Here is a 44,978-nt window from a genome sequence, read left to right as displayed (position 1 = left end):
AAACTCGCTTGCCTTCATCATCTCACAGATTTTATGGTTTTCGGATAGGCCCTTAAAATCAGTCGGCTTCAAAATCTGCTTATTCACCAAACTGATCATCAAACTATCCACGATCGGCGATCGAAACTCCTCCATCAAATCAAACGCCAAATGCGGCTCCTTGCGCTCCGATCGATGCAAATTCCCCAAATACGGATTCAACCCCTCCGCCAAAATCAAACTCATCACATTATTAAAAAGCAACGTATACCCAAAACTCAGCAGACTATAGCAATCCTAAATGAGTCATAAATCAGTCCTTTGTCGCTGCGGTTCAAGGCGGCTTCTGCCCCCTAAATCCCCCATTCTGGGGGACTTCAAGCCAAGATTTCCGGTTTCAAAGTCCCCCATTCTGGGGGATTTAGGGGGCACGATCAACTGTGCATTTCACGAATGATTTAGGATTGCTATATAACTCGCTTCCAAGCCGCCTGAAAATTCTCAATGCTCAAAAATACTGCAATCTGAGCATCCATTTACTTTGCATTGTGATAAATCTCTAATCGAGCCGCCCACCCCAAAATCTCGATCGCGACTTCAGCTTCAATTTCTTCCTGCAAATATTGCTGACAGGCTTGCTGAATGTTGCGATAGTGCGGCTCAGTAGAGTTTGAACGCTGCTCCCCCGCCTTCACCAATACTTCTAAATATTCAAATAAACCTGGCTGCCTTTTCTGTCGAAGCGACCACCGCAAATAAGCAATTACCTTCTTCAGTTCATTCACATCAGTTTTACTAGCTTGCAGCGATCGCGCAATTTCATCTGCCGTCTTCCAATCCTGCTCTCTCATTCTTCCTCCCTCGGTTCTCGATCGGTTGGATAGCGCAATACCTGCAAAAGCTCACCCAAAAGCGACTGATCAATCAACTGTTGATGTGCCTCTGCAATCAGTTTTCGCTTCACGGCATTCGACCAAGCAGAAGTCTTGTAATCATAGTCAGAATAGCGATCGACCACATTTTGTTGATTCACAATTTCCGCCTTCGTGATCTCAACCGTAACCGTCCCCATTCCCTGATTTTTTCCGGCTCCCAGCTTCAAAGCGATCTGATGCTTAGAATCTTGTCCAAGTGCAATTAGCAATGCTCCCAACTCAGCCGAATCTAGATTCTTAAACTTCAATCGTGTTGTAAAAATTGCTCCCTTCGGCGCACGTTGAATCGCAACCGTTCGACCCTGCCCCTCCGCAACTCGGCACGTTTGATAGTAAAACTTTCGCCCCTTTGCGAAACCAGCGCGATCTCGATATTTCGTCAGCGATTTTGGTGAAAACATAGGACGCAAATAGCCAACCTCAGCAGGGACATCACACACCGCATCCGTAAAAGAAATTAATCCTTGATAGCCCATCGCCCCAAACACTCGTCCCGCAGCACAAAGACGATTCCCTTTTGGAGGCTCATAGCAATCAGGAAGGCGCATCGCTGACTGTGTTCCAGATCGACTATTCGTGATCACCTCATAAATTGCCCGAAGGCAACCTTTCAACGAACTGCCTTGAATGATTAACTTTCCATCCTGCGACTCGACCATCGGGCGAATCATTGCAATATCAGTCTCGCCAACATCCTGTCCCAGTGCTGAAATTCCTGATGAAACATGCACAGGCGTTTGTGCGGTCAAAGCGAGATCGAACCATCCATGAAAGCGATCGTGCCCAAAGCGATCGTGTCCATAACGCTCTTCTAGCTTCGGCTCTGTTGTTGCAAATGGAATCAGTTTGAATGAAGTATCTTCCTCAGTCATGACGCTTGTACCGTAAGTGCAATAAACTGAACTGCTAACGTGTTCACATTGCGAAAACACCGCTGCTGAATTCGAGACACCTCTATACCTTTTTCGTAAGTGAAGCCGTTTGGATATTGGGGATTTTTACGATCGCCTGTTAAATTTGTGCGATCGTGCATCAGAACCGGATGATCTTCATGCTCCCATTCGCCCGATAACGGCTGAAATCCCGCTTCATTCAACGGCTCTGAACTCAACATCAACACCCGATAGCTCTGTTGAAGTTGCTTCCACCGCAGTTCTAGTTGCGAATTAAACAATTGCCCTTCTGGACTCGGAAACCCTTTCAGATGGGTCTGAATCCCACTGACTTTGTGAGTCCAACGCAGAAAGTAGTAGCTAGAACCGCGATCGTACTTCTCTAGCAGTGCTTGTAACTCCTCTAGTTGAACCTGAGCCGAAGCAACATAAGTCATGCAACACGCTCCTTCAAGAGAACTTTCCATTGCTCCACAGTCGATCGGAACAAACTTTCGACTTGTTCTTGTCCGCTCCACTCCATCTGCACACCAAACCCTAATGACATTGCTTCAGCCGGAATTGGCGTTTGTTGCTGATCAGGAACCGGAAAATGGTAGGGATTATTTTCTAAAAATTCCCCTGCTCCAATCAGTGCTGTATTACTCCAGGATTTACGCGGTTTACCAAGCTTTTGAATTTTGCCATCTTGAAGCAAGCAGGTGGGATATCTTACGATCGCTCGTTTGTAATCAAGACTAACGGTTCCCAAGCCTCGCGATTTCCCGAAGCCAATTCCAAACCATCCATCATTCAAGTCTCGCAACACTAAGCCAATTAATCCTAGCTGTGCCAGTGAGAAATTTTTGAGGTGAATCTTTGTACTAAATGCACCAGAGGTACAAACTTCAAAGTTGAACAATGCTTTATCGGTTGCTGCACCTGTAACTCGATCGATCGCGACTCCATTTCGTTCTTCTAACACTAATGGAATTCCAGCTTGAGCATCATAGTAGGCATCTTCTACTCGCACTCGACTAGAAATCGAAGTGTTTCCAAACATTTGCTCAGTAAAGCAAGAATGGAGATAGACGTTCTCAGGGCTTTTTCCTTTAAATAATCTCGTTTGTCATTTAAGGGATCATTTGCCCATAGTTGATCGGGTTCTTTCAGGTTATAGCTTTGACTCCCTACAGTTCTGACAATTCGTTCTGCCTGGGCGCGAATTGCACCTTTGAGCGAACTTCCTGGAAAGTAAATCTCCTTGCGCCCATTGTGAAATGTTTCAACAAATTCCATATCAGGCTTTGTCGGATCAGCCCCTTGGCGACCCGATTTAATCAAAATTGGGCCTTCAGGGATGAGATTGAGTTCGATCGTGCATTGATTCACAATTGCCTTGTGCATAACAAGTTCCTAAGCTTGTACAACTTGATGATTGGATAGTTTGTGCAAGAGTGCTTCTGACCATCTTGATTTAAGTTCTGCATCATTCAGAATGTTCTGCTTCAGCGTTTGATCTTGATGGCTTGCAAGCTGTTTGAGATAGTTCAGCAATTTCTCTCGATCGATTTTGTCTCCTTGTCTGACATCGATCCACTCCATTCGCTCCAGCACCAACTTCACCACACCCAATCCTCTCGATCGTCCTCCTCCTAGTGGCAATTGTTCTGTCTCTAACTGGTACAACCCGACCAGCAACAATCCCAACTCCCAGTCTTCCGCATTTTCAATTACTGCCTGAAACTGAAAGGGTGTTCCCGCAGGAACCACTTGAAAATCGTAAAGCTTTCCACTCGAAGCCGTTTCGGTATCTCGCTCGATCGCGACTCCATTTCGCTCCTGATACTGTCCAAACCAAATCTCCGGCACAACTGTCAAATCACGAACCTGAAGCTTTCCAGCTAACCAAGGCGCACCAAATACAAGTGAGACTAAATCTGTTCTCTCTAGAATCTTCTCAGTGAGTGATTTATCGTCCTTATTCTCAGCTTCTTTGTATTCATCTTTCAGATCTTTGAGCCAAGCAGTTATTTTTGGATCGACTAGCTCCGAAGGATCTCTAGCAAAGTCTGAGTCAATACCACGCAGAAAACTTTCTAAGCGCGATCGCAGTGCCCCTTTGAAGCTCGATCCAGGAATCAAAGGACGACGCAGCGCATCTTTGATCACGGGTAAATCCGAGCCAATGGGATCAGTCGATTTCCCGGCTCCCACTCGCAATGCTGTCACTGTTGTCAGTGTTCCTGTAATCTCTAATCGATTCTTAAAAACGTTAAACATAGCTTCTCCCTACGGCTTGCGATTGACTTCTGGTTCTTTTCCATATCGGCGCAGGCGCAACTGGTCATTCACACTTTCACAACTAACCCGTAAGCCCTGTGTGACTCGAAAATGATCGATGCGGTTTTGATCAACATATTTGTCATACTGCAATCCTCCGTCTGCTTTTAAGGGTGCTGGATCGCCATTGGAGGCATTGAGCATAACGGAGACTTTTGCTAATGTCTCTTGGAGCTTCAGACGATCTTTTGCATCTTTAACTTGTTTGTAGTCTGCTTTGAAAGCATCGCTGTAAATTAATCTGGGAAATGCTAGTAAATCTTGTGACATCAGTTGAAGCTTAACTTCCTCCCAAATTAACTCGCCCCAGGTTGAAAATAGCTTTCTACCATCGACCTCCCACAACATCAATTCAGGAATCATTTCAGCTTCTGCAACTGTGGGTTCATGCCCAGCTTTTATCAAAGCAAGCTGCAACGCATGAGGCGCGATCGCAGCTTCATCAATTTTAATCGGGAGTCTCGGAATGGTAATCAGTTGCGAACCTGCTCCTTCAAAAATGTAGATGATTTCATCGGCGTAGAACATGCCAATCGTATTCATATACCCTTGCAAACTTTTGAAGCTGCCGACTAGATTGAAGTAAATTCGATAGCCGTGGTCTTTTCTCAAAGGTTCAACTGTTTCGCGTAACCAGACAATCAGTTCATCAATGCCAACTGCAAAAAGCGCTGTACTTGCCATTGATAACCCGCTTGGACAGACAATATTGACTTGAGTGATGCCTTTCGATCGCAAAAAAGATTCTACAATTTTGGCGGTTGCAACTCCTTGTGCAGTATCAGTTGCAATTAAATAGTGGATGTCTTGCTGTCCCTGATCTAGCTGTTCTTGGTAAATGCCATAGATGCCATTTAGCTCTGCACTTGCTAGACGAATTTGCTGTGAAGAACTTTGACTGAGAACTTCTTGAGATCGTGATTGCAAAACTTCGATAATTTCTTTTGCTGTTGCCGGAAGTTCTTCTGATTTGCAATTTGCAGTATCTCTCAACTGGTTATACCAAGTCTTTTCATCAGGACTCGATCGAACGATCTGATTTGTCAGTAAGCTAGTTCCAATTGTAGAAACAATCACTCGACGCATGGTAAATTCGCCTATTAATTTCGCTTCTGAGGCTTGCTAGGACGCTCAAATGCCTTAGATGGAGCATCAGGTTTAGACTGATTAAAATTCTTCTCTTCTCTTGCTTTTGAAGAGTTACGACCTTCTTCGACCAAAGCAGTATGTTCTCGAACTAAACTTCCTAAATAGAGTTGTGCAAGTCTGAGATGTAAATCTTTCAGATCCTTTGTGTATTCTGGTGTTTGGAAATATTCGCGGAGTTGGTGCTGCTCAGAGAGTGATGTTTTAACTTGCTCAAAAATCGCCTTTGCATCGTCTTCTAGCTCTTCTAATTGGAGAATTAACGCATCTACAAATCTTCGATCTCTGCGCTTTACGCCCAAGACTTTGATATCTCGTGCAGCTTGATAGCGCATATAAGTCTTAATGGTTTCTATGGACGATGTTGGATCAGAAGCAACTAGCAGAATGTTACGAAGCGGCGATCGCTTACTGGTGTCTTCGTGCCCAATATCAAATTCTCTTGCAAGTTTGCCTAATTTCTCAATCACGCCATCCATACGATAGCGAATCTCTCGATCGATTCTTAGCGTCAACTCTTCTTTCAGCAAACTCATACCGCATTCTCCCGAAACACTGTGTGAAACTCATTACAAACCTGTACCTGCCCGAATCCTTCGGAGGTACGATCGCCAATTCCTCTCCACTCTAGTTCTTGCAGCACTCCATACCATTGCTCTGGCTGTTCAGTGCTGAATAAGAACACTGAGCCTCGATTCGTTGTAAGCTCCATATCTTTCATCAAGCCCCAAGCAGAATTCCAGCCTGCTCGATAGTCGTAGCTGCTGTAAGAAGTTTCTAGATGAAGCGTAGAGTCTTGAATGCCTGCAAAATCTCGTAGCATTTGAGCAGATAGCACGATCGTATGTTGCCAGTTATCCGTCAAAATTACATCAGACTGGAGATCTAATGTGAAAAAGGTTCGCTGAGGCAAAGATTGATCAGGTGACTGTCTAAAAATAGACCAAAGGTTCCAACGGTCTTTAAGTTTTGAATTGAACGTAGCAATCTTTTTCTCAACAGATTCAACGGTCTGACTATTGTTGATTGCTAGATGGACTTTGCCCAGTCCTCTTGATGCAGAGCCTCCCATTCGGAAACTGTCAGAATGTTTCTGAAGATAGTTTCTCAATGCTGCTGCTAATTGATCATCATCAATCCAGATCTGACTGCGATAGCTGACGTATTCCCACTCTGGAAAGCGATCGCGCGTATTTCTCAAAAACGATTCATTCAAAACTTCGATGCTGTAAAGAATGTCATCCTGTGCAGTTGCTCTACGGCGATTGATCCCAACTTTCGTCAAAAAGCGGCTTGAAACACTATGCGTCCGATAAGGATACTGCCCATGAATTGCTTTGCTATAAAACCCGGCAAAAGGTTCAATGCGACTCACATCTTTAGGACAGCTTGGATCATAGATATGCCCGCATTGTTCAGCACAAAACCGATCGATTAACGTATCAAAAACGCCACCTTTCTCTTTGTTCTCCACCTTGAATCCAGGTTCAGCTTTAGAACTGACCGCCGTAGCAGGTAAAACATAAACAGCTTCAGGAACACAGCGAGATTCAGACTCACTGATTTTGGCGATCGCTGGATAAGCATTCTGAAAAATCGCAGGCTGTCCCCCTAAAAACAGGGCTTGAAACTGCCCACCATTGCTTGAAAGATCTTTAGTTTGCGGTTTTGCTGTCTTGAGAATCTGAGCCGCGATCGCACCTCGAATCATCGTGCCTGGAATGTAGCTTTCCGTTTCGCTGATCGAGCCACCTGGTTTCTGCCGTCCGATTGCTAATGGAGCTTGAGCCTTGATTTCTAGTTCAATACAATTCATTCCGACTCCTTGGGCGCAATCAGTTCTAACCAAATTTCATCGTCTGGACTCACTTGAGGAAATTCTGTCCAGGTGAGCCAACCGAGTCCAGCAGATTTGCTGCCCCCTAATGCGTGAAGATGCTGGAGTGCTGCCGAAATAAGTGCGATCGCATAATCTGGACAATCTGTGAGGAGATGAATGACTCCTTTGAAAGGAAGCTGAGCATTTGCAGGAGAAGTTTCTAAGAAAAAGAGCTTCTGATCCTCAGCCGTTCCTCGCGATCGATTGATTGAAACTCCGGGACGAATGACTTCTCCTAATTCTTCGCGGCTATACTGACAGACCAGATCATCGATCGCAATTCTTGCAGGTAAAATCGGATCACCAAAAATCTGTGAAACAAGGCAGTGATAGCCTGGATAGTTAGCAACTGTATAATGCGATCGAAATTCTGCTTCAACATCATCAGGACAAAGCTGATTCGCACCTGGAGCTTCAGCAATCCACCATCCTAAGCTTCGAGCTAACTTTTCACATTCGTGCCGTAGTCTGCCTTTGAGTTGAGAACCTGGGATGGTCAGTTGTCCTTGAGCATTCCGAACAATGGGCTTGTCAGCGAGGGAACCTGTTGAGCCGCCTGCACCAACACAGAGCGCTGAATCGACGATCGCACAGAGGTCGATCGTCTGAAGAATGGGGGGTGCAAGCTCATCGAGAACAATCATAAAAATTGCCTATTTGGAACGAGATTGAGGGAGGTTAGCTTTTCGTTGAATCTTAGGTTTTGGAGGATCGGGAACGAAGGGAAACAAATCTACTAATTCGTACCAGATCGTTTCATAGGTGGTAGAGTCGGAGTCTAAAATCGACATCCAAGGGGCGAGGTTACCTGAATTGAGTTTGGCACTACACCAGGGTTGCTCAAAGTCTTTTTCTAGGTCTTGACCTTTCTCACCCAAGCGAGTGCGGAAGTATCGGTAGTTGAGGATTGCGGTTTGTTTGTCTTGTTCGAGTAAGCTTCGGATTTGATAGAGTTGTGACTTCGGAAAATCAGCTTTTTTGAACGCTGCGAGCGTTTCTAGTAATCCACCGATTTCATGCAAGGTGTAGGGTGCGCCATAGAGCTTGAGATGAGCTTGTCCATCTCGTTCACGAGTTAGCCCTTGAGCGCGAAACTCTTTGATGTTGGAAGAAATCATCGTGACTGACTTCATCACTAGAAAATCGATCGTGCCTCCGAGGTAGCCTTTTCCTTTGAGCTTTTTCGCTTTTTGTTTTGCCGACTTTAGTAGCTGCTCAACCAAATCAGCCGCATAGTAAATCGGAGTATCTTCAGCCGCGATTAAAACCCCAACAGACATACTCAATTGGCATTGATCATTAGGCTTGATTGGCTCTTGCGGGTCGGTTGGCTGATAGCGATGAACTTCTTTGATATCGTAGGAGCTATTTTTGCTTTTGTAACCTTTGTGCTTGAGTTGATTCTCAAATTCTTCACTCAAGGTCTTAGCAATGTCTAACGCACGATCAGCAGGAACAATCAAAAACACATCATCGCCGCCAATCGTGACAATTTCAAAGGGATGAATCCAACCTGGTTTTTTACGATCGGAAGATCCATCAGGCTCATAGTAGAAAGGTCTAAGATGCTTCGCGATCGCGCGATACACTGCCTGTTCTGTGACAGCAGAAATATCCTTGCTAAAGGCGCGATAGTCTTGCGGGGTTCTGATTTCTTTTTGAATATAGCCCCCCATGTTATTGCCATCGGCATAGATGTAAGCAACGAAACCAGATGGTTTACTAGCTGCACCAATTTCTCGCAGCGATCGCGCTTCATCAATCTCGTCGATCCGGGTTTTCAAATCTTGAAAATAGTCCTGATGGGGTAGGTCTTTACGATTTTTTAGAAATTTAGTGACCCAACTTTCTATACCGCCTGGATTCCAGCTTCCAACGATACTAGACCACCAATCTTGGCGTTTCCCCCGCTTCGCAATTTGACCCATGATGTACTTTCGTCCGGAGGGTTCGGAGAATTTCATCCGACGCAAAGCAGGGACACGAGCGATCGCTGAACGTCGATCTCCCTCATCGCGTTGAGCATAGGGATGAGTTTCGTAGAGCGGAGGATAGGCGCGAGTTGGGCGACTTGAAGTAATATTCCCGCTTCGTCGTTGATTGAATTGACTGGCAAGATGGGCAACTAATTCATTGAAAGATTTACGATCGCGAAATGGCTGTTCAGGATCTTCAGCGTTAGGCTGACCAAAGTAAGCTTGAAATAGTTCGTGTTTCGGATTTGCGAGATAGTCTTGGAGCCAGGGCTGTTGGATTTTGCCAAACCGAAATTCTAGTAGCTTGAATGTCTCACCGACAGCACAGGAGTTTGCAATCAAGGTTTCGCGGGTGTAGCATTGCTCGATCGCATTAGCAAGTTGAGCGACATAAAATGCTGGACAGAGTGCAAGAATGTTTCCGCCTGTGGAATAGATGATGAGTTCTGGGATCAGTGCTTTACTAAGTTCGGGATATTCTTTTTCAAACCAACCTCGAACCGTTGACTCGATCGAGGAATCGAAGAAGCTGCGTAAGTCGATGAGGTTAATGCGATCGAGTAATGCTGATGCGCCTCGAATATCTTGTAGATTACTGGTTTCAAAGACGTATTGTTTAATTTTGGTTGCACCGCCGAAGACGAGTCCGATTTCCGTAGGTTCGTTCCAGAGGTCGGCATATTCGGTTTGAAGTTGCTCGATCGTGTCTGGAATTTGTGCTGATTTTTCGAGCTTTTGTAATTTTTGGGCTTGATCTAAGTAGTGAAAAAGTTCGGAATCGATCGCGTGTCCTTGCTTTAGATCTTGGCGAAATTTTCTGAGTAGAGAGGGATCGTGTTGGGGAGTTTCTTTGTTACCCCAGGCGAGACACCAAGCGATCGCGATAGTAATGTCCTGATGAGACTGAATCATGACAGATTGAGAAAGTTAGGGGGCGAGACGAGCGGACGATTGACAAGTTCTATGATGCAGGACGGTGGAAAAAGGGTTTTCCACTCTAATTTTTCTTTCAGCAGGAGACTCCTATCGATATTACGCTCGAATTTTGAGGCAATCCGTAATTTTTCGGAAATTTAAACGATCGTGTAATCTTTCTAACTTTCTAAAAAATTTCTTAAATGTAGCTCGTGCGATTGAAAGCGAGGTTGACCTTTCTCCAAGCGTGGATTACTTTGTCTAGTAGCATGATTTCCACGCGATCCAGCAGAACCTTGAAAACCGCATAACTTCGTTGGATTGCGTCGATACCTTATTCCATAGGCGTTTTGGCTGGCATGAAGCTGGCTTATTGACACTCGATCGGCGTTTATTGACTAGTACATAGTTATTGCGTCGATTGGGCTTCTGAAACCTGTTTGGGGCTTGGCTTCCTGGACGAAGGGTTTCATCGCTTATTCCCCGCAAGGGGATGGAAACGTCAGTAAAGTTACGGGCACAGTTCGAGAAGATGAAGGAGAGTTTCATCGCTTATTCCCCGCAAGGGGATGGAAACAATTCAGACATAAAGAAAGCCCTTCGCTCTATAAAAACGTTTCATCGCTTATTCCCCGCAAGGGGATGGAAACTTGAAGCTGCAAGAAACTTGGAAGAGTTTGAGAAGTTCATGGTGTTTCATCGCTTATTCCCCGCAAGGGGATGGAAACTTTTCCACATCCGTTAGTTTTTACACGGAATGCAGCCAAAAATTTTGTCGATCGATCGAATAAGTACGATCGCGCTAAACCGACTTCTTCATAAATGTTTCTTTTTTGTGTCCCAAGCCCTCCCTCAGACATTGGCTTACATGAGCGCTTCGCCAAATCTCGAAAAAACGCTCTACGGAATGGTCATGAATGGAAGCAGCTATCTATTCGTGAAAGTACTCGAAAAACAGTACGGAATTTCTGACCTATTTTCAACACGATCGCAGTATCGCAACGGTCTATACGAAGTACTCCGAATCTTAACGCATCTAGGACAACTCACTATAAGCCAGTAGCTTGGTGATAGTCTAGCGAGAGTAATGGAATCGCGCTTGAAGAAACTTCACTCGATCGCGATAAACCTCATAAACCAGTCGATGCTCATCTGTGATCCTGCGCGACCAAGTATTTGAGTTTAGATATTTCAGCGGCTCCGGCTTTCCAATTCCATCAAAAGGATCACGCATCACCGCTTCAACAAAATCCATCACTTTCAACGCAATCTTACGATCGCACTCAATCCAAAACCGCAAATCCTCACGAAAATCAGGCTCAAAAACTGCACTCCGCTCCAGCTTTTCTGAAGACTCCTCAGCCGTCGATTCCGAAGACTCATTCAACTTCTTAGGGCGTTTCTTCGACAAGTCCAAACTCCCGTTTGAAATCTTCAACCGATTGTGCAGCCGTTTCTTGCACCTTAGAGCGCTCCAATGCCGCAATCAAACGATCGGCATTTGCAGAAGAACTCAGTAAATGAAATGTTTCGAGCAAACTGGAAAAATCCTCATCCGTCGTCGCCTCATTTAAGCCCCGTTCGATCGCGGCTTTCGCGGTCGGATTTTGAATGGCTTGAAGCTCGATTGCAAGTAGCTGCCTAATATAGGGTTTGGGATCAACTTCGATCGGAACAGATAAAATCGCTTGACCCAACTTGATGGTTTGATAACTCTCAAGATTATGGCTTTCGATCAGATTTGAAATCATTCTGATTCTTCTGAGCAAACTACACTGCTATGCAACAGTATAACCAAGATGACCTAGGCACGATCGCAAACCCCTCTCATTCCTTCATTGCTTTGCGAGCCAACTGCGAATACTTTTTCACGCTCTCATACCCAATCCCCAGATCCTCCGCAATCCCCTTCAAACTCTCCCCAAACTCCTGCCGCGCCACGATCGTCGCCCACAAATCCGCCGCCTTCTCCGCCCGCTCCCCCCCTTGCCGCTTCTTCAGTCCAAAAAAGAACGCCTTCAACACCGCCCGCCGCGCCTCAATCAACACCCGCCGCTGCACCTCCACCGAATCCTTCCACTCCGCCACCTCCACAACTCGTTCCTCAACCGATTCCACCTCCAACCATCCCGCTCTGGTCTGCCCCAACCCAAACGTCACCTTATGCCCCGTCCCAAAATACGGCGCACAAACCACCAGCGATCGCACCATCTGCACATAGTCCGGCTCACCCTTCGCCTTCGGACTCAGCCCAAACTGCACCCGACCCACAAACCCAGTCACCGAGCCTTGTTTGCCTGCCTGAACTTTGAGCGATCGCACCTCATGCCGCAAAATCACTACACACTCATTCACCCAGTTAAGAAAATCCTCTTGCTCAACTGTGATCGATGCAAAATCATTCCAACGCCGCAAGTAACTATGAAACACATTCTCCGGCATCGGCAAAGGCAAATGATTCTGCCGCTTCCGAAAACTCGTCGCACTCAAAAACGTCAGATTCAAATCATCCTGCCGCCCTTCCCCAGCCTGCTCCCAAACCGCCTCATAGGTCATCGCAGGCAAACCAATCTCCCACCGCACAATCCGAAACACTTCCCCCCGCAGCTTAATCTCCGTCGGTGGCTTCACCAACCACTGCTGCATCCACTCACAAACCTCATGATTCAGCCCCGTCACCGTCCAAGCATAAAGCTGCTCTGCCTCAAACTGAATCGATCGACCCACCCGACTCCCTTCCAATCCCGAAATCGTAAACGCTTTCTCCGACTGCCCATCATGCAAATAAGCCGAAAGATCCGGATTCATCGATCGCACCTGATCCAAAAACCAAGCATGAAGCTGAGTCGAAAAGTTAGAAGTCGCTTGAAAACTCCGATTCGGCTGCAAGAAGAGCGCAAGTCCAATCAATTCAGCAGTGTCATCCCAACTTAAAATCGGTTTAGCAGCACGACGTGGCATATCTCAAATCAGTAACTTGGACTCATCTTACCCCGCAAGTTTGCTCGAAGCATTCGATCGCCCATTCGCCTGAAATCCCAGCATGACGCGAATCGGATTCAGCGATCCAACGACTTTCCCTTGAGCATCAACCTTCGCAGGCGTGTACTGAATCGATCGCTGCGTGCCCACACACGCCAACACCACTCCCACCGAAGCATGAGCCGTCATCCCGGTATAATCTGCAATCACCTCTGCCTCTGTCCAACCCTTGGGCAATCGAGTCCGATAAATCTCATCCACTCGCGCCCAAAACTCCAATGGATTGTAGATATCATTCACGACCAAAGGTGCATCCACGCAAATTTGAGGAAACTCCTGACAAAGCTCCCGCGCCATATCCAACCGTTCTCTTGAACAAATCAACCAGCACCGTTGCAGCACTCTATCAACAACTTCTCAAGCACTCAAACCGAGTCTTCCTGCAACGGGTTTGTCCGGATGGCGAAGGAATGTGGTCAAGCGAAGCTGATCCAGCGATCGTGCGGTCAATTCGCAGAAAAGGTCAGTTCTCTGAAGAGTTTGTTCTTGAAACGCTTCGAGCCATTGATCACCTGGGACAGAATCCACATTTTTCGATTGTCCTGCTCGATCTCGGTGGTAAGCGTACAGCAGAAAATGCAGAAATTTTGCAGCGCTCTGACTTTTTGATCCTACTGTCGTCGAACCTGCAAGAAATAAGCCATTGGCAGCAGTTTGCTCACTGTGAAAATTGTGAAACGATCGCGTTTCTAGAAAGTCGTCTGCACAAAATCGATGCGGTGTTAAACCAAACGGTATGTTCTCACATCAATTTTAACGTGAATTCGATGAGAGTTTTTTCGCTTCGTTGTTCACGGCTTCTGCCCCCCAACCCCCCAATTTTGGGGGACTTTCAGAGAGGAATTCTGGTTCAAAGTCCCTCACTCGTGGGGGATTTAGGGGGCGTTCCTGGATCTAAAAGCGAAGCGAAGCGTTCATCGAACTGACGTCAATTTTACTCCAACTCTAGCGAAGGGCATCCTGTGGAATTTGGATCGACATGGCAACACAGCAACTTACGAGAGTGCTGTCGCTCAACTTGCCACTTGGTTACACGATCGCTTTATAGCTTACTAATTCATCTGAAGCAAATATGTAGATAATCGCTAAATCCCCTATTCTGGGGGACTTTGAACCTTGGGTTTCCCTCCGCTTTGGGGCACACCCCCTGACTCAGCAACACCGCCAAAATTAGCTGACCAAGCATATTTAGAGAATTTCAGGTTAATAAACTCGCGTTCCTTAGTAATTAGTAGATTAGTCGTGAATCGATGGCTAAGAACAATAACAACCCGCCCTTTGAAGATTCCTACTGATTTAGGTACTGCTATAGTTTTCTAATCAAGCAAATGACGACATTCATTAAATAGCCAAGTGCCAAATAGACCGTCTAGAATCTCTTGATAAATTTCGGGTGTTAGCTGGGCTGGAATAAATGCTTTGACCCATAAGAGATGATATCCCTGATCGGTTTTAAGCGGCTCTAGTAAGTCACCCGATCGCGCATTAAAAACTGCCGCAGACACCTCTGGTTTTAAGTTCCAGCGATAAAGTTTTCCCGCGTAGCCGCAGGTTTGCCGAAGCGATTCATCTTGATTGTAGAGATGGGCGGCTTCAAAAAAGCTGGTTTCTCGTTCTTCAATTTGAAAGAATAGCTCCTGGGCAATGGTTTGTTCAGAAACAATGATTTGATACAAAACAACTTGGTCAAAGTCTGATCGATGTTGAGCAAAAGCCGCTTTAACTTCTTGATCAAACAAGATGTGTGAGAGTTTTTTAGTTAGCAAGCGATCGCGAATTCCTGCCTCTAAATCTTCGGCTGTGATCATCTGGTCATTTAACCAGGCTAACGTGTCGGATGCTTTTTCTAAACGAGATTCTCGACGTAAGCGATCGCTTTCTGCCTGAATCTCATCCTGCGTCACGATGATTCCCTTTGCGTGAGCTGTTTGATCAATAATTTTCTGATGCAAAACCTTTTGATAAATCTCTTTTAATCGAACACTTTTCTTTAAGTAATTGATGAGATCGTCCAACACAATAAAAGATTCAAACAAATGATTAACCATCTCAAACTAGCTGATTTTAACTAAAAATATCACTGCTAAAACTCAACTTTTTAATTTCTCTAAAGCTTCTGAAAGGCAATCGAAAAAAATGTAGGAACATTACGAATAACACTCCTACAAAACCACATTTTTTTACAGTTAATCGTTAGATGCCAAACGCAAATGCAGTTCCACCAGAGGTGCTGAATACACCTGCTGCACCTGCTGCATAAGTTGAGCCAGATGTCCCAGCCGCTACAGCCAGGTAGGTACCCTTGGCAAAGCCGGTGGAGTAGTTGCTCGTTGAGAATGGACCTGACCAGGATTTGCTGCTAAACCAGGCTTTAGCGCCTCCAACAATGCCAGTTGCTTCTTTTGAATCAAACACAGTGTCTAGATATTCCAGATCGCGAATTACCATGAGATTTCTCCTTCGTTAAAGGTGTTTTCACGCAACAGGGAGCGCACTTCAGATCATATCAATTAGAGAAAAATATTCGAGATTTCACCACTAACAATGTCAATTTTTCATAGTAGCTTTATATACTAACTTTTCAAAAGATTGGTTCAAGAACTATCAAGAACCTTCTTAAAAAAAATTGCTCTTGATGTTGAATTTTATTACCCCAAAAAAATACCTCACTCTAGAAATTGCTACAAACGAAGACCTCCTTTTTGCAATTGACGAATTGGGTCGAATAACACATCGATAATGCGACGAGGACGAATTACAAGTTCTGCTGTAGCCACTTGACCCGCTTTGAATACAATCGTTTTCTGATCGGCTGTAATCGAGGTGCGATCGAGCGCAATTTCGACCTGGTAAACTGGCTCTGACCGATCGCTAGGCTTGGCATCTGGAGAAATTGAAACCACCTTTCCCGAAACCATCCCATAATCTTGATAGGGATAGGCATCGAGTTTGATTTGCGCTGCCGTTCCCACTTGAACAAACCCTGCTTCCTGATTTGGCAAACTTGCCCGTAGTACTAGCGGAGCATTGAGAGCCGTCATCTCTGCGATCGTTTGTCCCGGTTGTACAACTTCGCCCACATTTTGAATGCTTAGAGAAGACACCGTTCCTTCAACAGGCGCAACTAACAATCGCTGACTAACTTTGGTTTTTGCAGTATTTAATAAGGTTTGAGTTTCGGCAATTTTGGCTTTTAGTTGAGTGGCTTCAACTTCTAGCTGTTGGGTTTGCTGTTGAGCTTCTAGCTGCGATCGAGTGCCGTCTGCTTGCTTTTGATCCAACCCTGCTTGCAACTGTCTGACTTCTGACAACGCTTGTTCCAGATCTCCCTGGCTTTTGGTAATACTGCTTTGACGATCGCGCAATGCCTGTTCTACTTCAAACAAACGCTCTTGCGAAATGGCTCCTTGGCTGGCAAGTGTTCTAAGTTTTTCGAGTCGCGATCGCTGCGCCGTTTCATCCACTCGAAGCTGAGACAAAACTTCCCGAACTGTGTTTACCTTGGTAGTAGACTGAGCGATCGCAGCCACTTGACCCTGTGAATTTGCAGACGCACTTTCCTGTCCCTGTTGGGCTTCTAGACGCGATCGGGCAACCAACATTTGCATCTGGTTAAGTTGTGTTTGATCAGAGGCTAGTGTTTGCTGCAAGCGATCGACTTCTCCGGTTGAGAGTTGTGGGTCGAGTTCTGCCAGAGTTTGTCCCGCTTTCACGAGCTGTCCTTCTTTGACCAGCAGCTTTGTCACCTTGCCTGATTCGACCGGATGAATCTTATACACGCTTCCTTTAGGAACAAGCTGCCCACGGGCATGACCGACCTCATCGATCTGCCCAAAATAAGCCCAGACACCAAAAGCACCACAAAACGCAATGCCACCCAGCAGTAGGTAGAGCGGAAAGGCGATCGGAGGTTGGTCTAGTACGGATTGTAGAGAAGTAGACCAGTTTGATTGTTGAGCAACAAAAGTGCGACTCGTGGAGCTTGGAGAATTTAATTTCAGACGATCATCCAACTTCTGCACAGTAACGCTCCTGGAGATAACTTGCGACTGAATTTCCGTCTGATTAGAGAATTTAGATTGTCTCCTAACATCCTTTCAGTTGTATTTGCTTATTAACCGATACAGCGATTTCTAAACTTAAAATAGAAATTTCAGTAAAAATACCACGTCAATATTACTGGATCTCATTTCTCAATACGTAATTACACTCGACTTTACTGAGATTTTATCACCTGCTTCACTGAATTTTCATACATGAGGGATGAGGCAGTTCTGATTTAGATGGTTAGTTAGTGAATAGAATTCTCCCCTGTCAGAACGAAGTCTGTTTTCGCAAACTACACTCATCAATATTGTCTTAATTCGCGACGGCGGGTTTTGTTCTCCTAGCTGCGGTTTTAACGACCAACTTTAACCATCTTCCTATAACTGCTGCCGTGCTAGATGGTAGTAAACCCCTTGCTGAGACATTAATGCAGGATGGGTGCCCTGCTCAACTAGAATGCCGCGATCGACCACCAGAATATTATCTGCATCTCGCACGGTTGAGAGCCGATGGGCAATCATACAGATAGTGCAATTTCCAATTCGTCTCAAGTTATCGCGAAAGCGGCGCTCTGCATGGACATCGAGTGAACTGGTCGCTTCGTCTAAAATGAGTAAACGAGGTTCACCTAGTAGCGCACGAGCGATCGCAATCCGTTGTTTTTGACCGCCTGATAGCGTTGTCCCTCGTTCTCCTACTTTGGTCTGATAACCCAGGGGCAAGTCTTGAATAAAGCTGTGAGCTTCTGCTAGTTTTGCGACTTCGATGATCTGCTCTAGCGTGAATTCGGGACGAAATAGCGCAATGTTTTCTAGAATGGTGCCCGAAAACAAGAAACAATCCTGTGGCACAACTCCCAACTGCGATCGCAGCGATTGAGGAGACACCTGGCGAATATCATGCCCGTCGATTAGAATGCGCCCGCTCGTTGGCTGGTAGAGTCCTTGAAGTAGATTCACCAATGTACTCTTACCTGAACCGCTTTGCCCCACAATCGCGACCATCTGCCCTGGCAATATTTCAAAGGAAACCGTTTGCAGCGTATTTCTTTCCTGCTCGGCACTGTAACGAAAAGTGACATTCTCAAAGCGGACTTCACCTCTTAACGGCGGCAACATCAGCATCGGACGTTGAGCATCTTCTTCTGGCGACACCACAAACACATCATTCAACCGTTCAGCCGCGATAACAACTTCTTGTAGTTCATCCCAAAGCTGCGCCAGCGAGAGAACGGGCGCGATCGCACTTGCCAGCAGCATATTAAAAGCGACAAATTGCCCTACCGTCAGGCTTCCTTGAATCACTAAAGTTGCCCCATACCAGAGCAGTGCCGTACTCCCCAGGCTATTCACCAGTCCGCTGAGAAATTGCAGCGTATTTGATAGCTTTTGTCCTCGAAATCGCGCATTCAGCAACTCAGTCAAACGGTCTTCCCAACGCCAGCGTAAGGTTCGTTCTGCGGCGGCGGATTTGATTGTCTCAACCCCAGTCAAAATTTCTACTAGAGCAGAGTTTTCGATCGCCGTCTGCCGAAACACATCGCGGGAAACCTGTCGCATAAAGGGCGTAGCAATCAGAACAATCAGCGCGATCGCAACGAGCAATCCCAATACCAGCAGCATCAGTTGCCAGTTGTAGTAAGCCATCAAACCCAGGTAGACAAACACCATCAGCGCATCTAACCAGACCACGATCGCTTGCCGAGTCAGAAACAACTGTACCTTCTGGTTTTCTTGCACACGAGTTAGAATATCGCCCACCTGACGAGACTCAAAAAATGTCAGAGGCAGGAGTAGCGTATGGCTAATAAAACCACTGATCAGCATCAGATCCAGCCGATTAGAAAAGTAATCAAGCAGATATTGCCGCACGGCTGTTAAGCTGATCCGCCAGATACCAAAGAGCAGTAGCCCGATCGCAAACACATTCAGCGTGATCAAGCTGCGTTGAACAATGACTCGATCTAAAATAAACTGAGTTAACAACGGAGCTACCAGCCCAAATACTTGAATCAGCAGCGAAGCAAAAATGATTTGTCCGATCACTGTGCGATAAGCTGTCAGCAGCCCCCAAAACCTCCTTAGAGAAGGCTTTTCTGCCTCGGATGCCTTAAGTCGATCGGTTGGTTCTAATAATAGTGCATAGCCACTCCAATGGGTCTGAAACTCCTGTAGCGATAGTTTTTGTCTTCCAACTGCGGGATCAGCAATCAAAAATTGGCTGCCTCTGACTCGATAGACAACCACATAGTGATCGCCCTGCCAGTGAGCAATCCACGGCTTAGATTGTTCGATTAACTGTCCCAAACTAGCCCGCACGGGTCGAGCCTGAAAGCCTACACCTTCTGCGGTGGTTGCCAAAGCTTGAAGTGAAACCCCAAATCGCCCCATTCCTGCCTGACGAGTCAAGTCGCTTAAACTCAAACGGTTACCCCAGTACTGTCCCACCATCACCAAACAAGCAATGCCACAGTCTGCCAAACTCTGCTGCGGAACAAAGGGATACTTTTGCCCCAGGCGCGATCGTCGCTTCCCAGGTTGCGGAAAGGGCAATGTATTAGAGGATGCTATGTCAGCGTGAGGAAAGCTCTCTGAGTGGTTAGTCGGAGTTTTCTGAACGGCAACCGAAGTTAAATTATCTAAGGTTGAAACCGTTGGTACGATCGTTTCCCAGTACTCAGCAGGCAAATGGTACAGGACAACTTCTGTTTGAGCAGTCCAATCATCAGATGGAGACCCCCAATCGCCCAACTTTGGAGGCTGAACGTTGCGGCTGTAAACTTCACCCCGACGCAGCCAAAACTGTCCTGTTTGCGGAACTTCGGCTAACCTTTTTCCTGGTGGTAATAAGATTGAAACCAAATGAGATCCGATCTCTAAAAGTTGAGCCTGAGATAGTGATCGTAAGCTCGTCAGGGTTTTAAGAAACAGTAGATAGTCTCTTGTTTGGGCCTGTTGGTGCCAGCGATCGCGCAGGTCAGGAAGTTTTTCTAGCCAGGATTCTAGATCTTTGATATCAATTTGGGCAAGCTTTCCGATGCTGGCGGCGATCGCTGAATATTGAAGAGTTGCCCACAGGTCATCTGCGCCAAAGCTATCACCTACTTCCAACACACAAACAGACACCTCCTTTTGCTGTTCGCCATACCCTAGCAAGCGGACTCGCCCCTGACAAACAATAGATAGCGTGGTTGGTGAGGAGTTACAGCGATCGCCCAGTCGAAATTCTGCAATCTCAAACGATTGGCTCAAAGCTTCAATGAGTAGCGGATCTGCTTGCGGAAACAGTCGCATCAAAATTTCGGATAGCTGATCGATCGCATCCTGAAAAGGTTGAGGTTGCCGCTGCATTTGTGCCCCTGGAAACGTGTTGGTTGAGTCTGCTGGTTAGGCAATCCCTATATTTTTTAGTTGACTACGAGAATAAGCTTTTAATCAAACTGTGTGGGAGCGCATTGAGATGATCTTCTAATGCTTTTTGTGGGCTTTCGCATCCGCAACGATCGTCCCTTCATGAAAGCTTAGTAGAAATACGGTGCTATATGAATTTCTCTCGATCAACCTACCAGAAAAGGGCGTTGCTGATTGGAGGGATGAATGTCCATCTTTTCGCCCCCTAAATTCCCGAAATTGGGGGACTTTGAACCTTGGGGTTCCCGCCGCTTTGGGGCACACCCCCTGATTCAGCAACGCTCAGAAAAGTTGCCACTCCACTATTCCAAAACTTTTGGCGATTTAGTCCTGTGCGATGGCGCGATCGCTGTAGTGATAAGTAGCAGTTTTTAGCGGTGAGTGGCTACTCGAAACTCTTTGTGCAAAGCTTTATACAAACTTTAAACATTAATTCGTGATTTTACTGAGATCCTATTAAATAACTGCTATCGTTTTCTTAACTCATCAGTGTATTTCGTGACATCTTAACTTGTGTCTCAATCCATCTCCCCCGTGGATTCTTAGTTAGTAAAGATGTATCTGCCAGACTACCTGACCCAGAGAGCTATTGAGCGATTACTAGAAGACTGACCTTCACTGCCCACCGAACTATCCTTCAGCCCCCACTCCAGTAGTACGGAGTTAGTTCGGTAGGTCATCTGTAAGTTGATCAAAAATTACGCTCAACTAAAAAGCATCTCCCATTTCTAGCTGTATGTTCGATTTAAGGCTAGGCAGTCCTGCGTGTGAGGGCTGACAGTTTGACGCGAGTCTGCGAAATCGTATGAATTGAGAGGATTTTATGGAATTGAAACGAAACAATACTCAGCGTTTGTTGCTGCTGCTGGTGCCGTTGGCCGTCACATCGATCGCGCCCAATCCAGCTAACGCCAAATCTACAGCCTTCTCAGAAGCTCAGGTCAAACTCTTTGACTTCAGCCACAATCCACTAGAGGTTTTGGCAGCGATCGACTCCAAGACCGTTATCTCCGCCACAAACGGGAAAGCAACCGCCGTTGCCACCCCAAAAGCGCTCTTTTTGAATGGATCTAAGCCTCGTGCTGAAAACTCATCGCTGAGCCAGGCAGCGGGAGACGGGATTGCTTATCAAGGAATCGCTCAAAGCTTTGCGGGTGTGATTGGCTACGACTTTGAGATCGCCGCCGGAGAAGAGTTTTCGTTCAAATTTGATACGCTGCTGAAGCTGGCAACTTTGACTGACAATCCTCTTAAAGAGACTGCTAGAGCCAGCGGCAACATCAAATTTCAATTGTTAGATGTCAGTTATGAAGACACTTTCATCCCACTAAACGAATTCTCAATCTTTGGTGCTCTTAACACTCCTGGCGAAGGCGATCTGTTGAATGCGACAGGCTACCAGAACATCGAATTTGATCCCGACAAGACTTCGGTGGCTCGATCGTTTGGTGGCAATAAGGAGTCTGCGATCGCTAAGACTCAGGGTACTTTCTCAAGATTTTTTAGTCAGAAAACCAGGCTGATGTTAATTGAGGAGAAAGAAAATCAGGCGATCGTGCAGGCTGTTCCAGAACCAATGGGTACAGTCGCCTTACTTGTTACATCTGTCTCCATGATGGTCGGCGGTGTTCTGAAACGCAAAAAAACACAGTCTGGAGTGGAGTAGTCCTCTTTAAAGGGTGACTTAAGGAATTGTTAAGCCATCCTTTCGATACCGAAAACCTGCATCATACTAGAAACAATTCTTTGAGCCGTGAAGTATTGTCTAACAAGCAAGGCTGCATCTGCTAATTCTCCCACTTACTGCATTAGACAATCTGCATTAGACAATTTGAGCATCGACTAGCGCTTGAACGCTAAGAGGATGGTTTAAAGGTCATCTCGCTGGTAGCAGAACGGGTTAGATCCCCCCTAGCCCCCCCTTAAAAAGCTACCGTGTACACACAAGTTGCTTAATCGTTTATTGCCGAGATCTTCGCCCCCTAAATCCCCCAATCTGGGGGACTTTGAACTCGGATTCTGGGCTTGAAGTCCCCCAATTTTGGGGGATTTAGGGGGCTGAAGCCGACTGAAACGAAGCGAGAAAGAGATGTGTGTACACAGTAGCCTTAAAAAGGGAGGAACTAGATTCAAAATCCCCTTTTAACGGAGGCAGGGGGATCTCCGAGTCTCTATCTTCACAACAGAAGACTTTTGAAACACCCTTTAAGGCTTGGAGTCGATCACTTCACTTCCAAAATAAGTTTTCCTGCCGCAGACATTGTTTAGGAGTCGCTATTCATGACAACCTCAACTGTTCTTAAGACGCTCACAGCGATCGCTGTTGGGTCTGCTTTGATGGCCATGGGCACCCCGACGGCCCAGGCTGCGATTTTGACCTCTGCTACATTAGGAGAAACCAAGCAGATCTTTGGCGCTCCGGTGAGCAATGTTCAGTATCTAGGCTGGAGATTTAGAGTTAGTGCGCCGTTTCGAGTGACGCGAATTGGGGGGCATTTGGTCGGAGATGGAGGCGGAAAACCAATCTTTGGGGCGATCGTTCGGCTGAGTAATCCGACGGCGTTTCCGACGGCGTTTCCGCCTGCCCCTAGCGAGGTGGTTGCATCCACGACATTCATTCCTCCCAGCGCTCTCACCACTAGAAGCCAAGACGTAAGAATTCCGCTGTCTGCGTCACTGCCGCCCGGAAACTATGCCCTGATTTTTGGTAGTACAACGAATCTGGGTGGAATCGCTAGAATGCCTATCAACAACGCCAGCTTGCCGGGTTCGACTTACTTTATCTCAGGTGGCGGCACTTATCAAAATCTCGACCCAGCATCAGGGCTAACTAATATTCGATTTGTAGTTGAGGGTTCTTAGCTCGACTTTATCCATTTGCTGAAACCCTGAAATACCAGTGGTTGCGGCCTGTCCAGATTGCCTCTAGTGCAGCGTCAACGATAAAAATTAGGGTTAGCGATCGCTGAAGTCTTCATTCAATGAAACTTTACCAAGAGATATCTACCCTAAGATTTTGGCTTCGTTTCAATGGGTTGCAGCCCCCTAAATCCCCCAAATTTGAGAGACTTTGAAGCTCAAACCCGTTTTGAATTCCAGAATTTTTTTGATCTCAAAGTCCCCCAGAATGGGGGATTTAGGGGGCGAAGTAACTTGGCAATAAACGATCTTATTTAATTCACGATCCTAAGCTACGGTGCCTATTAAGCTGATCGACATTTAGGTTGATAGCCATTTCCGCATTGTAAAAGGGTTGCAGAGCCAGTTTATGCAAACTCAAAGTCAATCAGCCTATCAGGGCGATCGAGTCGGAGAGCCATTTCCAGTTCCGCGTGGTTCTGGTTGTTTCTGAGACTCTGATTCTGCACTTTTATAAGTGACTCTAAGACGGAGTGCTTGAGTGGGTCGATTCGGCTGGAGTTGTCGTCGTTGAAGTTCTCTCACTGCCCAGGCATCAAAGGCAAGCTGACCACTCGATTGAGCCACTCGAATGTTTTGTGGGCATCCAGCAGCATTCACATCGTAAAGCAATCGCGCTGAACCTTCGCCCTGAAATTCTGCGGGTATTGGCAGAAAACCAAAGGGACAAGCCGTAACCGTTATCTGACTGTCAAACGGCGACCAAGCAACGGTTGGTAAAGACTTCTCACCCACGATCGACAACTGTAGTGTTTTATCATTGAGCGGCGCGATCGTGATTTGGGCAATTCCAGGATACGGCTGTTGTAGTTGAAGCGGTTTTTGATCTTTAAGCGTTGTATTAGCAATCTCTACAGTGACGCGATTGCCTTCTGATTTGGGATTGGTAAATGTAATTGTCCCTGAACCTACGAACTGAATGATTCCTTCTGGTAGCAGCCTTGATCGCTGGCTGGGAGGTTGCTGGAAAGCAGTTTTTACAGCGGCTGAATTTGGCGCTTGAATGGCGGTAATCTGGGAAATTGTGGGTGTGGGCGCTGGCGTTTGAGCCGTTGCGTTTTGAGCCGCGATCGTCATTGCACTAGTCAGAACAATACAACTCATTTGGAAATGACGAACCGGAACAAAAGACTTCATATTACAACAGCCTGTAGCTCATACTTGGAGGATTCTACCATTACTAATGAATTAATTCTCATTAGGGAAGGCACCTCTATTGTTTTTGTCAAAGAAAACTGCTGTTGAGCTTCCAGATAAAGCTCTTCCAGGTTCTCAGCCGATAAGGTCAGCTTCATTGCAAGATGCTCACGATATTAATCAGGACTAGTCAGATCTCTTGTTCCCTCTCCTTGGGGTTAGGGTGAGGGCGGAAAGACTGTGCTACACAATTGGGATGCTCCCGCACGATTTCTCTCGTCCCCCATGACCCACTCAGATGTGTTGCTTCCCCTAAACACAAACCTCGACAGAATGTTAGAACTCTGATTTAATCAAGGTCATGAAGTTTATTGACAAAAATTGTCATGTCTTTACCCGCTGCCCTCACCGCTCGCAATCTTACGCTTGGTTATGAAGGAACCCCGATTGTTCAAGATTTGACTCTCGCTGTTCCACCCGGACAAATTACGGCTTTGGTGGGTGCAAACGGATGCGGAAAATCAACGCTCTTGCGCGGATTAGCCAGATTACTCAAGCCGACAAGCGGAGCAGTTTACCTTGATAGTAAATCGATCTTTAGCCGATCGACCAAAGAAGTTGCACAACAGTTAGGGTTGCTTCCCCAAAACCCGATCGCACCCGAAGGGCTGACGGTAAAAGATTTAGTGGCTCAGGGACGCTATCCCTATCAAAACTGGCTACAACAATGGTCTACTCAAGATGAAAAGATTGTGCAGCGGGCGTTGGAGACAACTGATTTAGAAGGGTTTAGCGATCGCGCTTTAGATACGCTTTCCGGTGGACAACGCCAACGCGCTTGGATTTCAATGGCACTCGCACAAGATACTGAAATTCTTTTATTAGACGAACCCACAACATTCTTAGACCTAGCGCATCAAATCGAAGTGTTAGATCTGCTGTATGACTTAAATCAGCGGCAGGAAAGAACGATCGTCATGGTGCTACATGATCTCAATCAAGCTTGTCGCTATGCAGATTATCTAATCGCTGTTAAAGAAGGGCGAATCTTTGTGGCAGGCGATCCGCAAACGGTAATGACAGAAGAGACTGTTCAAGCTGTGTTTAATCTAGACTGTCGCATTTTCTCAGACCCGATCGCAGGTACGCCGATGTGTATCCCAATTAGCCAAAAAGCAAGGGAGCGTCGATAATGCGCCTGTCCGGGGAAGCTTATGATGAAATGCTGACTCTGCTTAAGGGCTTGAGCGCAATGAGCTGATGCGCCAAGGTGGAGAACAAATTGAGGCTACCATACAAGCCAATCCAAAGTTGACTGTGGCGATTTTGAACACGTTTTGGTTCTTTGACCCAACAGACATAGGATAGGGGCAAACAAATCGCGACGTTTACCAGGCGATCGTACATTTTTTCTACGTCCTTTCCTAAATAGTACTACCTGATTCTCTTAAAATTCCCTAGACTACCCAGTCAGATTAGTAAGAAATAATACAGCGGTAAGCATATTTTGACTAGTTAAACACTATGAATTAGATATAGCAGTTCTAAATCGTCTGTGAGAATCGTCAATTGATGGGTAGTTACTCATTAGTCCCTAGCAATTGATTTACGACTAACCACTAACCACCGAACTCCCACAACTCAAATAGGATAGCTATAGTACCAACTTTTAGTAAAAGCAAAATGATGAACGCAACTCCTGACAGAACACTTAAATTACTAAGTTCAGGCTTACCTCTGAAACTTTCTCGCCGTGGCTTCCTTGGTTTGATGGGGCTGTCTGCCTGTCGTGCCACTCTACCCTCGTCTCAGCGTCGATCGCTGCTAGTCGGCACAGTCAGCTACGAAGAAGGCAGCAAATCCCTGGATCAGTACAATCGCTTTAAACAATACTTAAGCGAAAAAATGCAGTCATTGGTAGAGCTAGAGCCTGCTATCAACGAGGGGAGAGCTTTAGAGCGGATTCAGCGGCAGGAATGGTCGCTAGTGTTTGCGCCGCCGGGGTTGACTGCGATCGCAATCTCACAACATCAATATACGCCCCTCTTTCCGCTGTTTGGGGTACAAGGGTTGCGCTCAGTTCTGGTGGTGCGAGAAGATAGCCCGATTCGGGAAATTGCAGCGATCGCAGGTAAGTCTGTAGCCTTGGGAAAGCCAGGTTCTGCAACGGGATACTATTTGCCGATTTTTAATTTATATGGTCTAACCCTGTCAGAACTGATGTTTCCACCCACGCCCAAGGCGATTTTAGAAGCAGTGGTTGAGGGTAAAGCAGCCGTCGGTGCTGTCTCGCTAGAAGAGTTTGAAACTTATAAAAGTCAGGCTAGTCCCCTCAATTTGCGAATTCTATTGACCGATGTTCACAATGTTCCGTCTGGTGCAGTTTTGATTAGTCCTACGATCGAGCGCAATGCTCAAGAATCAATTCGCAAGACTTTAAATGAAACCCCTTCTGTCGTGGCTCAAGAAGCCGGGTTTGTGACAAATGCTCCCGTCGCTGACTACAAGTATATGATCTCAGTAGTAGAGCGAGTGAGAGCCATTTTCCCAGGGGACACTCAAAAGACGGGAGCGCTACTTCAACAAAAACCCGTTCGTTTGTTTAAGTGAACTAGAGCCTGTCACTTGTTTGGCGATCGCAGTCATCTCTTGAGTCCAGGGATGATTGGGATACTTCAAAGAAAAAATACCACTGCTGCCCAAATCAAACATCTCTTCACTGACTGGGAGGATGCCCGCTACGGGAGTTTCGTAGGTATTTTGAACTCGCTGCCGTAGCTCCTTAAAATCCAGTGATGGCAGGGCTTTATTGACCACGAGCATCATTTTGGGAACTTCTAGCTTACGAGCCACATCGATCGCGACAGCAGTTCCTTGATAATCCTGTTTGTCAGGACGAAGAATCAGAACAAACACATCCGAGAGAATGATCGAGAGTAGCGTTTCTTCATTGATGCCGGGATGAGTATCAATCAACAGATAATCTAGCTTTAGCCGACGCACTAGATTTTGTAACCCATCATTGAGAAGTCGAGCATCATAGCCTTCTCTAAGAATGCGAGAGATGTCACTCATTCTAATGCTAGAAGGAATCAGATGGATACTTCCCTGACGACCAAATAAAGACTGCTTTTGTTGCAGAATTGAACTGACATCATAAACGGCTTCTTCGATGGCGCAGCGCCCCCAGAGATAGTCATTCAGGGTATAGCGCAGTCGCTCTTCTTCAAGCCCAAAGAGAACATGAATTCCGGGTGATTGAATGTCAGTGTCCACTACGCCAACTCGCTTTCCAGAACGAGCAATCAGAGTCGCTAAATTACTGGTGACATTCGACTTACCAGTTCCGCCACGAAATGAGTGAATTGAGATAATTTCAGACACGGTATATCCTCAAGGTAAAGTGACTAGTGAAACATTGACCCGAACGCTTGTCCGTAAGTCCCCCAGAATTGGCAGCTTGGGGGGCTAGAAGCACAAAACAACGAAGCAAAAAGCTTTATCGAATTCACGTTAAATAGGAGCTTAATCAGTCGCAGACTCGCGTTTACTTCTCAAAGCTTTTGCTTCCTCCTGTAATTTCTGAAACGATTCTGACTCGGCGATCTCAGCAACTTGACGCGCTCGTTTGCCATCGTCAATTTCGAGACGCAATTTCTGCAACTGTTGTTTGAGTTGTTGTTCGCGGGCATAAATTTCCTGCACCATGCGTTGAAACACTCGCCCTAATTGTCCTAGTTCATCATTGCGCTTGGCGATCGGGGCTAGTTTTTCATGTTCAAACTCTGCTGCTTCTTCTGCGCTGATCTCGTTCATACTAATTTTTTGAGCAAGCTGCGCCATTGGCTTAATGGGTTGTAGTACGTTGCGCTTGAGCAAATAGTTGATGAGCAAAATCACTAGCGCGAATATGCCAATGAATATACCGATGATTAGAGAAGAGGCTCGACTGGCATCATCAAAAACTTTACTAGCAGGAACGTAAATCACCTGACTACCCAGCACTTCATTGAGCTTCCAGTTAAAGCCATTTTCTGAGCCATAGCTGGCGATGTGACTTTTGGGAGCCGCTTGTGGCGTACTGTGACAGCGCAAACAGGTTGCATTTTTCACTGAAAATGGACGGGCACTATAAAACAGCTTCTCGCCCACAGAGTCCCGAAAACCGGAGATATTTTTTAGCTTTGGGTTGCTTTGAAATTGCTTGGTAAGATCAGTTTCAAACACATCCGCCTTATCTCGCAAGTTTGTTGGATTTAGCAGAGCATCTTTGTAGAAGAAGTCTTTATATTCGTCATTTTTGCGAAGACCTTCAAAGACTTCTCTCACTGTAAAACTGGGAATCGATTCGGGGATGAATGTAGGCTGCGTCTCTACCATTGGCATCAAGAGCGGGCTAATGCGGGTGTTGGTAAACGCTCTGACTGAATTCATCGTCTCGGACAAAATCTGGCTTCGGTAAGCGATTTCACCTTCTGCTTTTTGTTCAAGCGCATGAGATAAGGCAAATCCACTCAGCGCGATCGCACCCACAAACACCAGTGATAAAAGTAAAGTAAATTTGGTTGCTAACTTGGATTGATTTAACATTGCTGCTCCCGTTTGTATTTACAACATTGCTAGAAACTTTTGAGTGTTGCTCATCATGTTGCACTTAGAGTCTCTGAGCGATTTGCGGTCATGGTCGATCATCTATTGAGAAAAGAGGTTAAATAGCAGATCATTGGTGCTTTCACGTTTAGTGATACTGCAATATGCAGGGGTTTGATCTCCTTGTAGCTAAAAGCATCACGTTTGGTGGAGCAATTTTCGCCTGTCTATGACGAAAGTCTTAGGCGTGATCTGATAGGGTAAAGCCAAAGTTAGAGAGGCTCTATTTACTTCGTTTAGACAAAACCCAAGACGTTTTTCAGATGTGGATGAGGGGATAGAAAACCTATTCTGGTGACATCAAGCAAGGAACGCACTACAAACCGTCTGTTCTGCTTGCAATTCACTTAACTAAACCGGAAGGAAACACCATGTCTACTGAAATCAACTACCACGCTCAAGAACTGTCTGTTCAAGAACTCGATGTTGTAGCTGGCGGTGCTGGAATCGACCAACTACTCGCTAAAGACTTCGATGCGTCCTTTCAGACAGCTTCGATCAAAGATGCTCGCGCTATCAATGTTGGGCCCAATGGCGTTCAAACCGTTGAAGTAACCGAGATTGACCAAACGAAAACAGTTGCTAGTGACGATCTCCTGGCAATTGTCGGCGACTTCTAAGAGTAGCGTTCAACGTCAAGCGAAATTTCAAACACACCAAACATTCAGGAAAACAATCATGTCTAACGAAATCAACCACGCTCAAGAATTGTCCGTTCAAGAACTCGATGTCGTTGCGGGTGGTGCTGGACTCGACCAACTACTCGTCAAAGACTTCGATGCTTCGTTCAACACGGCTTCAGTCAAGGATGTCCGAGCCAATAGTGTCGGTGCAGGTGGTGCTCAGAGTCTTGAAGCAACCGAGATTGACCAAACCCAAACTGTCGCCAGCAATGACCTGATCGCAAAGCTAGGCGGTTTCTAAGCTGTACTCGCAGTTCAATCAAGTCTAAACACACACTAAACAATCAGGAAAACAATCATGTCTAACGAAATGCAGCCCAAATCTCAAGAACTGTCTACCGAAGAACTCGATGTCGTTGCGGGTGGTGCCGGACTCGACCAACTACTCGTTAAGGACTTCGACGCTTCGTTCAACACAGCTTCAGTCAAGGATGTTCGAGCCAATAGTGTCGGTGCGGGTGGCGCTCAGAGTCTTGAAGCAACTGAGATTGACCAAACCCAAACCATCGCCAGCAATGATCTGATCGCGAAGCTAGGCGAGTTCTAAAGACCACTGAACTAGAAGGGACATTCGCTAAGGCAAATCAGTCCGATGGGATACCCCTTCTAGTTGATCTAATCGTAGGAGATTCCATGTCAGATCACGAAATGGCTCCGAATGATGCGCCGTCTCAAGAAATGAGCGAGCTATCAGATGAGGAACTAGATGAGGTGGCGGGTGGTTTGAGCATACGCTTTACACTAGCGCAGTTTCAGCAATCGAAAGTTGCCTTTGCCCAGGAGACACCTCTCGGTGGGTGTGGCCCATCCCGATCAGCCTTTCAATCTGAGAACACGGCATCATCGTTCCTTGAACTCACAATCCTTGATGCAACGACTGAGGATATACAAGCTCTCGGTGGGTTGTTTGGGGGAAATGCCGCGATCGAAGGTTCGGAATAATCCGAGTTTCTATAACAGGTGGGTTAGCAGTTGAGTCCCCTGACTTGGCTGCTTCCGCTGCAATGATCAATAAAAATAACATAGTCAGGAGAAATCATCGAAATGGACAACATGAAGCCAAATAAACCGCTAGAGCTATCGGCTCAAGAGTTGGCGGCAATTGCAGGCGGTAATTCTACATTAAGAGAAGGTGAGAAACCTCCAGGGGGCTTGTATGGCACAGGTGGGATTGAGAAACAGATTAATGACAAGCTGCCTGAGTTGACCCAAAAGATTGATGAATTGCTTGAGCCGAAGTTCTACACCAGTGATGCTCCAGTTGAGTAGCTCGCCAGGTTTGTTGGTCGAGTTGAATCAGGGTCAGTTTGATTGCCTGCTCATGGGACATTCACCGCTCCTAGGCTACAGATGCTCTGTTGAAGGTTGCTTGCATCAAATTCTAGTTGCTTCTACTCTCTTGGGGAGCATCTGTAGTTTTATTTTAAAGATAGGTTTTCCCTACATAAGCTGCATAACTCAGCAAAACGAATCGTGATTGTTATTGGCGCTCTTGTCCTTTCCGATCGATTTCCCCGTTAGCAACATAGAAGGAAGTTAAATTATGACAGAAGTTCTCTTAAAGGAACTAAGTAGTAGCGACATTGACTGGATTTTAGCAACGGGTCGGAGACAAGAAATCGCGGCTGGTATGACATTGATCCGTCAAGGAACACCTGTAGATGCGCTCTATATCCTGCTGGATGGGGCATTGACAGTCACGATCGCGCAGGCGGATGACAACCCGATCGGGCGGGCGTTTGCGGCTCTAGAAGGAGGCGAACTGTCAGGACGAGAAATTGCTAGACTCGCCAATGGTGAAGTTGTGGGCGAGATGCCCTTTTTAGCATCCTACCAATCTTCTACGACGGTCAAGGCACTTAGAAAGTCGTTGGTCTTAATGATTCCACAGCAGCAGCTAGTCGAAAAAATGCAGGGGGACATTACGTTTGCGGCGCATCTTTATCGAGCGATCGCTGTTCTATTAGCGCACCGACTCGAACAGATGGTGAATCAGATTGGTCACAGTACGGTTGTGTTATGTCAGCCGCAGATTCGAGAAATTCTATTTACATTTGCCGAGTTAAACGATAGTGATATTGGCTGGATGATTGCTGCGGGAACTGCTACAAGAATCCCAGCGGGAGCAGTCTTGTTTCATGCGGGAAGACCTGTCGATGCGCTGCATATTCTGCTGGATGGCAAGATGGCAGCCTCGATCGCAGAAGATACTAACAATCCTCTGACTCGCGCTTTTTCCAGCCTAGAACAGACTAATCAGGTTGAGCGTGAGTTTGCCAAATTATCGCGGGGTGACATGGTGGGCGAAACACCGTTTGTTGAAGCAAGTCCGCCAGCGATGACGATTCGGGCGATCGAGGATGCGATCGTGCTGTCGATTCCCCGATGGAAACTGGCTGCGAAATTGCTCAACGATGTAGGATTTGCGGCTCGATTTTACCGGGTGTTGGCGATTTTGTTAGCTGACAAACAGCAGGGCATTATCAATCGGCTAGGCTACGGCAGAATCACCTATAGTTCGGGTCAATCTTTGGATGAAGGCTTAACCTATGAGGATGAGCTAAGTTCTGGATTTTTGGCTCAGGTGACACTAGCAGGAACGCGGTTTGATTGGATGTTAAAACAGATTCGCGGCAATTAAATGAACGCTGCAAATAACACTCAAGCACCGTAAGTTTATAGATTTGTACCAGAGTTTAGAACACTTAATCCTGATGCGATCGATTACCTAATGAAAATTTCAATCATTTGAATGGAGTTAGTATGGTCACGATTCAAAAAAATAATCTGTTTCGCAAAGAAGCGCTTGATCGCTTATCTTCCCCAGAGCGGTTAGACCAACTCATGCAGGTGGTTCAGCCTAAGAAGTGGATTCCATTAGCAGCGATGGGATCTTTGATTGCAGTTGGGTTGACCTGGAGTGTTTTCGGTCGCATTCCAATTACCATTGCAGGGCAGGGCATATTGGTCTTTCCGAGCCAGGTTGCAGCGTTTCAGTCTCCTAGTTCTGGGAAGATTCTTACCTTGAATATTCGTCCCGGCGATCGCGTCAAAAAAGGACAGGTGTTAGCCACGATCGACCAAACTGAACTGCAAGAAAATTTAGATCTGGCACGGGCTAAACTAGCTCAACTTCAAGAGCAAGATCGTACTGCAAATTCACTGCAATTTCAGCGATCGGTGTTAGATAAGGGCGCGATTCAGCAGCAGCGTCAGGCAATTGTACAAAGCTTGGACACTACCCAGTCCGTCACACCCATTTTGCGCGAAAAAGGGCTGAATTCGATTCGTCAAGAACGGCAAAATTTGCAGCAACAGTTGCAGACGACGCAGGATCTCGTGCCCACCTTCCAACAGCGCTTTCAGATTCGCCAACAGTTGCGCCAGGAAGGAGCCGTATCGAGTGATAGTGTTCTGCAAGCACAACAAGAATTTCTCAATAGTAGAACTAAAATCAGTGAAATTGAATCGCAGCTTAAACAGCTTGATGTCAAAGAAGCAGACGCACAGCGACAATTTTTAGGAAACTTGAACGCAGTCAAAGATCTGCAAGCTCAGTTAGCCACACTAGATACCAAACTATCAAGCCAAGCAGAACAAGATTTAGCCATTGCGACGAATCGTAAAAAAGAAATTCAAGATACAGAGCGAACAATCACCCAGCTAGTCTCACAATTAAAAGGTAGTAGTCAAGTAACGAGTAATTTTGATGGACGGGTGTTAGAAGTCGTCGTTGTACCAGGGCAAACACTAGAGGAAGGCGGACGAATTGGTACGATCGAGGCTCAAGACTCTGCTGACAAGTTAGTTGGGGTTGTATTCTTCCCGGTGAGCGAAGGCAAAAAGATTCGCAAGGGCATGGAGTTGCAGGTTACGCCTTCTACGGTCAAACGAGAGCGCTTTGGTGGCATTGTGGCGACAGTGACCAATGTTTCTGCGTTTCCGGTGACTAAGGAGGGCGCGTCGAGTGTAGTAGGGGGTGCTGAAGTCTTGCAGGGGTTGACGGCTCAAGGCCCACAAATTCAAGTGTTTGCCGAGCTTCGCCAAGATCCCTCGACAAAAAGCCGTTTTCAATGGTCATCGTCTAAGGGGCCAGATACCGAAATTACATCAGGAACAACGACTTCAGTGCGCGTCAAAGTAGACGAGCAATCCCCAATTTCCTTTGTGTTTCCAATCCTGCGATCGTGGAGTGGAATGTACTAACTATGCAGCAAGTTCAAGCCTACATTGGACGTGGATTAAGACAAATTCGACGAGTTGTGAGCCGTCCCAATCGTCGCCGTCAAACGCCAACTCTCTTGCAAATGGAAGCAGTGGAGTGTGGAGCAGCAGCACTGGGCATTTTGTTGGGGTACTACGATCGCATTGTTCCCCTTGCCGAATTGCGTCAGGTTTGCGGCGTTTCACGAGATGGCAGTAAAGCCTCCAACATTCTCAACGCGGCTCGAAGCTATGGCTTAAAAACAAAAGGCTTTAAGGTCGATTTGGATGGGTTACGCAAATTAGAATGTCCCTACATTGTCTTCTGGAATTTTAATCACTTTCTAGTCGTTGAGGGCTTTAGTAAAGACAGTGTTTATCTCAATGATCCGGCAACCGGGCCGCGCACTGTTTCACCAGCAGAATTCGATCAATCTTTTACTGGCGTTGTTTTAGTGGGTGAACCGGGGCCAGAGTTTCAGCCTGGAGGACGTAAACCCAGTCTCACTTTGGCATTGTGGGAACGATTACAGAGTTCGATCGGAGCCTTAGTGTATTGTGTCATCGCAGGCTTGCTACTAGTCATTCCTGGACTTGCAATGCCAGCCTTCTCTCAGGCGTTTGTGGACAACGTTTTGATCGAAGGAAGGAATGACTGGCTACAACCCTTAATTTTAGGTATCATCTTCACCGCAGTGTTAAGCGGATTTCTAACATTACTTCAGCTTCAGTTTCTGCGTCGAATGAAAATTAAGCTGGCTGTGGGCATGTCTAGTCGATTTTTGTGGCATATTCTGCGGCTGCCTGTTAGCTTTTATGATCAGCGATTTGCAGGAGAAATTAGTAGTCGGATTCGCCTCAACGATAGTTTGGCAAGTTTACTTTCAGGACGGTTAGCGACAACTGTCATTTCAGCCGTGACCGTGGTTTTCTATGCCGTTGTTATGCTGCAATATGATGTTGTGTTGACGGCGATCGGGATGGCGTTTGTAGTCGTCAATGTCTCTGTTTGGCGATGGGTTTCTCGTCAGCGCGTCGATGGTAACCTGCGGCTAATGCAAGAACAAGGCAAAGTAAACGGGGTTTCCATTTCTGGTCTGCAAAGCATGGAGACGCTGAAGGCATCCGGGCTAGAATCAGAATTCTTTTCGCGTTGGGCAGGCTACTACGCCAAAGCAATCAATGCAAAACAGGAGATGGACAGCACGAACCAAACGCTGGGTGTGTTGCCGTCGTTCTTGACTTCAATTACATCAATGTTGTTGTTAGTCGTCGGTGGATTGCGAGTGATGGATGGCGTTCTCAGTATTGGGATGCTCATTGCCTTTCAATCCTTAATGCAACGGTTTCTAGAGCCTGTGAATAGTCTGGTAGGTTTGGCGGGCGAACTTCAAGAAATGGAAGGGAATCTAGGTCGGCTGGATGATGTGTTGCGGAATGAGATCGACCCCATTGTTCAAAAAGAAATCACTGCGCCGCTTGATGAGCTTTCGGCTGCCAATGTTCGGCTACAAGGCTATATTGAACTTCGCAACCTTACCTTTGGCTACAATCGCTCTGCGCCTCCTTTGATTGAAAATCTAAGTCTTGCGCTCAAGCCAGGTCAACGAGTTGCCTTAGTGGGGGGGAGTGGTTCAGGGAAATCGACGGTTGCCAAATTAGTGTGCGGATTGTATGAGCCGTGGTCAGGAGAAATTTTGTTTGATGGACAATCGAGGGCACAGCTTCCGCGATCGATTATCACTTACTCAATGGCGCTGATCGAGCAAGACATCTCACTGTTTGCAGGCAGTGTCCGAGACAACCTTACACTATGGGATTCGACTGTTCCGTTTAGCAATCTAGTTCGCGCTTGCAAAGATGCGGCGATTCAGGAGGTTGTGCTATCTATGCCGGGAGGCTACAATGCTGATCTGGCAGAAGGGGCAACTAACTTAAGCGGTGGTCAGCGACAGCGATTAGAGATTGCTCGTGCTTTGGTCAACAATCCTGCAATTTTAGTCATGGATGAAGCCACCAGCGCGCTCGATTCTGAAGCTGAGAGAGTGATTGATCAAAAACTTCGGGAACGCGGCTGTACTTGTGTGATCGTGGCGCATCGACTGAGTACGATTCGAGATTGTGACGAGATTATTGTCTTCGATCGCGGCAAAGTCGTGCAACGAGGCACGCATGAAACCTTACAGCAGGTCGAAGGAAAATACTTGCAACTGATTCGCAGCGAAGGGGAAGGAGTTCAGGAGGAATCGTCATGTTAGATCAAGTTCGGACGGTTGGTTTGCCCGGAGAGTACCATTCGCTAAAAGGCAATGAGCCGCTAGTTTTAGATGATCCACAAACAATGTGGGTGGTGAAATCGGGGTCATTGGCACTGTTCGCGATTCCTCTCAGAGAAGGCATTGCAGAAGGAACTCGCCGCTACTTGTTTACCACCCGATCGCGACAAGCCATGTTTGGTATTTCAGGTGATTCTGAAGCATTGCCCTACCAACTACTTGCCGTCTCGATCGAGGAAACTGAGCTACTAAAAGTCTCGATCGCTGATTTTCGAGAATTCCTTGCAGACGGGCATGGGGAAGCACTCACTTTAGCAGAGAGTTGGATTGAGCAACTAGGATTAACACTGTCTGCGGTTGTTCCTCCTACTCTAGTATTTCAAGAGGAAGGGGTGCGCTACTTCTCGCTCACAGAGGGGCAGATCTTTCAACCCCAGCGAGAGCTTGTTTCCTGGGTGCAGCTTCAAAGCGGATATGCAGTTTGGATGGGATTTGAGGAACTACTACTCACACCCCAATCAGGACTGTTGCCAGTGAGTGCCGATATGTGGTTTCAAGCCGGAGATACGATCGAGCTTTCTTGTCAAAAAACGTCTGAAATTGACGATCCCAACACCGTGGTGATGGGAATTTTTCAGCTTCAAATCTATGTGCTTCAAAGTATTTACTTACTAGAGCAACAAGAAACCCATACAGAGCTAAAGCGATTTCAAGAACGGCAACACCTCAATCGTCAAGTCATGGAGGAAACGCTAGGCGAACTTGCTTCATTGCTACAATCACCAAAGTTCACGACTGCTGAAACGGGTGCCAGCGACCCAGATCAAGCGTTACTGATTGCGGCGGGTGCAGTTGGCAAAGTGTTAGGTGTGACGATTCGGCCGCCTGCAAAATCTGAAGATCTGAAGCGAGTTCAAGATCCGCTGCAAGCGATCGCTCGTGCCTCTCGGTTAAGAATGCGATCAATTTCCCTACAGGGTCAGTGGTGGAAAAAAGATTGTGGTGCCATGCTTGCTTACACATCAGAGGATAACCATCCTGTTGCAGTGTTGCCCATCTCAGACACCCACTACGAGATTTTTGACCCCGTTGAGAGAACGCGCACACCGATCACAGCTAAAAGTGCTGCCAAGCTAACCTCGACTGGATATACGTTTTACCGTCCGTTACCGGACAAAGTGCTGACGACGATCGACCTGGTAAAGTTCGCGCTACAGGGACACTATAAGGAATTGCTAGTTGTTCTGACGGCGGGTATAGCAACAACCCTGCTAGGAATGATCACGCCGCAAGCTACTGCTATTCTAATCGACAGTGCCATCCCCGATGCAAATCGCAGTCTGCTGATGCAAATTGCTTTAGCACTAGTAGCAACCGCTTTTGGGAGTACCCTATTTCAACTTGCCCAAGGGGTTGCTATTATGAGAGTTGAAACCTTTGCCGATGCTTCCACTCAGTCTGCTGTTTGGGATCGACTGCTAAATCTCAAAGCCTCCTTCTTTCGGCAGTACTCGATCGGTGACCTCAATTCCAGGGTGAGCGCTGTTAGTCAAATTCGTCAAAAGCTAAGTAGCACAGTTCTGAGAAGTATTTTCACTAGCTTGTTTGCCTTGCTTAATCTCGGTCTACTGTTTTACTACAACCCCGCATTGGCTCTGATTGCGACTGTTGTTGCACTGATTAACATTACCGTAACGCTGGTTTCTGGCATTTCGACGCTCCGCAAGATTCGCCCGCTCATGGAGCTACAGGGACAGCTTTTTGGAGTGATGATCCAATTGATTAACGGTGTGCCCAAACTTCGAGTCGCTGGGGCTGAAGCTCGTGCTTTTGCGTTTTGGGGCAAACAGTACAGTCAACAGATCAAGTGGATGCTGAGTACGCAGGGCATCGAAGATTATCTAGCAGTGATCAATAAAATTCTGCCTGCATTAACCACAGCAACACTCTTTTGGTTTGCGGCGAGCTTTCTTCAGCAATCACAGTCTCAAGAGGGCGGGTTGTCTACAGGTGTGTTTTTAGCATTCAATGCAGCATTTGGGACTTTTATCAGTGGTGCAACAAGTTTGAGTAGTACGGTGGTGGATGTCCTCAAAATTGTCCCTTTGTGGGAGCGGGCGCAACCCATTCTAGAAGCCAAACCTGAAGTTGATTCTGAGAAGGCTGATCCGGGTCGTTTGTCAGGTCGAGTTGTCGTCGATCATGTGATCTTTCGCTACCGAGATGATGGCCCTTTGACGTTGGATGATGTGAGCGTTCGGGCTGAACCGGGTGAATTTATTGCCTTTGTGGGTGCGTCCGGTAGTGGAAAGTCAACGCTATTTCGATTGCTCCTGGGGTTTGATGTTCCTGAATCGGGCACGATCTACTACGATGGACAGGATTTATCAGGGTTGGATGTTCACGCAGTCCGGCGGCAACTAGGCGTGGTAATGCAAAATAGCCGCTTAACCTCCGCTTCTATATTTGAAAACATTGCTAGTGGTGCCATGATCACAATGGAAGAAGCCTGGGAAGCGGCTCGAATGGCTGGCTTTGCTGAAGACATCGAATCTATGCCAATGGGAATGCATACGGTGATCAGCGAAGGAGGAACCAATGTTTCGGGAGGGCAACGACAACGATTGTTAATTGCCCGATCGCTGGCCCTAAAACCCAAAATCCTCTTATTCGACGAAGCCACCAGTGCTTTAGACAATCGGACTCAGGCGATCGTCAGCCAAAGTTTAGAACGTCTCAAAGTTACTCGTATTGCGATCGCTCACCGCTTGAGTACCATTCGCAACGCCGATCGCATCTATGTTTTCCAAAGTGGTCGCGTCGTTCAACAAGGCACCTTCGATCAACTCGCTAACCAAGCAGGATTGTTTGCTGAACTCATGGAACGCCAAAAGCTCTGAGCAGCCTCTAGCAATCGACTAAGTAACGGATGCGCGATCGGTCAACATACTGATTACGCATCTGTTTTTTGAGTAGACTTCCTGCACGAATCATAGATGCCCTCCGATTAAAGTCGGGGCTACAAGAGCAAAGTGTGCCTTCGCACACTAAAGAGGCGATTTTAACCGTTAGTCCACGGAGGTGGACTTTGTTCTGATAGCAGCGATTTCAATCGCCAGGTATTCATGCAGGAAGTCTAGTGTCAACTTTTCTAGAATCGCATGACAAAAGTCATAGAAAATGGTCTGTCTAAAATCACAAATGTCATAGAGAAAGTCACTCATTCGTTGAGGTCAATCCATGACGTTCTTCAGACGTTTATCCTCACTGAAATTTCTAAGATAAAGCTAATTTGAATCGAGAATAAACCAATGAAACGCCTCATCTCAGCTTACACAATTAATCTACTTTCTTTTGCTCAACAATGGCTTGGATCAATCGAAATCTGTCATCCAACTGTGGCTCGATCGCTCTGCAAGCTTATTCCGGGTCGGTGTCCATTTGAGCGAGAGATCGAACTTTTTGGCTACCGAATCCTCTCTATTCCACCGCTTTGCAAATTGAATCCTTTTTATGATCAATTCGTTGAGATCCGGTTCAAATCGCTGTCTTACTTAGCTGACCATTGTGGTGAAGATGTCACTCTCTATTGTTGAAGGTTCTATTGTTAAAGGTTCTATTGTTAAAGGGAAAATCATGACGACTCTCTCTGAAGTTTTCACACTCAATATCAGCTTTGTACTGACCTTACTCCAGTTTAATCCCTCTCTGATTGCAGAGGCGCTGCCCTGCACTAGAGACCACACAAATTTAGCTTCTCTCTCGAATGCTTCCAACACTCCAAGTAGTATCAAAGTCCCCCTAAACCTGCTCCTGTTTCACCTTACCAAATCTAATGAGCCAGCATTCCTTAAATGATTGTCCTCCCGCTTCATTCATGACCGTAGAAGAAGCCTTAGTTCTGCTTGACACGGTACTAGAAGGACAAAACCTGAAGGACATTCAGGAGAAAGTTTTCCGCTATTCTTGGCACGGCTGGACGTATGAGGCGATCGCTCACCAGCTTGGCTACGACACAGGTCATATTCGAGATGTCGGATCTCAACTATGGCAACAACTTAGTCAACTTTTTGGAGAGTTAGTCACAAAAAAAAACCTACAAACTGTTTTGCGACGACAACATCAAAGAAAACAAAAAAGTATCGCTCCTATATATAGTTTTGATAATAGACTAATGATTGCGAGTGATAGTGCGAATACCAACAACTTTACTAGCTCGCTAACCACAAAATCTGATCACAGTGGAGAAGTCTCTCTGGAGGTTGCGGTGTTCTACGGTCGTCGTCAAGAGATCACTCAACTACAACACTGGATAGTTCAAGATCAGTGTCGGCTTATCGCCATTGTTGGAATGGGAGAAATGGAAAGAGACTCTCTGACTACAAAGCTTTCAGAACATTTTCCGCAAAAAGTTAATAGTTTAATTTGGCAGTCTTTAGATCACGCACTATTGCTCGAAGATACATTGCCAATCTTGCTTCAATACTCAGATCAAATTTCGTCACAGCCGATGTCGATCGCAGCCCAGGTTTTCCAACTCATCGAGTATTTACGAACTTCACAATATTTGTTGATCCTAGCGAGAAAAACAACCTATTGAGTACGATCGCAAATCCGACATTTTCCGACTGCCAAACCCCGCTCTAGTTTTTATGGTTAAAGAATCAAACCACAGCTTGGAGACTATTGTGACTCAATCAGAACGCCCAAAAACTCAACCCGAAGCCAGTCTATTTAAGTTTAGCGATCGAGAGGGAGCTACTAACATTGCCTTCTATCCTCAAGCCCCCAAAGCGCAGAGCGGGCGAGAATCTCAGCTTGACTATCGAGGTGTCGAAGGTAGCTTTACGTTTCGAGGGGAGCAAATCACCCAACAACAAAGTAAGCTCGGTTTGCTGATTAGCGTCACCCTCCAGCCTGATGTAGACGCAGGAGAATTGTCACTCACCCTGATACTTCCTCCTGTTAACTTAGCAGGTGAAAAGCAGCAAGACTTTACAACCCTGGCGGTTAAAGCTCGAAGCTTGGGGTTTGTGGTGGATCGATCCGGCGCACAACTCAAGTACGAAGTGCTACCGCTCAAAGGGATTGCTGAGGGTGCTGTGCTGACTGAGCCTGATTCTACTCATACAGACGTTACGGTGACTGATGTCAGCCTAGTTTTGTTAGAGAGTAATCCGCCCCAAGTGCAGATTATTGCTCGCGGTACAGTGCCTTCGACGGGTTGGACAAATCCCCAGTTGGTGCCCGTTGTTTATATCCAAGCGCCTCCCGACTGCATCTATGAGTTTGACTTTGTTGCGACTCCTCCCAAAGAGCCTGCCGCGCAGGTGATTACCGCGATCGTTGCCAGGGGTGTATTTCCGGCTCAAGGACTGCGAGGAGTGCGGGTCAAGGGAGTATTAGCCCTGCTGCAAGGAGACTTTCCAGATTGTAGAGGGGCTGAGAAATAAATTCCCGGACTTTGTTCTGATAGCAGCAGTCGTATAGAAAGTCTAATCAACGATCGCTCAGGATTACGTTTTGATAAATTGCTCTACCACTCAAGTTTTGTGCTGTCAGACATCAGAACTTGATGCCCAAAATAATCAATTAAACCATTACCAGGAGTCAATCATGGACAAGTTACGGTTACGAGGTTTCATGAGTGTAATCATGAGTTTAGTGCTAGTCACAGTAATCGGAATTTACACACCAGCCTATGCTGTGATCGATTGTGATGCAAATCCAACTGCACCCAAGTGTTCGGGAGAACCGATTCCCAAACCCAAGCCCAAACCCATTCCTAAGCCTGCTCCGGCTCCCGCCCCCATTACCAATTATCCAGCCGCGATCGCGTTTATTCTACAACGCTCAGACCTAATCGAACAAACGATCGATACCGTCTGGAGAGACTTTGGCAAAGGAGTTGCTGCACAGCAGATCAAAGACCAACTCAATGGCAAGCGAGTCGGTAAAGGCATGAGAATCAAAGACGTGAATGTCAACCTCAGAGATGTTGGCGTTAAAGAAGTTACGGCCGGCCCTGGTGCCAATCAAGTAAGCGTCAGGGTGGTTGTTCCTCAAAATAACGAGAACTTCCATGTTTCTGTTCCTGTTGTCCCAGATCCCTCCTTCAGAGTGTTTCATACATTGAATATGAATCTGATCTTTTCGGTAGACACCTCCAGCGATCCTATCAAGGTTAATCAACTCTCTGTGCAGGTTGCTGATGCCGACATTCGCGGGTCTAACCTAGTTGGGACAGTTGTTAAATCAGTGGGTGATTTCTTCACAGGAGGCAGCTTTAGTAGTGGTCTAGAGTCTCGCATCAATCAGAATCGTGATCTGACAAATCAACTAGCGGGAACCATCAAGTCTGCTATCGATCGCTTACCCATTCCTCGTTAACCAGACCCAAATTCACCAAACCTCTCGATTACAAATCTAGGAACACCCCCAAATCCCCCACTCAAGGACTTTGAACCAAAACGCTTGCTTTAAAGTCCCCTAGAATTGGGGGTTGGGGGGCAGAAGACCAGGGAGCATCCCAATTGTGTAACATAGTCTTTCTGCCCTCACACTCTCCCCAAGGCTACCGTGTATACATAAGTCGATTGATCTGTACTTGCCGTAATCCTTCGCCCCCTAAATCCCCCAAATTTGGGGGACTTTGAACGCTGATCAGGGTTCTAAATTCTGGAAGTCTTTTTTGCTTAAAGTCCCCCAGAATGGGGGATTTAGGGGGCTGAAGCCGACTAGAACGAAGTGAGTATAGACTTGTGTATACACCGTAGCTCCCCCAAGAGAGGGAACAAGAGATCTGACTCCCTTCTCACTGGGGAGAAAGGCTGGCAAAGCTCTCGCCCCACTTCGTGAGGAGAGCAATCCGAGATCTTGCACAATTGGGATGCTCCCGAAGACCAGAACATCGCAGCGAAAAACCTGCATCGAACTAATGTTTAACTAGAACGATCGCTCCCCTTCTGATTGGCTTCCTAGTCTGGCAGTTAGTGTGTTCCTTTCAGTTGAAATAGAATTTGCGTATATTGCAAGCTGCGATCGATTCTTGAAATTGAGGCGGCTCAGAATACTCGTCACATGCGTTTTCACAGTTCCTTCTGTAATGTAAAGCTGTTGAGCAATTTCACGATTAGTTGCTCCGACAGCCAGCAGCCGTAACACTTCTTGTTCTCGTGCGGTGAGTTCTGATGGCTTGGGTGGAGGCGATCCTGTCGTTTGATCGGGAGCCGATTCCATTGACAACAGTTTGTCAAACAACCCTGGCCCAAATTGAGTGTAGCCATAGTACCCAAAGCGAATCGCATCGGCTAACTCTTTAGAAGGCATATCTTTAAGCAAATATCCTTTTGCCCCGGCTCGAATTGCGCCTGCTAGATACGCATCATCATCAAACGTACTTAAGACCAGAACTTTGACATTCGGGAAATTTTGAGTAATGAGTTTAGTCGCGGTTCGGCCATCCATTTCGGGCATCCGAATATCCATTAGCACCACATCAGGTTGCAGAGCCTCTACCTGCTCTAGAGCAACTTTGCCATTTTCAGCATCGCCCACCACCTGCAAATCAGGCTCCTGTTCTAACATGGCTTTGAGTCCCTGACGAATCAGACTCTGGTCATCAACAATTAACAGGCGAATGGGAGAGGATTCATCACGCTTCATCGGGGCACCTCTGTATGAGTTAGATGGGCGATCGCAGCAGGGTTCAATTAGCACTCGACGAGTCGAGCAATTCCCTGGCACGATCGCGCTTGATGGGTCTCGACTTGTCCTTCAACTCGCCGCCAACTTTTGGGTTGTGGAAGTCGTCGAGTCGTAGTAATAACTTCAACTTGGATTAACTGCTCCATTACATTCACAGGTAGGTACACTGTGGGCAACAGCAGCGTTAGTAACGTTTCGCTTCTTTGATCAAAGTCAGATGTTAAAGTGACGGTGATTAGTCTCCCGATCGTGGTTGCAACCAGGCTAATTTCGTCACCGCTAAAATGGCAGATGCGATCAACATGCAAGGTTTGATAATCAAGTTTTGGAATACCTGTTTGATACTCGATCGAATACAGAATTTCAGTGTCGCGATCGTGAAGAATAAACTGATTGGGTTCAAACACCTGATTGCTCATGATGAGTTCATGGGGAGACGTGCTTGGGGGTCTTCCGCAGATCAGCTTGAATTTCACTTCGACAACAAACTCAACGGTGGGAATGCAGCCCCCAATTTGACAGCCTTACTTTACCAAAGCTGAGAGGCGGCTCACATCACATAAATGTCACGACTTGAGAATGACATCTGTCATGCTGTTTGAGGCAATCGGTCATGTTAAATCCTGTGATGACGACTTTTCTTTACACGGGTGATGTAATACGCTTATGCAGGTGCCTGTTTATCAGTCAGCATTTCCTAACAGATAGGCGTTGGAAAGGTTCTCTCGGATAAGACTTCTAGTTCAAAATCTCTTACGAGTAGGGATTTAGCGGACTGCCCGAATCTTGTACCAAATCAACCAGCAAATGATACTCATAAAAAATCAGTTAATTAACCGATTTCTATCTCTCAGATTTG

Annotated in this window: 44 protein-coding genes; 19 read left to right on the top strand and 25 right to left on the bottom strand. The window is 46.4% G+C overall.

Translation table 11 applies throughout. The features are described from left to right. The 12 genes from cas1 to cas10 all read right to left on the bottom strand — a co-directional run. Nucleotides 1-261, bottom strand: a 261-nt coding sequence (gene cas1, locus ACJ2PR_RS20015) for a CRISPR-associated endonuclease Cas1 (protein ID WP_446878282.1), incomplete at its 3' end; no start/stop codon positions are given. Between the two features lie 254 nt (nucleotides 262-515). After that, on the bottom strand, nucleotides 516-830 hold the full coding sequence (locus ACJ2PR_RS20010; protein ID WP_446878281.1) for a hypothetical protein: 315 nt from the start codon (nucleotides 828-830) through the stop codon (nucleotides 516-518). Further along, a complete protein-coding gene (locus ACJ2PR_RS20005; RefSeq protein ID WP_446878280.1) occupies nucleotides 827-1,786 on the bottom strand; it encodes an RAMP superfamily CRISPR-associated protein in 960 nt (319 codons plus the stop codon). Before ACJ2PR_RS20005 ends, ACJ2PR_RS20010 begins: the two co-directional genes overlap by 4 nt. Next, complete coding sequence (locus ACJ2PR_RS20000; RefSeq protein WP_446878279.1) at nucleotides 1,783-2,244, bottom strand: hypothetical protein; 462 nt, start codon at nucleotides 2,242-2,244, stop codon at nucleotides 1,783-1,785. The genes ACJ2PR_RS20005 and ACJ2PR_RS20000 overlap by 4 nt, the downstream gene beginning before the upstream one ends. Next, a complete protein-coding gene (locus tag ACJ2PR_RS19995; RefSeq protein ID WP_446878278.1) occupies nucleotides 2,241-2,849 on the bottom strand; it encodes an RAMP superfamily CRISPR-associated protein in 609 nt (202 codons plus the stop codon). Before ACJ2PR_RS19995 ends, ACJ2PR_RS20000 begins: the two co-directional genes overlap by 4 nt. Next, complete coding sequence (locus tag ACJ2PR_RS19990) at nucleotides 2,810-3,193, bottom strand: RAMP superfamily CRISPR-associated protein (protein WP_446878277.1); 384 nt, start codon at nucleotides 3,191-3,193, stop codon at nucleotides 2,810-2,812. The genes ACJ2PR_RS19995 and ACJ2PR_RS19990 overlap by 40 nt, the downstream gene beginning before the upstream one ends. 9 nt (nucleotides 3,194-3,202) lie before the next feature. Continuing rightward, nucleotides 3,203-4,069 carry a type III CRISPR-associated RAMP protein Csx7 gene (gene csx7 / locus ACJ2PR_RS19985; RefSeq protein WP_446878276.1) on the bottom strand — a complete coding sequence of 289 codons (867 nt, stop codon included), beginning with the start codon at nucleotides 4,067-4,069 and terminating at the stop codon, nucleotides 3,203-3,205. 9 nt (nucleotides 4,070-4,078) lie between these two features. After that, on the bottom strand, nucleotides 4,079-5,215 hold the full coding sequence (locus tag ACJ2PR_RS19980; protein ID WP_446878275.1) for a hypothetical protein: 1,137 nt from the start codon (nucleotides 5,213-5,215) through the stop codon (nucleotides 4,079-4,081). A 14-nt stretch (nucleotides 5,216-5,229) separates the two neighbouring features. Beyond that, nucleotides 5,230-5,811: a hypothetical protein gene (locus tag ACJ2PR_RS19975; RefSeq protein ID WP_446878274.1), complete on the bottom strand. Its 582-nt coding sequence runs from the start codon at nucleotides 5,809-5,811 to the stop codon at nucleotides 5,230-5,232. Next, a complete protein-coding gene (csx10, locus tag ACJ2PR_RS19970; protein WP_446878273.1) occupies nucleotides 5,808-7,091 on the bottom strand; it encodes a type III-D CRISPR-associated RAMP protein Csx10 in 1,284 nt (427 codons plus the stop codon). Before csx10 ends, ACJ2PR_RS19975 begins: the two co-directional genes overlap by 4 nt. After that, nucleotides 7,088-7,798, bottom strand: coding sequence for an RAMP superfamily CRISPR-associated protein (locus ACJ2PR_RS19965; RefSeq protein WP_446878272.1), 711 nt, complete (start codon nucleotides 7,796-7,798; stop codon nucleotides 7,088-7,090). Before ACJ2PR_RS19965 ends, csx10 begins: the two co-directional genes overlap by 4 nt. Before the next feature lie 9 nt (nucleotides 7,799-7,807). Continuing rightward, on the bottom strand, nucleotides 7,808-10,042 hold the full coding sequence (cas10, locus tag ACJ2PR_RS19960) for a type III-B CRISPR-associated protein Cas10/Cmr2 (protein ID WP_446878271.1): 2,235 nt from the start codon (nucleotides 10,040-10,042) through the stop codon (nucleotides 7,808-7,810). Nucleotides 10,043-10,802: 760 nt separating this feature from the next. On the opposite strand from cas10, the gene ACJ2PR_RS19955 reads away from it, so the two are divergent. Further along, nucleotides 10,803-11,108, top strand: a complete 306-nt coding sequence (locus tag ACJ2PR_RS19955; RefSeq protein WP_446878270.1) for a hypothetical protein — start codon at nucleotides 10,803-10,805, stop codon at nucleotides 11,106-11,108. 12 nt (nucleotides 11,109-11,120) lie between these two features. Here ACJ2PR_RS19955 and ACJ2PR_RS19950 read toward each other — a convergent pair whose 3' ends face one another. The 4 genes from ACJ2PR_RS19950 to ACJ2PR_RS19935 form a co-directional block, all read right to left on the bottom strand. After that, nucleotides 11,121-11,432 (bottom strand): Txe/YoeB family addiction module toxin, encoded by a 312-nt coding sequence (locus tag ACJ2PR_RS19950; protein ID WP_446878269.1) that lies wholly within the window; start codon nucleotides 11,430-11,432, stop codon nucleotides 11,121-11,123. 4 nt (nucleotides 11,433-11,436) lie between these two features. Then, on the bottom strand, nucleotides 11,437-11,796 hold the full coding sequence (locus tag ACJ2PR_RS19945) for a hypothetical protein (RefSeq protein WP_446858010.1): 360 nt from the start codon (nucleotides 11,794-11,796) through the stop codon (nucleotides 11,437-11,439). Between the two features lie 76 nt (nucleotides 11,797-11,872). Further along, the gene (cas6, locus tag ACJ2PR_RS19940) at nucleotides 11,873-13,006 is read right to left on the bottom strand and encodes a CRISPR-associated endoribonuclease Cas6 (protein WP_446878268.1); all 1,134 of its coding nucleotides are present in this window, start codon (nucleotides 13,004-13,006) and stop codon (nucleotides 11,873-11,875) included. A gap of 27 nt (nucleotides 13,007-13,033) precedes the next feature. Further along, nucleotides 13,034-13,384 (bottom strand): hypothetical protein, encoded by a 351-nt coding sequence (locus ACJ2PR_RS19935; RefSeq protein WP_446870803.1) that lies wholly within the window; start codon nucleotides 13,382-13,384, stop codon nucleotides 13,034-13,036. Nucleotides 13,385-13,398: 14 nt separating this feature from the next. Here ACJ2PR_RS19935 and ACJ2PR_RS19930 point away from each other — a divergent pair, with 14 nt between their 5' ends. Continuing rightward, nucleotides 13,399-14,013 carry a hypothetical protein gene (locus ACJ2PR_RS19930; protein WP_446878267.1) on the top strand — a complete coding sequence of 205 codons (615 nt, stop codon included), beginning with the start codon at nucleotides 13,399-13,401 and terminating at the stop codon, nucleotides 14,011-14,013. Nucleotides 14,014-14,403: 390 nt separating this feature from the next. On the opposite strand, the gene ACJ2PR_RS19925 is transcribed toward ACJ2PR_RS19930, so the two are convergent. The 4 genes from ACJ2PR_RS19925 to ACJ2PR_RS19910 all read right to left on the bottom strand — a co-directional run bounded on the left by ACJ2PR_RS19925 (nucleotide 14,404) and on the right by ACJ2PR_RS19910 (nucleotide 20,484). Continuing rightward, nucleotides 14,404-15,135 carry a peptidyl-prolyl cis-trans isomerase gene (locus ACJ2PR_RS19925; protein ID WP_446858006.1) on the bottom strand — a complete coding sequence of 244 codons (732 nt, stop codon included), beginning with the start codon at nucleotides 15,133-15,135 and terminating at the stop codon, nucleotides 14,404-14,406. Nucleotides 15,136-15,280: 145 nt separating this feature from the next. After that, complete coding sequence (locus ACJ2PR_RS19920; RefSeq protein WP_446858005.1) at nucleotides 15,281-15,535, bottom strand: hypothetical protein; 255 nt, start codon at nucleotides 15,533-15,535, stop codon at nucleotides 15,281-15,283. A 233-nt stretch (nucleotides 15,536-15,768) separates the two neighbouring features. After that, nucleotides 15,769-17,109: an HlyD family efflux transporter periplasmic adaptor subunit gene (locus ACJ2PR_RS19915; RefSeq protein ID WP_446878266.1), complete on the bottom strand. Its 1,341-nt coding sequence runs from the start codon at nucleotides 17,107-17,109 to the stop codon at nucleotides 15,769-15,771. Between the two features lie 402 nt (nucleotides 17,110-17,511). Then, nucleotides 17,512-20,484 carry a peptidase domain-containing ABC transporter gene (locus ACJ2PR_RS19910; RefSeq protein WP_446878265.1) on the bottom strand — a complete coding sequence of 991 codons (2,973 nt, stop codon included), beginning with the start codon at nucleotides 20,482-20,484 and terminating at the stop codon, nucleotides 17,512-17,514. 883 nt (nucleotides 20,485-21,367) lie between these two features. Here ACJ2PR_RS19910 and ACJ2PR_RS19905 point away from each other — a divergent pair. Both ACJ2PR_RS19905 and ACJ2PR_RS19900 read left to right on the top strand, forming a co-directional pair. Further along, nucleotides 21,368-22,210 carry a hypothetical protein gene (locus ACJ2PR_RS19905; RefSeq protein ID WP_446878264.1) on the top strand — a complete coding sequence of 281 codons (843 nt, stop codon included), beginning with the start codon at nucleotides 21,368-21,370 and terminating at the stop codon, nucleotides 22,208-22,210. 614 nt (nucleotides 22,211-22,824) lie between these two features. Next, complete coding sequence (locus ACJ2PR_RS19900) at nucleotides 22,825-23,406, top strand: hypothetical protein (RefSeq protein ID WP_446878263.1); 582 nt, start codon at nucleotides 22,825-22,827, stop codon at nucleotides 23,404-23,406. A 432-nt stretch (nucleotides 23,407-23,838) separates the two neighbouring features. Here the strand turns inward: ACJ2PR_RS19900 and ACJ2PR_RS19895 are convergent, their stop codons facing one another. Further along, nucleotides 23,839-24,567: an energy transducer TonB family protein gene (locus ACJ2PR_RS19895; protein WP_446878262.1), complete on the bottom strand. Its 729-nt coding sequence runs from the start codon at nucleotides 24,565-24,567 to the stop codon at nucleotides 23,839-23,841. 419 nt (nucleotides 24,568-24,986) lie between these two features. Here ACJ2PR_RS19895 and ACJ2PR_RS19890 point away from each other — a divergent pair, with 419 nt between their 5' ends. Further along, a complete protein-coding gene (locus ACJ2PR_RS19890; protein WP_446878261.1) occupies nucleotides 24,987-25,793 on the top strand; it encodes an ABC transporter ATP-binding protein in 807 nt (268 codons plus the stop codon). Nucleotides 25,794-26,283: 490 nt separating this feature from the next. After that, the gene (locus tag ACJ2PR_RS19885; RefSeq protein ID WP_446878260.1) at nucleotides 26,284-27,210 is read left to right on the top strand and encodes a phosphate/phosphite/phosphonate ABC transporter substrate-binding protein; all 927 of its coding nucleotides are present in this window, start codon (nucleotides 26,284-26,286) and stop codon (nucleotides 27,208-27,210) included. Here ACJ2PR_RS19885 and ACJ2PR_RS19880 read toward each other — a convergent pair. Together ACJ2PR_RS19880 and ACJ2PR_RS19875 are read right to left on the bottom strand one after the other, a co-directional pair. Continuing rightward, entirely contained in the window at nucleotides 27,175-27,984 is an 810-nt protein-coding gene (locus ACJ2PR_RS19880; RefSeq protein WP_446857997.1) for a MinD/ParA family ATP-binding protein, read from the bottom strand. The two genes, ACJ2PR_RS19885 and ACJ2PR_RS19880, sit on opposite strands and share 36 nt — an antisense overlap. 141 nt (nucleotides 27,985-28,125) lie before the next feature. Then, nucleotides 28,126-29,190: a c-type heme family protein gene (locus tag ACJ2PR_RS19875; protein WP_446869783.1), complete on the bottom strand. Its 1,065-nt coding sequence runs from the start codon at nucleotides 29,188-29,190 to the stop codon at nucleotides 28,126-28,128. 431 nt (nucleotides 29,191-29,621) lie between these two features. On the opposite strand from ACJ2PR_RS19875, the gene ACJ2PR_RS19870 reads away from it, so the two are divergent. The 13 genes from ACJ2PR_RS19870 (at nucleotide 29,622) to ACJ2PR_RS19810 (ending at nucleotide 42,802) form a co-directional block, all read left to right on the top strand. Continuing rightward, the gene (locus ACJ2PR_RS19870; RefSeq protein WP_446857995.1) at nucleotides 29,622-29,870 is read left to right on the top strand and encodes a CTB family bacteriocin; all 249 of its coding nucleotides are present in this window, start codon (nucleotides 29,622-29,624) and stop codon (nucleotides 29,868-29,870) included. A 58-nt stretch (nucleotides 29,871-29,928) separates the two neighbouring features. Then, a complete protein-coding gene (locus ACJ2PR_RS19865; RefSeq protein ID WP_446857994.1) occupies nucleotides 29,929-30,174 on the top strand; it encodes a CTB family bacteriocin in 246 nt (81 codons plus the stop codon). Between the two features lie 57 nt (nucleotides 30,175-30,231). Then, nucleotides 30,232-30,480: a CTB family bacteriocin gene (locus ACJ2PR_RS19860; protein ID WP_446857993.1), complete on the top strand. Its 249-nt coding sequence runs from the start codon at nucleotides 30,232-30,234 to the stop codon at nucleotides 30,478-30,480. Between the two features lie 86 nt (nucleotides 30,481-30,566). Next, nucleotides 30,567-30,875 (top strand): CTB family bacteriocin, encoded by a 309-nt coding sequence (locus ACJ2PR_RS19855; RefSeq protein ID WP_446857992.1) that lies wholly within the window; start codon nucleotides 30,567-30,569, stop codon nucleotides 30,873-30,875. Between the two features lie 111 nt (nucleotides 30,876-30,986). Next, the gene (locus ACJ2PR_RS19850) at nucleotides 30,987-31,202 is read left to right on the top strand and encodes a hypothetical protein (protein WP_446875333.1); all 216 of its coding nucleotides are present in this window, start codon (nucleotides 30,987-30,989) and stop codon (nucleotides 31,200-31,202) included. Nucleotides 31,203-31,476: 274 nt separating this feature from the next. Then, entirely contained in the window at nucleotides 31,477-32,574 is a 1,098-nt protein-coding gene (locus ACJ2PR_RS19845; protein WP_446869784.1) for a cyclic nucleotide-binding domain-containing protein, read from the top strand. A gap of 122 nt (nucleotides 32,575-32,696) precedes the next feature. Next, nucleotides 32,697-34,139: an NHLP bacteriocin system secretion protein gene (locus tag ACJ2PR_RS19840; protein ID WP_446869785.1), complete on the top strand. Its 1,443-nt coding sequence runs from the start codon at nucleotides 32,697-32,699 to the stop codon at nucleotides 34,137-34,139. Between the two features lie 2 nt (nucleotides 34,140-34,141). Beyond that, the gene (locus tag ACJ2PR_RS19835) at nucleotides 34,142-36,394 is read left to right on the top strand and encodes an NHLP family bacteriocin export ABC transporter peptidase/permease/ATPase subunit (protein WP_446878259.1); all 2,253 of its coding nucleotides are present in this window, start codon (nucleotides 34,142-34,144) and stop codon (nucleotides 36,392-36,394) included. After that, nucleotides 36,388-39,312, top strand: a complete 2,925-nt coding sequence (locus tag ACJ2PR_RS19830) for an NHLP bacteriocin export ABC transporter permease/ATPase subunit (RefSeq protein ID WP_446878258.1) — start codon at nucleotides 36,388-36,390, stop codon at nucleotides 39,310-39,312. Before ACJ2PR_RS19835 ends, ACJ2PR_RS19830 begins: the two co-directional genes overlap by 7 nt. Before the next feature lie 411 nt (nucleotides 39,313-39,723). Next, nucleotides 39,724-40,008 carry a Mo-dependent nitrogenase C-terminal domain-containing protein gene (locus ACJ2PR_RS19825; protein ID WP_446869788.1) on the top strand — a complete coding sequence of 95 codons (285 nt, stop codon included), beginning with the start codon at nucleotides 39,724-39,726 and terminating at the stop codon, nucleotides 40,006-40,008. Nucleotides 40,009-40,247: 239 nt separating this feature from the next. Then, nucleotides 40,248-41,012, top strand: coding sequence for a hypothetical protein (locus ACJ2PR_RS19820; protein WP_446878257.1), 765 nt, complete (start codon nucleotides 40,248-40,250; stop codon nucleotides 41,010-41,012). Between the two features lie 88 nt (nucleotides 41,013-41,100). Next, nucleotides 41,101-41,865, top strand: coding sequence for a hypothetical protein (locus ACJ2PR_RS19815; protein WP_446878256.1), 765 nt, complete (start codon nucleotides 41,101-41,103; stop codon nucleotides 41,863-41,865). A gap of 163 nt (nucleotides 41,866-42,028) precedes the next feature. After that, nucleotides 42,029-42,802 carry a hypothetical protein gene (locus tag ACJ2PR_RS19810; RefSeq protein ID WP_446878255.1) on the top strand — a complete coding sequence of 258 codons (774 nt, stop codon included), beginning with the start codon at nucleotides 42,029-42,031 and terminating at the stop codon, nucleotides 42,800-42,802. A 555-nt stretch (nucleotides 42,803-43,357) separates the two neighbouring features. Here ACJ2PR_RS19810 and ACJ2PR_RS19805 read toward each other — a convergent pair. Continuing rightward, complete coding sequence (locus tag ACJ2PR_RS19805; protein ID WP_446857982.1) at nucleotides 43,358-44,077, bottom strand: response regulator transcription factor; 720 nt, start codon at nucleotides 44,075-44,077, stop codon at nucleotides 43,358-43,360. A gap of 47 nt (nucleotides 44,078-44,124) precedes the next feature. Further along, entirely contained in the window at nucleotides 44,125-44,538 is a 414-nt protein-coding gene (locus ACJ2PR_RS19800) for a hypothetical protein (protein WP_446857981.1), read from the bottom strand. Nucleotides 44,539-44,978: the final 440 nt, after the last annotated feature.

It is taken from the genome of Phormidesmis sp. 146-33 (assembly GCF_052939515.1).
Note: the sequence above shows the minus strand (reverse complement) of the source record. Positions and strands in the feature narration are given on the sequence as shown.

Coding starts and splice junctions, on each gene's coding strand:
- ACJ2PR_RS20010 (WP_446878281.1), bottom strand. CDS start 830: ATGAGAGAGCAGGATTGGAAGACGGCAGATGAAATTGCGCGATCGCTG.
- ACJ2PR_RS20005 (WP_446878280.1), bottom strand. CDS start 1,786: ATGACTGAGGAAGATACTTCATTCAAACTGATTCCATTTGCAACAACA.
- ACJ2PR_RS20000 (WP_446878279.1), bottom strand. CDS start 2,244: ATGACTTATGTTGCTTCGGCTCAGGTTCAACTAGAGGAGTTACAAGCA.
- ACJ2PR_RS19995 (WP_446878278.1), bottom strand. CDS start 2,849: ATGTTTGGAAACACTTCGATTTCTAGTCGAGTGCGAGTAGAAGATGCC.
- ACJ2PR_RS19990 (WP_446878277.1), bottom strand. CDS start 3,193: ATGCACAAGGCAATTGTGAATCAATGCACGATCGAACTCAATCTCATC.
- csx7 (WP_446878276.1), bottom strand. CDS start 4,069: ATGTTTAACGTTTTTAAGAATCGATTAGAGATTACAGGAACACTGACA.
- ACJ2PR_RS19980 (WP_446878275.1), bottom strand. CDS start 5,215: ATGCGTCGAGTGATTGTTTCTACAATTGGAACTAGCTTACTGACAAAT.
- ACJ2PR_RS19975 (WP_446878274.1), bottom strand. CDS start 5,811: ATGAGTTTGCTGAAAGAAGAGTTGACGCTAAGAATCGATCGAGAGATT.
- csx10 (WP_446878273.1), bottom strand. CDS start 7,091: ATGAATTGTATTGAACTAGAAATCAAGGCTCAAGCTCCATTAGCAATC.
- ACJ2PR_RS19965 (WP_446878272.1), bottom strand. CDS start 7,798: ATGATTGTTCTCGATGAGCTTGCACCCCCCATTCTTCAGACGATCGAC.
- cas10 (WP_446878271.1), bottom strand. CDS start 10,042: ATGATTCAGTCTCATCAGGACATTACTATCGCGATCGCTTGGTGTCTC.
- ACJ2PR_RS19955 (WP_446878270.1), top strand. CDS start 10,803: ATGCAGCCAAAAATTTTGTCGATCGATCGAATAAGTACGATCGCGCTA.
- ACJ2PR_RS19945 (WP_446858010.1), bottom strand. CDS start 11,796: ATGATTTCAAATCTGATCGAAAGCCATAATCTTGAGAGTTATCAAACC.
- cas6 (WP_446878268.1), bottom strand. CDS start 13,006: ATGCCACGTCGTGCTGCTAAACCGATTTTAAGTTGGGATGACACTGCT.
- ACJ2PR_RS19935 (WP_446870803.1), bottom strand. CDS start 13,384: ATGGCGCGGGAGCTTTGTCAGGAGTTTCCTCAAATTTGCGTGGATGCA.
- ACJ2PR_RS19925 (WP_446858006.1), bottom strand. CDS start 15,135: ATGGTTAATCATTTGTTTGAATCTTTTATTGTGTTGGACGATCTCATC.
- ACJ2PR_RS19920 (WP_446858005.1), bottom strand. CDS start 15,535: ATGGTAATTCGCGATCTGGAATATCTAGACACTGTGTTTGATTCAAAA.
- ACJ2PR_RS19910 (WP_446878265.1), bottom strand. CDS start 20,484: ATGCAGCGGCAACCTCAACCTTTTCAGGATGCGATCGATCAGCTATCC.
- ACJ2PR_RS19905 (WP_446878264.1), top strand. CDS start 21,368: ATGGAATTGAAACGAAACAATACTCAGCGTTTGTTGCTGCTGCTGGTG.
- ACJ2PR_RS19900 (WP_446878263.1), top strand. CDS start 22,825: ATGACAACCTCAACTGTTCTTAAGACGCTCACAGCGATCGCTGTTGGG.
- ACJ2PR_RS19895 (WP_446878262.1), bottom strand. CDS start 24,567: ATGAGTTGTATTGTTCTGACTAGTGCAATGACGATCGCGGCTCAAAAC.
- ACJ2PR_RS19890 (WP_446878261.1), top strand. CDS start 24,987: ATGTCTTTACCCGCTGCCCTCACCGCTCGCAATCTTACGCTTGGTTAT.
- ACJ2PR_RS19885 (WP_446878260.1), top strand. CDS start 26,284: ATGATGAACGCAACTCCTGACAGAACACTTAAATTACTAAGTTCAGGC.
- ACJ2PR_RS19875 (WP_446869783.1), bottom strand. CDS start 29,190: ATGTTAAATCAATCCAAGTTAGCAACCAAATTTACTTTACTTTTATCA.
- ACJ2PR_RS19870 (WP_446857995.1), top strand. CDS start 29,622: ATGTCTACTGAAATCAACTACCACGCTCAAGAACTGTCTGTTCAAGAA.
- ACJ2PR_RS19865 (WP_446857994.1), top strand. CDS start 29,929: ATGTCTAACGAAATCAACCACGCTCAAGAATTGTCCGTTCAAGAACTC.
- ACJ2PR_RS19860 (WP_446857993.1), top strand. CDS start 30,232: ATGTCTAACGAAATGCAGCCCAAATCTCAAGAACTGTCTACCGAAGAA.
- ACJ2PR_RS19855 (WP_446857992.1), top strand. CDS start 30,567: ATGTCAGATCACGAAATGGCTCCGAATGATGCGCCGTCTCAAGAAATG.
- ACJ2PR_RS19850 (WP_446875333.1), top strand. CDS start 30,987: ATGAAGCCAAATAAACCGCTAGAGCTATCGGCTCAAGAGTTGGCGGCA.
- ACJ2PR_RS19845 (WP_446869784.1), top strand. CDS start 31,477: ATGACAGAAGTTCTCTTAAAGGAACTAAGTAGTAGCGACATTGACTGG.
- ACJ2PR_RS19840 (WP_446869785.1), top strand. CDS start 32,697: ATGGTCACGATTCAAAAAAATAATCTGTTTCGCAAAGAAGCGCTTGAT.
- ACJ2PR_RS19835 (WP_446878259.1), top strand. CDS start 34,142: ATGCAGCAAGTTCAAGCCTACATTGGACGTGGATTAAGACAAATTCGA.
- ACJ2PR_RS19830 (WP_446878258.1), top strand. CDS start 36,388: ATGTTAGATCAAGTTCGGACGGTTGGTTTGCCCGGAGAGTACCATTCG.
- ACJ2PR_RS19825 (WP_446869788.1), top strand. CDS start 39,724: ATGAAACGCCTCATCTCAGCTTACACAATTAATCTACTTTCTTTTGCT.
- ACJ2PR_RS19820 (WP_446878257.1), top strand. CDS start 40,248: ATGAGCCAGCATTCCTTAAATGATTGTCCTCCCGCTTCATTCATGACC.
- ACJ2PR_RS19810 (WP_446878255.1), top strand. CDS start 42,029: ATGGACAAGTTACGGTTACGAGGTTTCATGAGTGTAATCATGAGTTTA.
- ACJ2PR_RS19805 (WP_446857982.1), bottom strand. CDS start 44,077: ATGAAGCGTGATGAATCCTCTCCCATTCGCCTGTTAATTGTTGATGAC.
- ACJ2PR_RS19800 (WP_446857981.1), bottom strand. CDS start 44,538: ATGAGCAATCAGGTGTTTGAACCCAATCAGTTTATTCTTCACGATCGC.